Genomic DNA, 56,149 nt, shown 5'->3' on the forward strand with positions numbered 1-56,149 from the left:
AGCCGATCAGACGTTGAGCGCGGATCGTCAATATCTGCGCGCCGAGCGCATTGAGGGCGAATACGAACTACGCCATCTCGATTTTCGCTATGACGCCGATGGCGCGGCCACGGTCGAAATTCCTGGGCTGGCGATTCCGGCAGGGCAGCGCGTGGCAGTGCTGGGCGCGAATGGCTCGGGCAAGTCAACGCTACTCAAACTGCTGGCGGGGCTATATGAACCCCAAGGCGGGCGGATTTTGCTGGATGGCACCGATTTGGGGCAAATCCACCCGCGCGATCTGCGCCGCGCGGTCGGGTATCTTAGTCAGGACGTGCGGCTGTTTTCGGGCACGTTGCGCGATAATCTCAACCTTACGCAGCTTGAACGCGACGAGGGCCGTCTGTTCTCTGCGCTTGATTTTGCCGGTATGGGCCCGTTCGTGCGCAGCCATCCGCGCGGGCTTGATCTGGAAATCCGCGACGGAGGAGAAGGGCTTTCGGTCGGGCAGCGTCAGTCCATCGGCTGGGCGCGACTGTGGCTGCATGACCCCACGGTTGTCATTTTGGACGAGCCGACCGCCGCGCTTGATACGACGCTTGAAACCACGCTCGTCAGCCGTCTGGGAAACTGGCTGGACGGGCGCACCGCGATCATTGCAACCCATCGCGTTCCGATCCTGTCGCTGACCGCGCGCACGCTGATCTTGCAGAACGGCCGGCTCGCGGTCGATGGGCCGCGTGACGCGGTTCTTGCGCATCTCAGTAAATCCAAAGGCGCGCAGGGATGAGCACGATTGACCCCGCAACCCTCACCCATCGCTCGCGCCGCCTGTCGCTGACCGTCTGGCTTGTGGCGGCGGCCATCGTGATATTTATCCTCTGGGCCTCGATGGCATGGGTCGATCAGATCGTGCGCGGCCCCGGTGAAATTGTGTCCTCGTCCAAGCCACAGATCATCCAAAACCTCGAAGGCGGTATTCTGGCGGAACTCTATGTCGGCGAGGGCGATGTGGTGGAACCCGGCCAAGTGCTGGCGCGCCTTCAGGGCACGCAATACCAGACACAGGTCGATGATCTCGAAGATCAAATCGCCGCGCTGGAAATTCGCAAAGCGCGCCTTGAAGCCGAAATGGCGGGCAAATCCGAATTCACCGTCACTGCCTCCCAACGCGCGCTTGTGCCTGATATCGTGACCTCGGAAGCGGCGCTGATCAAGGCGCGGATGGCAGATGTCGCCGGGCGTGAAACCGGTGCGAAAAACGTGATGGAGCAGGCCCGCCAAGAGCTCGATTTGACGGAGGCGATGTATATAAAGGACGTCGCCCCGTTGATCGAGGTGACCCGCGCACGCCGCACTTGGTCAGATGCCCAGCGCGCCTATAAGGAAATCGCGACGAAGGCTGCATTGGACCGCGCCGCCGAGCACTCCGAGACATTGGGCAAGCTGGCAACCTTGCGCCAACAGATGAAGCTTAGCGAGGATCAGCTGGATCGCACGGTGCTAAGTTCGCCAATGCGCGGCGTGGTGAACAAGCTGTCCGTTTCAACCATTGGCGGTGTTGTGCGCCCCGGCGAAGAGATTTTACAGATTATTCCGTTAGATGAAGAGTTGTTCGTCGAGGCCCGAATTGCGCCCAAAGATATCGCCAACGTACGCCCCGGCCAAGATGCAACGATCAAGCTATCGGCTTATGACTATACGATTTACGGCAGCTTGCAGGGCAAGGTTTCGTTGGTATCTGCCGACACATTCAAGGATGAGCGCAAGCCCGATGGCGACCCCCATTATAAAGTGACGGTCACCGTCGATCTAAACCATCTGAGTGCGCGACAGCGGCACCTTGAAATACGTCCCGGGATGCAGGCGACCGTGGAATTACACACTGGCGAAAAGACCATTCTACAATATCTTCTCAAGCCGCTTTATAAATCGCGTGAGGCGTTCCGTGAACCCTAATTGCGGTAGATCTTTGCGCTATCAAAGCTAAAGAACACAGCAGAAACATCATCCTCCATCTGCCCGTCGGTGTAATTCTCTAGGTCCCAAAAGACCGCATCAAGGAAGGCACGCCCCCGCAACCGCGCGAATTTGGAAATGATCGCGCCAAGGCCTGCATGGTCAATCATTTCACCTGCGCGGTTGGTCGCCTCGGTCATACCGTCAGAAAGTAGGATCAGCCGATCGCCGGGGGCGAGAACGGCGCGAACACTTTGGTAGCACGCACCGGGGATCAACCCCACGGGCAAGCCGCCCTCACCCAAAAACTCAACCTCGCCGGATCGCCGCTGCACGACGGGATAGGGGTGGCCCGCTTGCACCAATTCGAGTTGCCCCGTCATTAGGTCAATATCGGCATATACAAGGGTAAAATAGCTTTCGGTCTGCATCTCTTCGAGAACAAGCTCATTGAGCATCGCCGCCAGTTCCGCAGGCGGTCGCCCCTCGTAAACGCCAAGCTCGGATTCGATCATCGCGATATTTTGCGTCGGCGCAGCACCTGACAGGTAGCCCGCAAGCCGCGCCATCATCACCGCCGAGGTAATACCGTGGCCCGACACATCAATACCATAAAGTCCGATACGGCGCGCGTTGATCTGAAAAAAGCCGACAAGATCACCCCCCACATGCCCCGCAGGGCGCAGCATCAACGCTACGTCGGCAGAGCCAAAACTGCGATGGCGTTCGCGGACCAAGCTTTGTTGCAGCTTTCGCGCTTCTTGCAAATCACGCTCAATCGCGTCTTGCGAAGCCCGCAGAAGGGTGTTTTTGGCGCTCAACTCTTCTTGCATGGCCAAAATACGCCGCCCAGCGACAAGCCTTGCACGCAACTCGTCGCCGTTAACCGGTTTTGACAAAAAGTCATCGGCACCGCTTTCCAGCCCGTGCGACACATCCGTTTTGTCCGTCTTCGAGGTCAGCAGGATAAAATAGCCATAGCTCGACCGGGTCATCTGCCGAAAAGCACGGCAAAAATCGGGCCCGTTCATTCCATCCATCATCCAGTCTGAAATTACGATATCTGGTTCGCATTTCGCGCAGATTGGCAACGCCTCTTCGGCGCTGGCAGCTTCAATTACCTCATACCCCGAACGCGACAATTGCGCCGACAGGATACGTCGCTGCATCCGGCTGTCGTCGACCACCAAAACACGCCGCGGCACGGTTTCGTGCAGCCGTGGATCTGCGGCAACCTGATGTTTCATCGCAAGTGACATTCACGGCATCCGATCAATGGAACCCTGCTGTTTTTTCACAAATCACCTAACAATTCATGAAGCCTTTTTCTGTGCCGATCTTAAAGGTTCAGCAAGCTTTCAAAGCTAACTTCATACGCGGCGAAGTGAACCAAGGGCACCTTGGAGGGAAAAATGATTGATTGGGAACGTGTTGCCGAGTTGCGATCTGAAATTGGGGCCGACGGGTTCGCCGAGGTCGTCGAGTTGTTTCTTGATGAGGTGGAAGCCGTTGTGATGGCACTGGGCCAAAAGCCCGGCAAGCTAGAGAACGAAATGCACTTTCTGAAGGGCTCGGCGCTTAATCTGGGGTTTCGCGACTTTGGGGCGCAGTGCCAAAAGGGTGAGAAACTGGCCGCTTCTGGGCAAGCCTCTGATGTCAACCTAGCCGAGATTCTGAACTGTTACGGCGCATCAAAAGACCGATTCATGACCCGTCTAGAGGAGTTCACTACCGCTGCGTAAGTCGTTAAATCAAGAATTCAGCCAGAGTTTCATCGTCGGTAATGTCGCGCCAAACGAAGCCTGCTGCGTCAAGCTTGGCAAGGAGCGTGATGAAATCTTGCGCTTGCTTGGTCTCGATCCCAATCAAAACCGAGCCGAAATTGCGCGCTGACTTTTTGAGATATTCGAATCGGGCGATGTCATCATCTGGCCCCAACATCCCCAGAAAATCGCGTAACGCTCCGGGGCGCTGCGGTAGACGCAGAACGAAGTATTTTTTCAACCCGGAATAGCGCTGCGCACGTTCTTTGACTTCTGGCAGCCGCTCAAAATCGAAGTTACCGCCCGAGGTAATGCAAACTACGCGCTTGCCGCGGATTTGTTCTGCCAGCTCGGGCAGCACATCAATAGACAGCGCCCCCGCCGGTTCCAGCACGATTCCTTCAACGTTGAGCATCTCAAGCATGGTGACGCAGATCCGGTCTTCGGGCGCGCGCAAGATCAGATCGGGGGTGACCCAATGCAGCTCATCAAAGGGGCGCACGCCGATTTTTGCAACAGCCGCCCCGTCAACGAAACTGTTGACATGATCAAGCGCCACCGGCGTACCTGCTGCGACAGCCGCGGTCAGACTTGCGCCGCCCAACGGCTCGACAAACCGAAATTCAGTGTGTGGCGTGGTTGCGCGCAAATATCCGGTCACACCTGCCGCCAAGCCTCCGCCACCGACCGGCAAGATCACGAGATCGGGGGGCGTCTCGCCCATCTGATCAAGGATCTCCACCCCAACTGAGGCTTGCCCCTCGATCACCGAAGGATCATCAAAGGGCGCGAGAAACTGTGCGTCCGCATCCGTGCAAAATGCCTGCGCGGCTGCGAGAGTGTCGTCGAAATAATCACCCGTCAGCACGATTTTGATCGCATCGCCGCCAAAAATCTTGGTCTTGTCGATCTTTTGCTGTGGCGTGGTCACCGGCATAAAGATCGTGCCCTTGACGCCGAAATGGCGACAGGCAAAGGCCACGCCCTGCGCATGATTGCCCGCACTTGCGCAAACGAAATGATCGGCCTGCGGGTCGGCCTCACGCCGCTTGCGCATCGCAGTAAATGCGCCGCGCAGCTTATAACTGCGCACCGGAGTCAGGTCTTCGCGCTTGAGCCAGATATCAGCGTCAAAGCGCGCCGACAGGTGGTCGTTGCGCTGCAACGGCGTGGGATCAAACAACGCGCGCAAGGCACGAGTCGCGGCAAGGGCGGACAGGGCAAATTCACTCATCTGCCAGATGTGACCCGCCCCGCCGGATTTGGCAAGCTTAGACCAGCGCGCGTTTTTCGACGTAATGGCCGTAAAGCGTGGTCAGGATCGACAACACGAGCATCATGGTGAACCAGCCAACGACAACTTCCCAGATGAATTTGAGAATGAGAAATATGCCAATTTTGGCCCCCATATACGTCAGAATCGCGCCAACGATACCCGTCAAAAGCGCAAAACCGACATAGATCAGTGTCAGCATAAGCATCGTGCCCCATGTCCCGCGTGTTTTATTCCATGCATCACCAAGACTGCTACCCCCAATCGCAGCCCCCGGCAGGGCCGCGCTGAGACGCCAAAAGATGGACATCGAAGCCACTACCGTTGCGAACATCAAAACCATGCCCACCATACGTCCAAATGATCCGGTACTCACGACAGCGCCGGACACGCCCATCGCTATCGCCATGCCGATACCGAACACGATCCCGATCAACAAACTACGCCCAAAATATTGCAAGATGCGCGCGCCATGAAAGCTGGGCCACCACGTTACCGGCTCATTCAGCAAAACATACCGGTGCCAGTTCACTGCGATCGTTATGGTAAGCGCGAGATAAAACATCAGGCCGAAAATGATGAGAAAAACGCCACCGGGCGCCATCCCGATATCAGCCCGAGCGCGGCTTAAGCCGCCAGCGGAAATCACAACCGCAAACACCACCAGAACTGCGAGGATAAACGGCACCAGCGAAACCCGCGCCGCAGAGCCCAAATTATTCGTCACCTGGCGGAAAGAGTGCCGGAAAATTAGCCAAGACTTCATTGCAATACCCTGTCTCTCTATTGATTTGCGCGCAATCAACTCGCCGTGATCACCCCTGTCAACGACCCAACCTTGCTCTTGCCGCAAATAATCGGTAATCGCGGCTTAAAATCCGCATCAGGAGTAAGCCCATGTCCGCACCCAAGAAAGTCGTCCTCGCCTATTCGGGTGGCCTTGATACCTCGATCATTCTGAAATGGTTGCAGACCGAATATGGCTGCGAGGTGATCACCTTCACCGCCGATCTTGGTCAGGGCGAAGAGCTGGACCCGGCGCGCAAGAAGGCCGAACTTCTGGGCATCAAGCCCGAAAACATCCATATCGAAGATGTGCGCGAGGAATTCGTGCGCGATTTCGTCTTCCCGATGTTTCGCGCCAACGCGGTCTATGAGGGGCTGTATCTGTTGGGCACCTCGATTGCGCGCCCGCTGATTTCCAAACGCCTTGTCGAGTTGGCGCATGAACATGGCGCAGATGCAGTTGCGCATGGCGCGACGGGAAAGGGCAACGATCAGGTGCGCTTTGAGTTGGCAGCTTACGCGCTGGACCCCGCGATCAAAGTGATCGCGCCTTGGCGGGAATGGAACCTGTCGTCGCGCACCAAGTTGCTGGAATTTGCCGAGCAGAACCAAATCCCGATTGCGAAAGACAAGCGCGGCGAGGCGCCGTTCTCGGTCGATGCGAACTTGTTGCACACTTCATCCGAGGGGAAAGTGCTGGAAGATCCCGCCGATATGGCGCCCGATTACGTCTTCCAGCGCACCGTCGATCCGGTGACCGAAGCGCCCGACGCGCCCGAATATGTCGAGATCGGTTTTGAGCGCGGCGATGCTGTGTCGATTAATGGCGAGGCGCTATCACCCGCGACGATCCTGACCCAGCTGAACGAATTGGGCCGCAAGCATGGCATCGGGCGACTGGATTTTGTCGAGAACCGCTTTGTCGGGATGAAATCGCGCGGCGTTTATGAGACCCCCGGCGGCACGATTCTGCTAGAGGCGCATCGCGGGATTGAACAAATCACACTTGATAGCGGCGCGGGGCATCTGAAAGACTCGATCATGCCGCGCTATGCCGAGCTGATCTATAACGGCTTCTGGTTCTCGCCCGAGCGCGAGGCGCTGCAGGCGTTAATCGACAAGACGCAGGAATATGTCACCGGCACCGTCAAGCTGATGCTGTTCAAAGGCGCTGCGCGCACCGTGGCGCGTTGGTCGGACTATTCGCTCTATTCCGAAGCGCATGTCACGTTTGAAGAAGACGCAGGCGCTTATGACCAGAAAGACGCGGCGGGCTTTATTCAGCTCAACGCGCTACGTCTGAAACTGATTGCGACGCGCAACGCACGGGTCAAGAAATGAGCTACGCGCAGCCCCATGCCGCCATCGTCACCGTATCCGACCGCGCCAGTCGCGGTGAATACGAGGACAAGGGCGGTCCGGGCTGCGAGGCATACTTGCGTGGCGTGGTAACGTCCGACTTAACGATCACGCGTCACATCATCCCCGATGGTCGGGAGAGCGTGGCCAACATGCTTCATGAATTGGTCGTCGCGGAGGCCGATTTGATCCTGGTGACCGGTGGCACTGGCCCGGCACCGCGCGACGAGACGCCCGAAGGCTGCTTTGACGTGATCGAAAAAGAACTGGCAGGCTTTGGCGAGGAGATGCGACGCGCAAGCCTGCTGGAAGTGCCCACAGCGATCCTGTCGCGACAATCCGCGGGCATCGCTGGCAAATCGCTGATCATTATGGTGCCGGGAAAACCGAGCGCTATCGCGACCTGTCTGAATGCTGTGTTCGCGGCTGTCCCCTATTGTCTCGATCTGATCGGCGCAGCTTATCTTGAGACCGATCCCGATCAGATAAAGGCGTTCCGCCCCAAAGCAAAGTGAGGCCGGGGCGCTGCCCCCATCTGCCGCGCAGCTTCCCTCGGAATATTTTCGTCAAGAGGAAGTGTCAGACGGAGTTTACTTCCTCTTGATCGAAATATCCCGGCGGCCGAGGCATCGCCTCGGCGGGGCAGAGCCCCTCGCGCTATCTTTTAACTGCGGCGATGGCGTAATTCACCGAGAGATCACGATCCGAGAGCGACCAGCGCCAACTGATCGGGTTGAACACCATTCCACGCCGGTCCACCGGGTCAAGCCCGGACTTACGCGCCAAGTCATACAGTTCATCAGGGGTGACGAATTTCGACCATTCATGCGTCCCCACAGGCAGCCAGCGCATAACGCGTTCGGCCCCGAAAATTGCCATCATGTAGCTTTTTGGATTTCGGTTCAGCGTCGAGCAGATCATCAGCCCGCCCGGTTTGAGCAAGCGTTCAATGGTGTTCACAAATCCTTGCGGGTCGGCGACGTGTTCGATAATTTCCATCGCCAGAACGGCATCAAATTGCGTGCCCTCGGCCGCCAGATCTTCGGCCGCGCAGTGGCGGTAGTCGATCTCTAGTCCTGATTGCAGGGCATGAAGCTGCGCCACAGGGATATTGCCGCCCGCCGCATCGGCGCCAATAACCCTTGCGCCAAGGCGCGCCATCGGCTCGGACAAAAGCCCGCCGCCGCAACCGATATCCAGCAGGGTCAGACCTTTAAACGGCTCGGGCGATGTCAGGTCACGACCGAATTGCGTGGCGATCTGTGTGGTGATGTAATCCAGCCGACAAGGGTTGAGCATGTGCAGCGGCTTGAACTTGCCATTCGGGTCCCACCACTCCGCCGCCATCGCCTCAAATTTCGCGACCTCGCCCGGATCAATGCTGTTTGCAGCCTCTGCCATCGCTACCCCATTTTCCCTGTTAAACCCCCATGGCGGGCGTCTCGTTTGACATATATAGTGTAGTGATGGACAGAAATGCAGGGCAAAAGCGCGCATCCGAAGCGCGGCTCTATGCGCCGATCGAGCCCTTCGATCAGCGCAAGATAGATGTTGGCGATGGCCATGTGCTGTATGTCGAGCAATCAGGCCATCCGCAGGGACAACCGGTTGTTGTCTGCCATGGCGGGCCGGGCGGCGGGTGCAGCCCCACGATGCGGCGGTTTTTCGACCCTGCCCATTACCGCATCATCCTGTTTGATCAGCGCGGCTGTGGCTTGTCGCGTCCGCATGCCAGTGTAGAGCACAATACCACCTGGCATCTTATCGCGGATATGGAGCTGATTCGCGAAACGCTGGGCATTGACGCTTGGATGGTTTTTGGCGGCAGTTGGGGCGCGACTTTGTCGTTACTCTATGCTCAAAGCCATCCCGAGCGCGCGCAAGCCCTGATCTTGCGGGGCGTGTTTTTGGCCACGCAGTATGAGCTGGATTGGTTTTACGGCGGCGGCGCGGGCCAGTTCTACCCCGATCTTTGGGCCCGATTCTGCAGGCTCATTCCCGAGGACGAGCAACATGATCTGATTGGCGCCTATAACAGGCGTCTATTTTCCGGCGATTATATGGAAGAAACCCGTTACGCCCGCAGTTGGGCAGTTTGGGAAAACGCGCTGGCATCGGTGGGCTTCGTCGGCCCACCCGGTGAGGCATCGCCCGAATATGCGCGTGCCTTCGCTCGGCTGGAAAACCACTATTTTCAGAATCGGGCGTTTCTAGGCGTGGACGGGCAAATCCTGCGCGACCGTCACCGAATCGAACATATTCCGACCACTATCGTGCAAGGGCGTCTGGATATGATTTGCCCGCCGATTTCCGCCTATAAACTGGCCGATGGCTGGACGCGCGCCGCTTTGCACTTGGTTCCTGCGTCGGGTCATGCGCTAAGCGAGCCGGGGATCACAAAGGGTCTTGTCCGGGCGATGGACGCGCTTAGATCGTAGAGCAGACCTTCACCGCGACACCGCTGAAAAGGGATGCCACATATGTTGACCTATTTTCTGCTTTTCCTTGCGGCCTCGGCCGCAGCGGCGGCCACCGGGATCATTTTCAAGCCGGGCGCTTGGTATGAAGGGCTGACGCGGCCCGATTTCACGCCGCCCAACTGGGCGTTTCCCGTCGCGTGGAGCTATCTTTACGTCTCGGTCGCTTACGCGGCGGCGCGGGTGGCCGGGTATGACGGCGCGCAAATGGCGCTGACGCTGTTTGCCGTGCAAATCGCGCTGAACACGCTGTGGACGCCGGTGTTCTTCGGCGCACATCGGCTGGGCTTGGGGATGCTTGTGTTGACCTGCCTTTGGGTGGCGGTGGCGGCAATGATGGTGGCGTTTTTCCGCATTGATCTGATCGCGGGATTGTTGGTTCTGCCTTATGTTGTCTGGCTCAGTCTGGCAGGCGCGCTCAACTGGCGTGTCTGGCGCGACAATCGCACGGCCTGAAGTTCTGCTTGCAGACTCGGGCGCAAAAGCCTATATCGCCTTCAACAGCGGCGCGCTGGGGTCCAAACCTAGCGCCCACCGGAAGCGTGTGACGGGCCGCGATGGCTCGTTTTTTTGTTTTAGAGGATCGGAACCGATGGCCGACCTGATCGCCAAGACTGCTATTGATCGCCGTTTGGCCGATATCGTCACCCCCGTGATCGAGGGGCTGGGCTTTGAGCTGGTGCGCCTGCGCCTGCAGGGCGGCGAGACCCCCAATCTGCAGATCATGGCGGATCGTCCCGACGGCGGGATCGTTGTGGATGACTGCGCCAAGATTTCGACCGCCGTGTCCGCTACGCTAGATGTGGAAGACCCGATTGAGGAAAATTACACGCTTGAAGTGTCATCCCCCGGCATCGACCGGCCCCTCACCCGGCTGAAAGATTTCGACAGTTTCGAAGGGCATGAGGCCAAGATCGAGACGTTTGAGCTGATCGATGGGCGCAAGCGCTTTAAGGGCGAATTGCGCGGCACCGAGGGTAGCGAAGTGCTGATCGAGATCGAGAATCAGGGCGCGCAGGTTGTGATCGGCCTGCAATTCGACTGGCTCGCCGATGCGAAACTGGTGCTCACCGATGAACTAATCACCGAGATGTTGCGGCAGAAAAAAGCCGAAGGCAGCATCAACGAAGACGAATTTGACGAAATCGAAGAATCCCCCGACGAGGAGACTTGAGTCATGGCAATCACCTCTGCCAATCAGCTGGAACTTCTGCAAACCGCCGAGGCGGTCGCGCGCGAGAAGATGATCGATCCCGAGTTGGTCATCGAAGCGATGGAGGACAGCCTCGCACGGGCTGCGAAATCGCGTTACGGCGCCGAAATGGACATCCGCGTCACCATCGACCGCAAGACGGGTCGGGCGCGGTTTGCCCGTGTGCGCACCGTGGTCGAGGATGATCTGCTGGAGAACTACCAGGCAGAGCTGACCGTCGAGCAGGCGAAGCAATATCTTGAGAACCCCAGCGTGGGCGACACCGTCGTTGACGAGGTTCCGCCCGTCGAACTGGGCCGCATCGCCGCGCAAAGCGCCAAGCAGGTGATCTTGCAGCGTGTCCGCGAGGCCGAGCGTGACCGTCAATACGAAGAATTCAAAGACCGCGCTGGCACCATCATCAACGGCGTCGTCAAGCGCGAGGAATACGGCAATATCATCGTTGATGTGGGCCGTGGCGAGGCGATCCTGCGTCGCAACGAAAAGATCGGCCGCGAAAGCTATCGCCCCAACGACCGCATCCGCGCCTATGTCAAAGACGTGCGCCGCGAGGCCCGTGGCCCGCAGATCTTCTTGTCGCGCACCGATCCGATGTTCATGGCCGAACTGTTCAAGATGGAAGTTCCCGAAATCTATGACGGCATCATCGAGATCAAGGCCGTGGCCCGTGACCCCGGTTCGCGCGCCAAGATCGGCGTGATCAGCCATGACAACTCGATTGACCCGGTCGGCGCTTGCGTCGGTATGCGCGGCTCGCGCGTGCAGGCTGTTGTCGGCGAATTGCAGGGCGAAAAAATCGACATCATCCCGTGGAACGAAGATCAGGCGACTTTCCTTGTGAACGCGTTGCAACCGGCTGAAGTGTCGAAAGTTGTGATCGACGAAGAAGCAGGCAAGATCGAAGTCGTGGTGCCCGATGAGCAGCTTTCGCTCGCCATCGGCCGTCGCGGTCAGAACGTGCGTCTGGCAAGCCAGTTGACCGGTTTGGATATCGACATTCTCACCGAGGCCGAAGAAAGCCAGCGTCGTCAGGCGGAATTCACCGAGCGCACGCAACTGTTCGTCAATTCGCTCGATCTCGACGAATTCTTCGCCCAGCTTCTGGTGGCCGAGGGCTTTACCTCGCTCGAAGAGGTCGCCTATGTCGATCTGGATGAATTGATGTCGATTGAGGGCGTGGATGGCGACACGGCCAGCGAATTGCAGGCGCGTGCCCGTGACGTGATCGAAGAACAGAATCGTAAGGCTCTGGAAGCGGCAAAAGAACTTGGCGTTGAACAATCGCTGTTCGACTTCGAGGGTCTGACCCCGCAAATGACCGAAGCGCTTGCGCAAGACGGCATCAAGACGCTTGAAGATTTTGCGACCTGCGCGGATTGGGAACTGGCTGGCGGCTGGACCACCGTGGATGGCGCGCGCGTCAAGGATGACGGCTTGCTTGAGAAGTTCGACATGAGCCTTGAAGAGGCGCAAAATCTGATCATGACCGCGCGCATCCAACTGGGTTGGGTTGATCCCTCTGAGTTGGCAGGCGAGGCCGAAGAGGAAACCGAGGAGGAGGCCGAGGCGTAAGCCAAGGCCCCCGCCTTAGACAGGAGAGCGCAGATGAGTCGCGCAGGCAAAGCCAAACACCGGGATGATCCCGAACGGCGCTGCATCGTCACTGGCGATGTTCAGCCGAAGGCTGGGCTTGTGCGTTTTGTTCTTGGCCCTGACGGGATGATCTATCCCGACATCGCCGAGAAGCTGCCCGGTCGCGGGATTTGGGTCACGGCTGATCGTGACGTGCTTGAAACCGCCATTCAGAAGGGACTTTTCGCCCGCGCCGCCAAGGCACCCGCGAAAACCCCCGAAAATATGGTGGAAATGGTGGAAAAAGCCCTTGCCAGCCGCGTTGTTGAGCTTATCTCTCTGGTGCGGAAATCCGGTCGCGCGGTGATCGGGTTCGAAAAGGTCAAGGGCTGGCTGGCTGAGGGGCGCGCGAAAGTGCTACTTCAGGCCAGCGACGGCTCGGACAGAGGAAAAGGCAAGCTGTGGACGCCCGAGGGCGGGCGCTGGTTCGGCTGTCTCACCTCACAGGAATTGGGTTTGGCATTCGGTCGCGATCGTGCGATACACGGCGCGCTTGCAGCCGGTGGCCTCACTCCTCGCGTGATTGAAGAGATATCGAGGCTTGCGGGATTGCGCAGGCAGGACGGCGGCAAGACCGCCATGAAGGATACGAAGACGGCATGAGCGATACGGACGGCAAAAAGACTCTCGGACTTGGCGCAGCGTCGCGTCCCGGACAAGTGAAGCAAAGCTTCTCGCACGGGCGCACGAAGAATGTTGTGGTCGAGACGAAGGGCAAGAAGCGTGTCTTGAACAAGCCAAGCGCGGGGACCGCTAAAGGTCCCGGCGGCGGCAAATCTGCGGGTGGCGATCCGTCGCGGCGTCCAGCTGGCATCTCTGATGCCGAGATGGACCGCCGTATGAAGGCGTTGCAAGCCGCCAAGATTCGTGAAGTCGAAGAAGCCGCAAACCGCGAAGCCGAAGAGAAGGCCCGCGAAGAAGAACGCGAGCGTCGTCACGCCGAGGCAGAGGCCAAGGAACGCGAAGATCGCGAGCGCGAAGACGCGTTGAAGGCGAAAGCCGAAGAGGATGATCGCAAAAAGCGTGAAGCTGAACTGCGCGATAAAAAGAAAGAAGAGATCCGCAAGGGCGCTCCGAAAAAGGACGACGCCGTGCAGGATCAGGCGGCTGTCGAAGCTGCGGCTTCACGCGCCGAAACCAAGGGCGTTGTTGCCTCGGGTCCGCGCAAGACCGACCGCGAGCGCACCGACCGCGACAACCGCGCGAACAAGGGCAAGACCGAGGGTGGCGGCAACAACCGTCGCACCGGCAAGCTCTCGTTGAATGATGCATTGGGTGGTGGCGAAGGGCGTCAACGCTCGATGGCCGCGATGAAGCGCAAACAAGAGCGCCAGCGCCAGAAGGCGATGGGTGGCTCTGTCCGTGCCGAAAAGCAGGTGCGCGATGTGCGCCTGCCCGAGACGATTGTCGTTTCCGAACTGGCAAACCGCATGGCGGAACGTAGTGCCGATGTTGTCAAATCGCTGATGAACATGGGCATGATGGTGACGGGCAACCAAACCATCGACGCCGACACTGCGGAACTCGTGATCGAGGAATTCGGCCACAAGGTTGTGCGCGTGTCCGATGCTGACGTGGAACAGGTAATTGCCTCGGTCGACGATAAGGCCGACGACCTGATCACGCGCCCGCCGATCATCACGATCATGGGCCACGTCGATCACGGCAAAACCTCGCTTCTTGACGCGATTCGCAAAGCCAATGTTGTGTCTGGCGAAGCTGGTGGCATCACGCAGCATATCGGTGCCTATCAGGTGACCACCGATAGCGGCGCGGTTCTGACCTTCCTCGACACCCCCGGTCACGCGGCCTTTACCTCAATGCGCGCGCGCGGTGCCAATGTCACCGATATCGTTGTGCTCGTCGTGGCTGCCGATGATTCGGTGATGCCGCAGACAATCGAGGCGATCAACCACGCCAAAGCGGCGAAGGTGCCGATGATCGTCGCGATCAACAAATGCGACAAACCCGGTGCTGAGCCGCAAAAAGTCCGCACGCAGCTCTTGCAACATGAAGTCGTCGTCGAAGCGATGTCGGGTGATGTGCAAGATGTCGAAGTGTCTGCCAAGACCGGCAAGGGCCTTGATAACCTGCTTGAAGCGATTGCGCTGCAGGCCGAACTTCTTGAACTCAAAGCCAACCCTGATCGCGCTGCCCAAGGTGCCGTGATCGAGGCCAAACTTGACGTGGGCCGTGGTCCGGTTGCAACCGTACTGATCGAGAACGGCACCCTGCATCGCGGCGACATCTTTGTCGTAGGCGAACAGTGGGGCAAGGTCCGCGCGCTGATCAACGACCAAGGTGAGCGCGTCGAAGATGCCGGCCCGTCGGTGCCTGTCGAGGTGCTGGGTCTGAACGGCACGCCCGCAGCGGGTGACGTGCTCAACGTCGTCGAGACCGAGGCGCAAGCCCGCGAGATCGCCGACTACCGTGAGCAAGCCGCGAAAGACAAACGTGCTGCTGCCGGGGCGGCGACGACGCTGGAACAGCTGATGGCCAAGGCCAAGGCGGATGAAAGCGTGACGGAGCTTCCGGTGTTGGTGAAGGCCGACGTGCAGGGCTCTGTCGAGGCGATCGTTCAAGCGCTTGAGAAGGTCGGCAACGACGAGGTGCGCGTGCGCATCCTGCATTCGGGCGTCGGCGCGATCACCGAATCTGATATCGGCCTAGCCGAAGCATCGGGCGCGCCGGTTATCGGTTTCAACGTGCGTGCCAATGCTCCGGCCCGCACATCCGCCAACCAAAAAGGTGTCGAGATCCGCTACTACTCGATCATCTATGATCTTGTGGACGATATCAAAGCCGCCGCCTCTGGCCTGCTATCGGCTGAGATCCGCGAACATTTCATCGGCTATGCGTCGATCAAGGAAGTGTTCAAGGTGACCGGCGTGGGCAAGGTTGCGGGCTGTCTCGTGACCGAAGGCGTTGCACGCCGCTCGGCCGGTGTGCGCCTGCTGCGCGACGACGTGGTAATCCACGAAGGCACGCTCAAGACGCTCAAGCGGTTCAAGGACGAGGTCAAAGAAGTGCCCTCAGGTCAGGAATGCGGTATGGCGTTTGAAAACTATGACGATATTCGCGCAGGCGATGTCATCGAGATCTTTGAGCGCGAGGAGATCGAGCGCACGCTCTGATCCAATTAAAGCAATGAAAATAGAAAACGGGGGCTCTGACGGGCCCCCGTTTTTCGTATTGTATGGCGAGCCGCCAAGGCGCACCGCTCGTGTGGATCAGCCGCAGACGGGCCGACCCGCGAACAGGCTATCGCCCACGCGCACCAAAATGCGTCCGCAGTCTAGATTGCGTTCAAACACACCCTGAATCGAGACGGTGCTACCAATCAAAATTGTTCTGAGCATGTTGAGGTCTCCTTCTCCCTAGAAACATCTAGGGAAGAATCTTATCAAAATGCAAATGTAATCCGCATGATTGTTAACAATTTGGACGTTTTTATGGCGATTTTGGAAAACTACCTACCAAAATAGCCTATAGCCAGTCGCGCAGGATCGGGATCAGCGGCTCATCTGCGGGGGGCATCGGGTAATCGCGCAGGTCTTTCGCGCGCGCCCAAGCCAGTTTCTGCCCCTCTTGTGGGGCGACAATGCCTTGCCATTTTCGACAGGCGAAAAGCGGCATAAGCAGATGAAAATCTTCGTAATCATGGCTCGCAAAGGTCAGCGGCGCGAGACAGCTTTGTTCTGTCTCAATGCCTAGTTCTTCGCGCAGCTCGCGGATCAGGCAAGCTTCGGGGGTTTCGCCCGACTCGACCTTGCCGCCGGGAAACTCCCACAAACCCGCCAGCGATTTGCCCTCGGGGCGTTGCGCCAGCAAAATTCGTCCCTCGGTGTCGATCAGAGCCACAGCAGAGACCAGCAGCAGCTTCACGAACGGTAATCTGCGTTGATGTCGATGTAGCGATGCGTCAAATCGCAGGTCCAGACCGATTTGTTCGCCCGCCCAAGCCCGAGATCGACCCCGATAACCAGCTCGTCGCCCTTCATATAAGCGCTAGCATCGGCCTCGGAATAGCTTGGCGCACGCCAGCCCTTTTCGGCCAGAACCATATCGCCAAACGAGATTGTCAGCTTGTCGCGATCAGCCTTGGCGCCGGATTTGCCAACCGCAGCCACGACGCGGCCCCAGTTCGCGTCCTCACCCGCAATCGCGGTTTTAACCAGCGGCGAATTAGCGACGGCCATCGCGACTTTATGGGCGTCCTGCGCACTCGCAGCACGGGTCACGCGCACTTCGACGAATTTCGTTGCCCCCTCGCCATCGCGCACCACTTGATGGGCAAGATCCATCATCACGGCGCGCAACCCCGCCTCGAAATCTTTCGCAACCTGAGTGCGCAGATCACGGATTTCTGCGGCAGACGACTGGCCGGTTGCCGCCACGATCAGCGCATCCGAGGTCGAGGTATCACTATCGACAGTGATCGCGTTGAACGTGTCATCCACCTGACGCGACAGCATTTTTTGTAGCCGATCGGGCGTGATTCTTGCATCAGTAAAAATATAGGCCAGCATCGTCGCCATATTGGGCGCGATCATTCCCGAGCCTTTGGCGATCCCAGCGATGGTGATCGTCCCGCCTTCGCCTTCGATCACGGCACTGGCGCCTTTGGGATAGGTGTCGGTCGTCATGATAGCGCGCGCCGCATCCTTGATCCCGGCTCCCGACAGGCGTTGAGCAAGGCTGTCGACTGCCAAAACGATACGCTCAACCGGCAGCGGCTCTCCGATGACGCCGGTTGACGAGGAAAACACCCGGCTGATCGGCAGATCAAGCGCCTTGGAGACAGCGCCAGTGACCAGATCAACCGCGTTTTGCCCCTGTTTACCCGTAAAAGCGTTAGCGTTGCCAGAGTTGACGATAATCGCCGCGCCCGCATCTTGGGGCACGCGCATCGCCAATTTCGACTGACAATCCAGAACACAGGCTGCGCGAGTCGAAGATGTGGTGAACACACCGGCAATCGACGCCCCCGGCGCGATGCGCGCGAGCATTACATCAGTACGCCCGGCATATTTCACCCCCGCCGCAGCGGAGGCGAATTCGACACCCGCAATCGCGGGCAAGTCGGGGAAATGAGCGGGCGCAAGGGGCGAAACGCTGACCGGCTTGGCCTTGACTTTGGCGGGCGCGGCGGCGGAAAGATCTGACTTCAGCGCCTTGATCTTGGCGCGCAGCTTCTTGACCTTGGCCTTCAGCTTAACGACCTTATCGCCCTTTTTCTTCTTTTTCGCCATCATGCCCGCCGTTCAGATCAGTTGCCTAAAATAGACTGATCCTTCAGCACCGACGGATCAATCCCTTGTGTCATCTTGTCGATTTTCGCGGCTTTCACAACATCCGTCACACGCTTTTCGACAGCTTGCTGGCGAATATCGCCTTCCAGGTCTTTGCGAACATCTGCCAGTTTCGGAGCATCGACCAATTTGGTGCCGATCAGTTCGACAACATGCCAGCCATATTGCGTCTGAATTGGGCCTACGACCTCGCCATCCTTCATGCCCACCAGTGCATCGCCAAACGGCTTGACCATGTCAGACAGCTTGAACCAGCCCAGATCGCCGCCATTGGCCGCCGATCCGTCGGTCGAGTATTTTTTCGCCTCATCGGCAAACTTCGCGCCACCGCCGATCTCTTTCTTGATCTTCTGGGCCTCTTCCTTGGTTTTCACGATGATATGGGCCGCGTGATATTCCTTGGTCGGCTCTGCCTTGGCATATTTCGTGTCATAGGCTTTTTGCACAGCCTCGTCCGTCACCGCCTTGTCAGCGGTGTAGTTGAGCAGCGAACCCGAAAGGTAGGCGCGCTTTTGCACCTCAAGCGCGATTTCGTCGCGATGGGTCATACGCTTTTCACCGATTTCGGCCAAAGCGGTCTGCTGAATCAACTGTTGCAGCACGCCTTCAAACAGCTTGTCATCGGGCAGCGACTGATATTGTGCAGGCAGGCCGTCGCGCACGGTGATCATCTGGCCAAGCGTGACGTCTTGCCCGTTCACGGTTGCAACCACGGTGTCAGCGGTCAGATCGGTGCGCGGCTTGGCCGGGGTGGTGGCCTTGGCGGCATCACCGGCGGGGGCCGGGGTTTTGGCATCTTGCGCCATCGCGCCGCCGCCGATCAGCGCCAATACTGCGACACTTGCGAGAAATCTTGTCATTTTGGGCATCCATGCCACTCCCTCTAGGCCGCGTCCTTGGGCGGCGTTGACACTGTGACGGTCGCCGCTTACATCGCCTAAGGTCTGTAAGAGACGCGCCGCCCTTGTTTCGCTCGCTGTTCTAACAGGCCAGCCCGGCGCGACAAGGCGCTCGGTTACACGAAATGGTCAGCTACCCCCGGAGAATACATGCTTGGCATCGGAACAGTCGCAAAGAAGGTCTTCGGAAGCTCGAACGATCGCAAAGTGAAGTCGGTGCGCCCGTTGGTGGCCCAAATTAACGCACTTGAACCCGAATTCGCGGCGCTCACCGATGAAGGCATCATCGAAAAGACGCATGAATTTCAGCGCCGGGTGCAGGAAGACGGCGAAAGCCTTGATAAAATTCTACCCGAAGCCTTCGCCAATTGCCGCGAAGCCGCGCGTCGTGCGCTGGGTCTGCGCGCCTTTGATATGCAGCTTGTCGGCGGGATTTTCCTACATCAGGGCAATATCGCCGAGATGAAGACCGGTGAGGGTAAAACTCTTGTTGCGACTTTCCCGGCTTATCTTAATGCGCTCGCGGGCAAGGGCGTTCATATCGTGACCGTCAATGATTATCTGGCACGGCGCGACTCGGACTGGATGGGCAAGGTCTATAACGCTTTGGGCATGACCTGCGGTGTCGTGGTGCCATTCCAAGCCGATGCGGAAAAACGCGCCGCCTATGCCGCCGATGTCACCTATTCAACGAATAACGAATTGGGCTTTGACTACCTGCGCGACAACATGCGCACCTCGGTCGCGGATATGGCGCAACGCGGCCATTTTTACGCAATCATCGATGAGGTCGACTCGATCCTGATCGACGAGGCGCGCACGCCATTGATTATTTCGGGCCCGTCTGATGATCGCTCGGAGTTGTATATCACGCTCAACGAATTCATCCCGAAGCTCTCCGAAGAGCACTACGAGGTGAACGAAAAAGAGCGCAACGCGACGTTGACCGAAGAAGGCAACGAGTATCTTGAGAAGGTGCTGCACGAAGGCGGCGTTCTGCCCGAGGGGCAATCGCTTTACGACCCAGAAAGCACCACGATTGTGCACCACGCCAGCCAAGCGCTGCGCGCCCACAAGCTGTTCTTCAAAGACCAAAACTACGTCGTCGCCGATGATGAAATCGTTTTGGTCGATGAATTTACGGGTCGGATGATGAAGGGGCGCCGTTTGTCGGATGGCCTGCATCAGGCGATTGAGGCTAAAGAAGGCGTCACAATCCAGCCCGAAAACGTGACCCTCGCCTCGGTCACGTTCCAGAACTACTTCCGCCTTTATGGCAAGCTTGGCGGCATGACCGGCACCGCCGCGACGGAGGCCGACGAGTTTGCGGAAATCTATTCGCTTGGCGTTGTCGAAATTCCGACCAACCGCCCGATTGCCCGCAAAGACGAACACGACCGCGTCTATCGTACCGCGCGTGAGAAATATGAAGCGGTGATCAAATCCATCGAGATCGCCCATAAAAAGGGCCAGCCGATGCTTGTCGGCACGACCTCGATCGAAAAATCCGAGATGCTCTCCGAAATGCTTACCAAAGCCGGGATCGCTCATAACGTGCTCAACGCTCGCCAACACGAGCAAGAAGCCAAGATCGTTTCGGATGCGGGCCGTTTCGGGGCAGTGACCATCGCCACCAATATGGCCGGGCGCGGCACCGATATTCAGCTTGGCGGCAACGTCGATATGAAAGTGCTTGAAGAGCTGGACGCCAATCCCGACGCCGATCCCGATGAGGTTCGCGCCCGAATTACGGCCGAACATGCCGAAGAAAAAGCCAAGGTGCTGGAGGCAGGCGGCCTATTTGTTCTGGCAACCGAGCGCCACGAAAGCCGGCGCATCGACAACCAGCTGCGCGGTCGTTCGGGCCGTCAGGGGGATCCGGGTCGCTCGCTGTTCTTCCTGTCGCTCGAAGATGACCTGATGCGAATTTTCGGCTCGGATAAGCTGGATGCCGTTCTGTCCAAGCTGGGAATGAAAGAGGGTGAAGCCATCATCCACCCTTGGGTAAACAAATCGCTTGAGCGTGCGCAGGCGAAGGTTGAGGGTCGCAACTTCGACACCCGCAAACAGTTGCTGAAGTTCGACGACGTAATGAATGATCAGCGTAAAGCGATCTTCTCGCAGCGCCGCGAAATTATGGAAAGCAACGAGGTCGATGAAATCGCGCGCGACATGCGGGTTCAGGTAATCGAGGATCTCGTGGACACCTACATGCCGCCGAAATCCTATGCAGATCAGTGGGATGTGGCAGGCATGCATGCGGCCCTGATCGAACAGCTTTCGATTGATCTTCCGATTGCGGCTTGGGCCGAAGAAGAAGGAGTCGATCAAGATGTCATTGCCGAACGCATCGAGGCCGCAACCGACGCCGAGATCGCACAAAAGACCGAGGCGTTCAGCCCCGAGTCGATGCGCATGATCGAAAAGCAGGTCCTGTTGCAAACGATTGACGGAAAATGGCGCGAGCATCTCGTGACACTTGAACACCTGCGCTCGACGATCGGCTTTCGCGGCTATGCGCAGCGTGATCCGCTGTCAGAGTTCAAAACCGAAAGCTTCCAGCTGTTTGAAATCATGCTCGATGGGTTGCGTGCGGATGTCTCACAACAGCTTTCGCGCGTGCGCCCTCTGACCGAGGAAGAGCAAGCGCAAATGCTTCAGGCTCAGATGCCCCAAGACAACGCGCCCGCGCCCGAAATCCTTGAACAGTCCGCGCCAACTGGCACCCGTCTGCCCGGTTTCGATGAGAGCGATCCCACGACTTGGGGTAATCCGGGGCGCAACGACCCCTGCCCCTGTGGCTCGGGCAAGAAATTTAAACATTGCCACGGTCAGTTGGTCTGACAGTGGCGCAATGAGGCGGCTCACGGGCCGCCTCTTCTACACTCCGGCGCTCAATCAGGTTTCGCAACTAAGGTCGCCTGGCTTCTATTTGGCAAGATTTGGGCAGCTATGCGGCAGGATGAACCCGCTTTTCTTCATGCGGTGTTTGGTAAACAAAAACCTACCACGGATTGTGCCGCTTTGTGTTCCCGATAAGGAAACATTACCCCATTCCCGCCCAAGCTTCGCCGCGATCAACGGATAGTTTCAACTCCAAGCAAGAATGCTGGAGAGAGACTCATGCGGAAACTCCGAAAGGTGACGATGGTCGCCGGAACCTTCCTTTTGGCGGCAGCCACCGGCCATGTCATGCAAAGCGTGAACCCGGAGTCGTCGGTGGTGAAGCCACGCATTTTCGCGGGCAATACGTTGCCGACAATCGCCGCGCGCCCCGATGAAACGCCGCGCGTTCAGCTTTCAAATATGACCGTTTTACATAACCCGCCACCGCAACGCATCGCGCAGGACACCGGGGTGGGCGCGATCCCGCAAATGCCAGCTAATGGGAATGGTGGGTTTGCGCAAAATAGAACGAGCTCGTGCAAGGATGCCTCGCTTGACCTTAGCCTTGTGCCACCTGGCGCGGTCTCGGTCGCGCTGAGTGCTGATTGCGCGCGCAATTCGGCTTTGGACATTGAGGATGGCAGCCTGAAAATCGCGGCTCGTTCCGATTCCGAGGGCAACTGGCAGGGGCTGCTACCCGCCATGCAGGTTGAAAACAAGATCTCGGTGAATGCCAAAGGCGCGCCGATTGCGACTGCGCATCTCTCCACCCCCGAGGTAAGTAAACTGGATCGCGTAATTTTTTCGGCTCGGCGCGGGTCCGAGATGCATCTCAACATCTATGAAAAAGGAGCCGGATTTGACGGCTCCGGCCATATCAGTGTCGCTACGCCCCGCACGCCTGACACGCCCTTGGGCGGCTACATGATGCGCTATAACGGCCCAAATGACACGCAGATTGAGGTCTATACTGCGCCAATCACCCTTAGCCCTGTGCGCATGCAAATCGAGGCCGAGGTGACCCTCGCCAATTGCGGAAAAACCGTCACCGGCTCGGTTCGGCGCGTGATGGCGGGCGAGGATCAACCGGTCAACCCGATTGAAATCGACATGCCAAGCTGTGAAGCACTAGGTCAATTCATTGTTTTTCCGCTATCCGATCTACAAGATGCGCGCAGTCAAGAGATGGCTCAAAAATAGCCCGCAGAGCGCAGGCTAATTTCGGTGCTTTTTCCGATGATCAAATGGTCATGCACGACGATCCCGAATACCGTGGCGGCCTGTTCGATCTGACGGGTCATAGCGATATCCGCCTCTGACGGGGTCGGGTCGCCCGACGGATGATTATGCACCAAAATGAGCGCCGAGGCATTGAGTTCTAGCGCACGTTTCACAACCTCACGCGGATAGACCGGCACGTGGTCGATGGTGCCTTGCGCCTGTTCCTGATCCGCAATCAGCACGTTCTTCCGGTCGAGATAAAGCGTGCGAAATTGTTCTGTCTCGCGATGCGCCATTGCCGTGTGGCAATAGTCCAGCAGCGCCTGCCACGAACTGAGAACGGGGCGGTTGATCACACGAGACCGCGCCAGACGCTGCGCCGAGGCCTCGACAATTTTGAGTTCCTGAATGACCGCCTCCCCCACGCCTTTCACCTCGCGCAAGCGGGCGGGCGAGGCAGACACGACACGCCCGAAATCGCCAAAGATTTGCAGCAAGCGATGGGCGAGCGGTTTGACATCTTGGCGCGGGATCGCGCGAAACAGAACGAGTTCTAGCAGTTCATAATCGGGCAAGGGCTGCGCGCCGCCTTGCATGAACCGCGTGCGCAGACGTTCACGATGGTCGCGTAGATAGGAGGGTTGGCGCCCAACTGCCCCAGCCAACGCCCGTGCGTCATCATAATCCGCAAAAAGCGGCAAGGCAGATTCGTTGAAAGAGGAAGGATGCTGGTTCATGCCGTGAGATTGGCCGACTCAGCGTGAACAAACGGTTAACTTGAGAACAAAACATGATTCAATAGGTCGTGAAAAAGGCGCCCGCAGGCGCCTTGATCAATGTGTCATACCTTCCCAGAAACTCTTAACTTTCTTAAAGAAACTCGCGCCTTCCGGGTTGTTCTCGACTTCGATTTCCTGAAATTCGCGCAGGATTTCTTTTTGCCGAGAGGTCAGGTTCACCGGGGTTTCCACCGCCAATTCGATGAACATATCTCCCACGCCACCACCGCGCAGCGCCGGCATACCTTTGCCGCGCAGGCGCATCTGACGGCCCGACTGGCTACCTGTCGGGATTTTCACCCGGCTACGGCCACCGTCGATCGTGGGCACCTCTACCTCGCCGCCCAAGGCCGCCGTCACCATCGAGACGGGCACGCGGCAATGCAGATCGGTGTTGTCGCGTTCAAACAACGCATGCGGCGAGACCTCGATGAAGATATAGAGATCGCCCGAAGGACCACCGCGCAGCCCCGCCTCACCCTCGCCAGCATGGCGAATACGAGTGCCGGTTTCAACGCCCGGCGGGATGTTAACCTGCAACTGACGCTCGACCTCGACGCGGCCCGCACCGTGGCACTTACGGCAGGGGTTTTTGACAACCTGACCTTGCCCACCACAGGTCGGACAAGTGCGTTCGACCGTGAAAAAGCCGTTCTGCGCGCGCACCTTGCCCAGACCGGAACAGGTCGGACAGGTTTGCGGCTCTGCTCCGCCCTCGGCCCCTGTGCCGTTGCACGAGGTACATGCGGCAGAACTGGGCACGGTGATTGTCTTTTGCGTGCCTGCGAACGCCTCTTCCAAGGAAACCCGCAGATTATAGCGCAGATCCGAGCCGCGTTGCGCGCGTGACCGCCCGCCACCGCCGCCCGGACGACCGCCCATGAAATCGCCAAACAGGTCTTCGAACACATCCGAGAAGGCAGAGGCGAAATCGCCTTGCCCCGGTCCGCCACCATAACCGGGACGACCTCCGCCCATGCCACCGTCAAAGGCAGCATGACCAAAGCGGTCATATGCAGCTTTCTTTTCAGGGTCTTTCAGAACGTCGTAAGCTTCGTTTGCTTCTTTGAATTGGGCCTCGGATTCGGGATTATCTTTGTTGCGATCGGGGTGAAGCTCTTTGGCCTTGCCCCGATAGGCTTTCTTGATTTCCTCGGCCGAGGCGCCCTTGGCAATGCCAAGAACCTCATAAAAATCGCGTTTTGCCATCGGCTACCCCTTTTGGGAGAAAATGGAAACGGGCCCGCCTTGTTTTCGGCAGGCCCGACCCATCATTCATCCGCGCTTACTTGCGCTTGTCGTCGCCCATATCTTCGAAATCGGCATCGACAATATCGTCATCGACATCGCGCGGCTCGTCTTCGGGCGACGCATTGGCCTGACCGGATTTCTCTTGCTCGGCCTTGTAGATGGCCTCGCCAAGTTTCATCGCAGCCTCGGTGAGGTTTTGCACCGCACCTTTGATTTTGCCGGCTTCGTCCGTCTTGAGCGCCTCTTCCAAAGCGTTGGCAGCCAGTTCGATCACTTCGACCGTCGAGGCATCAACCTTATCGCCATGCTCTTCAAGCGACTTGCGCGTCGAATGCAGCAGCGATTCGCCTTGGTTACGGGTCTCGACAAGCTCTTTGCGGGTCTTGTCGGCGTCGGCGTTTGCCTCGGCGTCCTTGACCATTTTGTCGATCTCATCATCAGACAGACCGCCCGAGGCTTGGATCGTGATTTTCTGCTCTTTGCCAGTGCCTTTGTCCTTGGCCGACACGCTAACGATACCATCGGCGTTGATGTCAAAGGTCACTTCGATCTGAGGCATACCGCGCGGAGCCGGAGGGATGTTTTCAAGATTGAACATGCCCAACAGCTTGTTGTCGGCCGCCATCTCACGCTCGCCCTGGAAGACCCGGATCGTCACCGCGTTCTGGTTGTCTTCGGCGGTCGAGAAGATCTGGCTTTTCTTGGTCGGGATCGTCGTGTTGCGGTCGATCAGACGGGTGAACACGCCACCCAGCGTTTCGATACCCAACGACAGCGGGGTCACGTCCAGCAGCACCACGTCTTTGACGTCGCCTTGCAGCACGCCAGCCTGAATGGCCGCACCCATCGCCACGACCTCATCGGGGTTCACGCCTTTATTGGGCTCTTTCCCAAAGAAGTTGGTGACCTCTTCCACGACTTTCGGCATCCGGGTCATACCACCGACCAGAACGATCTCGTCGATTTCGTCCTTGCTGACACCGGCGTCTTTCAACGCAGCGGCACAGGGCTTCATCGAGGCTTTGATCAGATCGCCAACAAGGCTTTCCAGCTTGGCGCGGGTCAGCTTCATAACCATGTGAAGCGGCGTACCGTCCTTGCCCATCGAGATGAAGGGCTGGTTGATCTCGGTTTGACTGGAAGAAGACAGCTCGATCTTGGCTTTCTCAGCGGCTTCTTTCAGGCGCTGAAGCGCCATCTTGTCTTTGGTCAGATCGACGCCGTGCTCTTTTTTGAACTCGTCGGCGAGGTAGTTGACGATCCGCATGTCGAAATCTTCACCGCCAAGGAACGTGTCGCCATTGGTCGATTTCACTTCGAACAGGCCATCGTCGATTTCAAGAATCGTGATGTCGAACGTCCCGCCACCAAGGTCATAAACGGCGATCGTTTTGGTTTCTTTCTTGTCCAGACCATAGGCCAGCGCAGCCGCGGTCGGCTCGTTGATGATGCGCAGCACTTCGAGGCCAGCGATCTTGCCCGCGTCTTTGGTCGCCTGACGCTGAGCGTCGTTGAAATAGGCGGGAACGGTGATGACGGCTTGCGTCACTTCCTCGCCAAGATAGCTTTCGGCGGTTTCTTTCATCTTCTGCAAGATCACAGCGGAAACCTGCGCGGGGGAGTATTTCTCACCCTTCACTTCGACCCATGCGTCGCCATTGCCGCCATCGACAATGTCATAAGGCACGAGTTTCTTATCCTTCTCGACCTCAGCATCCGTCGTGCGACGCCCGATCAGGCGCTTAACGGCAAAGACGGTGTTGGACGGGTTGGTAACAGCCTGGCGTTTTGCCGGTTGGCCGACCAGACGTTCGTCGTCGGTATAGGCGACGATCGAGGGCGTCGTGCGCGCCCCTTCGGAGTTTTCGATCACACGGGGTTGCGCGCCGTCCATGATAGCCACGCAGCTATTGGTGGTCCCGAGGTCGATGCCGATTACTTTGGCCATGATATTCCCTCTCTTGGCGATATGGTGGGAACGGGTCCTGTAAGGCACCCGGCCCCTATCCCTTGGGTTTAGGTTTAAACTTTCTGCCCAGACACGATAGTGGTCCGCGTCCGGCTTCGTTGCGTATATAAGGAGGCCGATTTCTGGCTGCAAGAACCGTCCCCCCATGAAGTCTGCGGGAAATTCACGAAAATGACGATGAATTGCGAAAATCGACCCGCCGCGCAGTCAATTCGCGGCTTCCTGCATTATCCGGGCTGGCTAAGCGCGGCTGAACAAACCGCGTTGCGCGATGATTTGCGCGACGTGGTCGCCGCCGCGCCGCTGTTTTCGCCAATGACCCCGTATGGCAAGGCGATGTCGGTGCGCATGACATCGGCGGGGCGGTTCGGCTGGATCTCGGACCGACGCGGTTACCGCTATAGCGAGACCCACCCCAACGGCACCCCTTGGCCAAACATCCCGCCCGCGATTCTGGCGATTTGGCGGTCGGTTTCGGGCAGTGCGCGCGATCCCGAATGTTGCTTGATCAATTTTTATTCCGAGGGCGCTAAAATGGGTCTGCACCAAGATTGCGACGAATCCGATTTCAATCATCCCGTGGTTTCGATCAGCCTTGGCGATGACGGGCTGTTCCGGATCGGCAATGAAACGCGCGGCGGCAAGACCGAGAGCCTCTGGTTGCACTCTGGCGATGTGATGGTGATGGGAGGCGACGCGCGGTTGCTCTATCACGGGATTGACCGGATCGCGCCGGACACCTCGACCTTGCTGCCCAAAGGCGGGCGCATCAATATCACGCTGCGCGTGGTGACCTGACCGCCTCGCTGCGCTAGGCGACCAGCGCCTCGGCCTTTTTCAGGTCGACCGAAACAAGCTGGCTGACGCCTTGTTCCTGCATCGTCACGCCAAACAGGCGATCCATTCGCGCCATCGTCACCGCATGGTGGGTGATGATCAGGAACCGCGTATCGGTGCGCCGCGTCATTTCATCCAGCAGATCGCAGAACCGGGTAACGTTAGCATCATCCAGCGGCGCATCGACCTCGTCGAGCACGCAGATCGGCGCGGGATTGGCTAGGAATACCGCAAAAATCAGCGCCATCGCCGTCAGGGTCTGCTCGCCGCCCGACAACAGGCTCAGCGTGCTCAGCTTCTTGCCCGGCGGTTGGCACATGATCTCAAGCCCGGCCTCCAGCGGATCATCGCTTTCCACCAGTTCCAGTTTCGCCGTGCCACCGCCGAAAAGGTGGGTGAACAGCGTGGTAAAGCTTTCGTTAACCTGCTCGAACGCGGTCAAAAGCCGCTCGCGCCCCTCGCGGTTCAGACCCGAAATCCCCGCGCGTAGCTTGCGGATCGCCTCTTCCAGATCGGACTTCTCTTTGACCAGCGCGTCATGTTCGGTCTCGACTTCGCGCGCATCTTCTTCGGCGCGCAGGTTCACCGCCCCCAATGCCTCGCGCTGCCGTTTGAGACTGTTGACCTGCGTCTCCAGCGCCTCGACGTCGGGCATCTTATCGGGATCGCCCTCAATCGTTTCCAGCAACTGCTGCGGCGTGCACTCAGTCTCTTCGCTGATGCGTTCGGCTGCATGGTTTACCGTTTCGCGCGCCGCATCCACACGCGCCTCTGCGCGCGCACGGCCCTCGCGCGCCTCGCCTGCCAACCGCTCGGCCTCGCGCGCGCCAAATTGCGCCTCGCGCAGCGCGGTTTCCGCCGCTGACAGCTTGTCGGTTGCCTCCGCTTGGCGCGCCTCGGCCTTGGTGATTGCCTCGGACAACTCGGCCCGTTTCTCGGCCAAAATCTCGGGGATCGCGCCCGCCTCGTCCAACTCATCTTCGGTCTCAAGCTTGCGCGCGGCCAGTTCGGTCGAGCGTTTCTCTGCCGTCTCAAGGCGGTGCCGCCACCCCGAGATTTCCTTGGTGATTTCCTGACGCCGCTTCAGCCGCGCCTCGCCTTCACGACGAATTTCGTCATGGCCAGAGCGCTTGGTCATCATCGTCATGCGCGCGGCTTCCACCGTCATCTTGATCGCATCAACTTCGGATCGCGCGGCAGCCAGATCGGGCAAACCGTTCAGCGTGTTTTCCGCCTCGCGCAGCGCCATGCGCCCGCCGCTGGCCTCTTCTTCGTGGCGCGCCACGGCCAGCTTGGCGCTTTCCAGCTTGGACCCAGCAATCGCGCGATCGCTTTCGGCCCGTGACAAGGCACGCCCGGCTTCGGCCAGCTTGCGATCGGCCTCACGACGGGCATCGCGCGCGGCGGCATCGGCGCGCGAGGCTTCGGCCAGATGCTCTGTCAGCATCTCGTGGGCCTGACGCGCGCCCTCGGCCCGCGCCGAGATTTCCTCAAGATCGCGTTTCAGTTCCACCAGCCGATTAAGCTGTTGCAAACGCAAAGCCGCCGCCGTGGGCGCATCTTCAGCCCCGGCGCGAAAACCGTCCCAACGCCATAGATCACCATCAGGCGACACCAAACGCTGACCGGGGCGCAACTGTTCTTGCAGCCGCGCGCCCTCATCCCAATCCGCAACCAAGCCGATTTGCGAGATCCGGCGCGCCAGCACGTCTGGCACCTGCACATGATCGGCTAGCGGTTCGATACCAACGGGCAGCGCCTGCGTGTCGTCATAGCCCGCCAATACCTGCCAGCCCGTTGCCTCATCGCCCGATACTTCCGGAGCGCGCAGATCATCGGCCAGTGCCGCGCCCAGCGCCGCCTCATAGCCCTTGTCGACGCGCACACGGTCCAGCAATTGCGTACCGCCCGCGCTTTCGCGTTCGACAAGGCGCGCCAAAGCCCCAACCTCGGCGCGCAAGGCGCCCGCCTCGCCCTCGGCCTCGGATCGGGCCGCGCGGGCTGTGCTTTCGCGCGCCTGAATATCGCCGCGTGCCTCATCGGCGGCAGCCAGTGCCTCTTCGGCGGCCTCGGCAGCGGCTTGTGCCTCGGCTTGCGCGGTTTCAAACGCGGTAAATTCATCGGCGGAGGTCGTCAGCGCCGCCTGTGCCGCCTGCGCAGCCTGCTTGGCCTGTTCCGCAGCGGCCTCAGATTTCTCAGCCGTCGCGCGGTTATCCGTGACCAACCGCTGCGCCGATTGGTGGCGCGCGGCCAGACGGGCAACGTCCTCGGTCAGCTCCGACAGCCGCGCCTCACGGTCTTGCAAAATCGTGGCCGCCTCATGCGCGTCATCGGTCGCGCGCGCCAGCTTGTCCTCGTGCCCTTCCGAGGCTTTGGCGATCTGCCCCTGCTCCCATTCCAGCCGCTCGATCGTCTCGCCCGCATCGCGGTTCAGCCCCGCCTCGCGGTCCATATCGCGCATCAACTGCTCGATTCGGCCTTGCAAAGTGGCGATCCGGGCGCGCGCCTGATCTTCCTGATCTGACAGCGCGTCGCGCTCTACCACCAAGCGCTGCAAGATCGCAGCCGCGACGGTCTGCTCTTCGCGCAAGGGTGGCAATGCCTCGTCTCGTGCCGCGCGTGCGGACTCGGCCTCGCGCGCGGTACGTTCGGCTTGCGCGGCGTTGGTCACCTGCTCGCGCAAAGCCGATTGCGCGGCCTCACGGGCGAGATCGGCCTCACGCCAGCGGCGATAGAGTAGCATCCCCTCGGCGCGGCGCAGATCGTCGCCAATCGTGCGATAGCGCGCGGCTTGGCGGGCCTGACGGGCAAGCTGTGCCAATTGCGCGGCCAGTTGTTCGATCACATCATCGACGCGGATGAGGTTCTGTTCGGCCCCGTTCAGTTTCAACTCGGCCTCGTGGCGGCGTTGATACAGGCCGGAAATCCCCGCAGCCTCTTCCAGAATACGCCGACGTGCCTTTGGTTTAGCGTTGATCAGCTCAGAAATCTGGCCCTGCCGCACCAGCGCCGGGCTATGCGCACCCGTCGAGGCATCGGCGAACAGCATTTGCACGTCGCGCGCGCGCACATCCTTGGAGTTCACCTTATAGGCCGAGCCCGCATCGCGCGTGATCCGCCGGACAATTTCAAGCCCGTCGCTATCGTTGAACCCTGACGGTGCAAGCCGTTCGGTATTGTCGATTTGCAGCGACACTTCGGCAAAGTTGCGCGCCCCACGCGAGGACGCGCCCGCGAAGATCACATCCTCCATCCCGCCGCCACGCATCGCCGAGGCCCGGTGTTCGCCCATCACCCAGCGCAGCGCCTCAAGCAGGTTGGATTTGCCGCAGCCATTGGGCCCGACAACTCCGGTCAGACCATCGTGAATCACCAGATCGGTGGGGTCCACGAAACTTTTGAAACCGTTGAGACGTAGCCGAGAGAAGCGCAAATGCCTGCCTTTCCGAATCTATGATGCGTTGGGAAGTGTCCGCAGACAGCGCGCGCGAGTCAACTCAAACGCCCCTCATATCGCGGCTCAGTCTCGCTTATCCACAAGATATTGGCATATTCCTGCGCAAACTTGCCCCGAATTGGCAGTCGGTCACGGCTGCACGATATTTCGCGCGTGCTCACACCGCGACGCCCTGCCGCATAGAAATATTACGAGAGCGTGACAATCATATTCACTAAGATGAATTTATCGGAGCCCCTCCATGACCCAATTTGCACGCCCCGCCGATCGCTATTCGCCGCTCTATTTCCTTGCCTCTCTCGGGGCCGGGGGTATCGCGGTGACATTTTTCCTGTGGCTCTATTTCTGGGTCGCGCATCCCAACCAAACCGTGCCGGTCTTTGAGGATATCTCGGCAGCGCTTGCCTCGGGTCCAGTGCTGCAAAAGGCGATGATCGTGGCGGCGATGGCGGGCATCTTGTTCTTTGCCTATCTCAATATCCGCCTGCTGATCTGGAACCTGCGTCAGCTTTCGGGGTTCAAGAAAACCGAGGCCTATAACGCCTTGCGCGCATCGAATGCGCAAACACAACTGACAGCGATGCCGCTTGCGATTGCGATGACGATCAATGTGGGTTTCATCCTTGGCATGGTGTTCGTACCCGGCCTGTGGTCGGTCGTCGAATATCTGTTCCCGCTAGCCATTATCGCCTTTACGGCGACCGGAATTCTGGCGCTGGCGCAGGTGGGAAATTTCCTTGGACGGGTCAAAACCGAAGGTGGCTTTGACTGGAGCGCGAACGGATCTTTCGCGCAGATGCTGCCCGCCTTTGCGCTGTCGATGGTTGGCGTTGGATTGGCCGCACCGGGGGCGTTGTCACATGTCACGCTGACCTCAGGAATCGCGATCATGCTGGCGACGTTCTTTATGATGGCAGCCCTGATCATCGGCATCGTAGCGCTGATCTTGGGGATTCACTCGATGCTTAGCCACGGCACCGCCCCCGAGGCCGCGCCTACGATCATGGTCGTAATTCCGATCCTGACGGTGCTCGGCATTCTGGGGATGCGGGTCAATCACGGGCTGCATGTCAATTTCGAGGATCATTCGACTGCCGCGCAGGTCCTGATGTTTCTCACCAAGACCTATTCCGTGCAGATCCTGTTTGCGCTGATCGGGATCGAGATGCTGCGCCGCGTCGGTTATGCCAAGCGCTTTTTGTTCGGGGCTGAAAATTCAGTCGGGGCCTATGCGCTTGTCTGCCCGGCGGTGGCGTTCGGTGTGATGACGCAGTTCTGGATCAATGCCGGGTTGGTGCAATCGGGCCTGATCAGCAAGTTCTCGGTCGCCTTCTGGGTGTTGTCGCTAATCGCGTTTGCGGCGCAGGGGCTGGCCGTGTGGTTGGTGTTGCATCTCAACCGTCGCCACTTCGGGCGCGTCGCTGCGCGCCCGGTGCCTGCCGAGTAAACCAAGGCCGAGCCATGCAGAAAGGGCCGTGCGGGCATGTCCCGCGCGGCCCTTTTTCTTTGCAGCCCCGTGCCCTAGCATCAAGCAGTTCACCAAGGAGCCCCCGATGATCCCCGCTTTATCCCTGATCTTGTTGTTCCAACTCATCGGCGAGATCCTCTCGCGCGCACTGATGCTGCCGCTGCCCGGCCCGGTGCTGGGAATGATCTTTCTGCTGATCGCTCTCAGCACCTCAACGCGCATTCAGCAAATCGTTCGCCCCGTCGCGCAGTTCATTCTCGCGCATCTTTCGCTGCTCTTCGTACCTGCGGGCGTCGGGATTATCGCGCATCTGGATCAGTTGCGTGCTCATGGTCTGGGTCTGGCCGTGGCGCTGGTGGTCTCGACGATGCTGGCGATTGTCGCGGGGGCGGCGGCCTTCGCATTCGTGGCCAAACTGATCGGGAGCGCGTCTGATGACTGATCCGTTCAAGCTTTGGTCTTACCTGTCGTCCGAGCCGCTGCTGTGGCTTTGGGCCACGTTGGTCGCCTATTGGATCGGGGATTTCCTGTTTCGCGCGGCCCGGCGCAGCCCGTTTGCCAATCCGGTGATGATCGCCGTGGTGATCCTTGGCACGGTCCTGGTGGCGACCCACACGCCTTACGAGCGCTATTTCGAAGGCGCGCAGTTCGTTCATTTCATGCTGGGGCCGGCGACGGTCTGCCTTGCGGTGCCGCTGCATGCCAACCTGCCCAAGGTCAAACGTGCGCTCTTGCCGATTGCGGCCGGGTTGGTTGTTGGGTCCACCACTGCGATTGTCAGCGTGCTGGCGATTGCCAAAGCGATGGGCGCGGGGCCCGTGCTGATGGCCTCGCTTGCGCCAAAATCGGTGACAGCGCCTGTGGCCATCGGGATTTCGCAGCAACTGGGCGGAGAGCCGTCTTTGACCGCCGCGTTGGTGATCATCACGGGCATGCTTGGTGCCATCGTGGTGACGCCGATGCTTGATGCGCTGGGGTTTCGCGACTGGCGGGCGCGTGGTTTGGCGGTGGGGGTAGCTGCCCATGGCATCGGCACCGCGCGCGCCTTTCAGGTGCATGAAACGGCGGGGGCATTTGCCTCAATCGGGATGGGGATGAATGCGGTGCTGACGGCGTTTCTTGCGCCCGTAATCCTCAGCCTGTTCTAGAAATTGCGGGGCGGGCGTGGTTTGTAAACCGGCAAGCTCCAGCCAAAACGCAGCGAGCCTGCACGCAGGATCAACGTCACTGCGGCGCAAATCAGCAGGGCCGTGAAGCGATCCAACCCAACGGCCGAGGCAATCAGCGCACCTGCCGCCCCCGCAAAGGCGCAGCTAAGGTAAAGTTCGCCCTGCTTGAGCATCAAGGGCACTTCGTTGCACACCACATCGCGCATCAGCCCACCAAATGATCCGGTCACCACACCCATGATCAGCACGATTACTGGGCCGTGGCCTAGTTTCATCGTGATCGCAACACCCGCAGGCACCGCCACGGCCAACGCGCAGGCATCAAGCCAGAGCAGCGCGCGATAGCGGCTTTCCAGCAGATGCGCAGTGAAAAACACCACAATGGCGGCCAATGCCGCGATGATGACATAGGTCGGATCTGCGACCCAAAACACTTGATCGCGCCCCAGCAAAAGGTCGCGCAGAGTGCCGCCCCCCACCGCCGTCAGCGCCGAAATAAAGATGAACCCCACCAGATCAAGCTGCTGACGTGAGGCCACGAGCGCGCCCGTCAGCGCGAAAACCAGAACCGAGGCGTAATCCAGCCCCGCCCCGATGGGCAATTCGTTCAGCCAAACCGGTATGTCACTCATCAAGCTTTGCCCGGTTTGAACGGTGCCATGCCTTCGCGGGCCAGTTCATCGGCCTGCTCATTCTCGGCATGGCCTGCATGGCCTTTGATCCATTTCCAGGTCACCCGATGGCGCGCTTGCGCGGCGTCCAGTCGCTGCCACAAATCGACATTCTTCACCGGCTTTTTATTCGCGGTTTTCCAGCCGTTACGTTTCCAGCTGTGAATCCAGCCCGTCACACCGTTTTTCACATAGGCCGAGTCAGTGGTGATGGTAATTTCGGACTCCCGCGTAAGCGCCTCAAGCGCGTTGATTGCGGCCAGCAGTTCCATCCGGTTGTTGGTCGTGTCGGCCTCGCCGCCCTTAAGCGTGCGTTCCTTGATGATCCGCGCGCCATCCATCGCGCGCATCACGACGCCCCAGCCGCCGGGGCCGGGATTGCCACTGCATGCGCCATCCGTCCATGCGTGAATTTCAGCCATTAAGCCCCACATATCCTTCAAGTGCTACGATTCGATCCAGCCAAGCGCCGAGCGCCGGGAACTGCGACAGATCAAACCCACCGTGGCTTTCGGCGGTATGCGTGTAGGCGTAAAGGCAAATATCGGCGAGGCTGATCGCATCGCCCACCAGCCAGTTTTGCCCCTTGAGGCGATCTTCCATCACCCGCAACAGCGCGGTGCCGCGCTCCAGAAGCTCTGCCAAGCGCTGCGGGGTCGCCAAGTGTTTGCGGATTTCATAGGTTAACAGGGCGGCGCGCACTGCGATCACGCCCTCATGCTGGTTCTGCTCCCAGAACATCCACGACAGCATCTGCGCGCGCTGGAAAGGGTCTTGAGGCACGAAATCCGTCCCCTCACCCAGCCAGCACAGGATCGCATTCGATTCCGCCAGCACCCGACGATCATCCAGATGGAGCGCAGGCGCCTTGCCAAAGGGCAACGCCCCGCTGGCATGGGCCTGATCAAGCGCTTCAGTCTCATATTCGACATCGACGCGCTCATAATCACGCCCGAGCAGCGCCAGAAGGAGGCGCACCTTGTAGCTATTGCCCGATGAGGGCATCGAATAGAGTTTCATGATCGCTTCCTTATGCCCGCTCGAACGCCAAACGCAGCCCCAGCGCCGCGAAGGATAGCGCAAAGGCGCGCCGCAGCCAGCCCATTACGCGCGGCGAGGATAAGACCCGCGCGCGTCCCATCACCGCCAGCGCGCCATAACCCAGAAACACCGCAAATGTCATCGCGGCAAAGGCTGCGCCCAGCGCGACCATCGCGCCCGCCCCGTCCGTGGGGGCCATGAATTGCGGCAGGAAGGCAATGAAAAACATCGGCAGTTTCGGGTTCAGCAGGTTCAGCAAAATGCCCCGGCGCACCAGCCGCGCGGGTGGCGCGGGGTCGGCAGCCGCGATATCCAACCCGCCCGTCCCTTTCAGCGCGCCCCAAGCCATCCAAAGCAGATAGGCGACGCCCGCAAATTTGATGCTTTGAAATAAGATCGCCGAGGCATGCAGCACCGCCGCCAGCCCCGCCACCGCGACGCCCAGATGCACCAGCGTCGCAATCGTGCAACCTAGCGCCGCCCAAATCGCGGCGCGAAAGCCCTGACCAAGTGCTGTGGACAGCGTATAAACAACGCCAATTCCCGGCGCTACGCAGACGATAAACGCCGTGATCAGGAACTCGATGCTCATATGCCCGTCCTTACCAAAGCAACCAAGCTGGCGATCACTACGATGCTCAGCCCAAGGCGCAGCTTTAGCCACCAACCCGGTGCCAACCCCCGCCGCGCAAAGATCCAATCAAGCGGCAACAACAGGACAAACCCGATCAGCAGCACGAAATTCACCGGCATACCAAACACAGCGAAGACGATAAAAAACAGGATCGGCGCAATTGATAGCGCATAGCCCGCAGACCACTCGCCTTTGGCCGCGAACCCCCAAAGGCATCCTGCCATAAAGCAATAGATCATCAACCCGTAAGCCAGCACCGCAACGCGCGGATCGGCCATGCCGGGCGGCAGCAGCGCCCCGGTTTGCACCACCAGAACACCCCAGACAAACGGGATCAGTCCGGCGACGCCCAGCACCAGCGCCAGCCCCGGAATGCGCGGCCCGATCGCGCGCATCAAGCGGTCTCGCGCAACACGCGCGGCACTTTGAATTCGATATCCTCGCGCGCAGTCTCGATCTGATCGACGGTCAGATCATAGCGGTCGCGAAAGGCCACGATGACCTCGTCGATTAACACTTCGGGCGCGCTGGCCCCGGCGGTCACACCCACCGCTTTCGCGCCCTCGATTGCGCGCCAGTCGATATCATCGGCGCGTTGCACCAGTTGCGCATAGCCGCAGCCCGCAGCGCGCCCGACCTCGACCAAGCGGCGCGAATTGGACGAGTTGGGAGCACCGATCACTAGCAGCGCATCAATCTGCCCCGCCATCGCCTTGACCGAGGCCTGACGGTTCGTCGTCGCGTAGCAAATATCTTCCTTGGCAGGCCCGACAATCGCAGGAAATCGGTCTTGTAGAGCCGCCACGATTGCCGCCGTATCATCGACTGACAAGGTGGTTTGCGTGATGAAGGCCAGCTGTTCGGGATCGCGCGGCGTGATCGTGGCCACATCCCCGACGGTTTCGACCAGCAGCACCTCGCCCTCGGGAAGCTGGCCCATCGTGCCCAGCACTTCGGGGTGGCCGGCATGGCCGATCATCACCATCTGATGGCCATTATCCGAGTGCCGCTCTGCCTCTTTATGAACCTTGCTCACCAGCGGGCAGGTCGCATCGACATAGATCATCTCGCGCCGCTCGGCCTCGGCGGGCACCGATTTGGGCACGCCATGGGCGGAAAAGATCACCGGCCTGTCAGTCGGGCATTCGTCCAGCTCTTCGACAAAGACCGCGCCCTTGTCGCGCAACGTATCGACGACGTATTTGTTATGCACGATCTCGTGGCGCACATAGACCGGCGCACCCCATTTCTCGAGCGCCATCTCGACAATCTTGATCGCGCGATCCACGCCGGCGCAGAACCCACGCGGGGCCGCCAAGTAGAGGGTGAGGGAAGGTTTCATCGCGCTCTCCTTCGGTCTGGTTGCTGACCTAATGTGGGTATCGGCGCAGGTCCAGTGACGCATGGCTTAGCGCCAGGTCGGATGGAACCTGCCCGCGGGCGAAAGCGTGAAGATATCCACCCCATCCGCTGTCACGCCAACCGAATGCTCGAATTGCGCGCTTAGCGATTTATCCCGCGTCACCGCCGTCCAGTCGTCGGCAAGAACCTTGGTTTCAGGGCGGCCAAGATTGACCATCGGTTCAATCGTGAAGATCATACCCTCTTCTAACATCGGCCCAGATCCTGCGCGCCCATAATGCAGCACGTTTGGCGGCGCGTGGAACACCTCGCCTACGCCATGACCGCAAAAATCGCGCACAACCGACATCCGGTGACCTTCGACGAATTTCTGGATCGCGTGACCGATATCGCCAAAGGTGTTGCCAGGTTTGACTTGCTCGATCCCGATCATCAGCGCGTCATACGTAACTTGGATCAGACGTTCGGCCTTGCGTGACAGCGTACCCGCAACATACATCCGCGAACTGTCCCCAAACCAGCCATTCAGGATCACCGTGATGTCGATATTCACGATATCGCCATCCTTGAGCCGCTTGTCGCCGGGAATGCCGTGGCACACGACATGATTGATCGAAATGCAGCTGGCATGACGGTAGCCGCGATAGCCGATCGTGGCCGAGGTCGCTCCCATCTCGTTGACGCGCTTTTCGATGAACGCGTCAAGTTCTGCTGTCGAAACACCGGGTTTGACCAAGTCGGCGACTTCGTCGAGGATCTGCGCGGTAACCTGACTGGATGCCCGCATCCCTTCGAAGTCGCTTTGCTCGTAAATGCGGATGCCGTCTTTGGTCACACGGCCGTGGCTATTGTCCAAGGCTCTACTCCTAACGCTTTTGCGCTTTAGATAGTCACAATTACGTCGCTTGGCCAGTGCCCGGCCTTTCCCAGATGCCAACCCCGCCCTATACCAAGACAAAAGGAGGCCAAGTCATGCCCAATCCAACCGCTGTAATCCTGATTATTGGTGATGAAATTCTGTCCGGGCGCACCCGCGAAGGCAATGCCCATTTTCTTACGGGCAAGCTGGTGGAACATGGTATTGATTGCCGCGAGATCCGGGTCATTCCCGATGATCATGCCGTGATCGTCGATGCCGTGCGCAAATTGTCGCAGCGTTTCGATCACGTTTTCACTAGCGGCGGCATCGGCCCGACCCATGACGACATCACCGCCGATGCAGTGGCCGAGGCGATGGGCGTTGGCATTGACGTGCGCGAGGATGCCCACGCGATTCTAGCCGCACATTACGCCGCGCGCGACACCGAGTTCACCGCCGCGCGCCTGCGCATGGCGCGCATTCCCGATGGCGCGACGCTGATCGACAACCCGGTCTCGACCGCACCGGGGTTTTCCTGTGGAAATGTCCATGTGATGGCCGGTGTGCCCAATATCTTTCAGGCGATGGTATCGGGGCTGCTGCCGAGTTTGACCGGCGGAGCTCCGGTGATTTCGCGCAACTGGCAGGTGATGGCGGCGGAATCCTCGGTGGCCGATGACCTGCGCGCAATCTCGGAACAGTTCGGCGATCTCTCCTTCGGCTCTTATCCCTTTGTTCAGGAAGGGCGCTATGGCACGAACCTTGTGGTGCGCGGCCAAGATCCGGCGAAGGTCGAGGCGGGTCTTGCCGCATTGCAGACCGCGTTCCCGGAGGGAAAATGAGTCTCGACCCCACCGCCCTGATCGACGCCACCTGGCCCGCCGCTGCGACGCAGATTGCGGGTGGTTTTCTGGTTCGCGAGGGGCGCGGCGGTGGCTCACGGGTGAGTTGCGCCACGCTTATCGCGCCGTTCGGTGACGCTGATATAACCGCCGCCGAGGCTGCGCATCGCGCCCTGGGCCAGACTCCACGCTTCATGATCCGCCCCGAGGATAGCGCGCTGGATGCCGCACTAGAGGCGCGGGGCTACGTCGCCTATGACCCGGTCTTCCTATGGACCGCTCCGATCGCGCAGATGCAGGGAGAGGTACCCCCTGTCACAGCGTTTGCCCACTGGCCCCCGCTGCAAATCGCGCGCGATCTCTGGAGTGAACTGGAGGTCGGCCCCGCCCGCCAAGCGATCATGGACCGGGTAACAGGGCCGAAGGTCTGCATTTTGGGGCGCAAACAGGATCGCGCTGCCGGGGTCGCATTCGTCGCAATGCACGAAGGCACCGCGATGCTGCACGCGCTTGCTGTTGCGCCCGCGTTCCGACGCAGCGGTCTGGCGCGCGCCATGGTCCACGAGGGCGCGCGCTGGGCGCTGGCGCACGGCGCAACCCGGTTTGAAATGCTTGTCACCCATGCCAATGATGCCTCAAACACGCTGGCGCAGAGCCTTGGGATGACGCAACGTGCAGGCTATCACTATCGCCGGGAGGGCGAAAAATGAGAGGCGCGGCTTTCGTCTTGATGTTGGCCCTAAGCGGCGTGCCTGCGCTGGCCGAGCCGCTTAACCTGACCTTGCCCGCAGGCGCCATTCAAGCCGCGCAAACCTCTAGCCCGGCGGCAAGCTATGCCCTTGCCGTGGGGCCGTGGAAGGGCGATGCGGTGGATACCATTGGTCTGGAAGGGGCGCGCAGCGACACGGCGTGGCGGTTGCGCGCGAACCAGAATACCACGCTGCAATTGCTGGCCGCTCTGCGCGAACAGCTTGTCGATGCGGGTTACACGTTACTTTATGAATGTGACACCGATGCCTGCGGCGGATTTGATTTCCGCTATGCGCTTGATCTTTTGCCCGAGCCCGCAATGCATGTCGATTTGGGCGATTTTCGTTATCTCGCGGCGCGCAAGGGCGATGAATATGTCGCAATTACCGTCTCGCGCAGCTCGGAATCAGGGTTCGTCGAGATCACCAATCTGAGCGTACAAGATGTTACGCCCCTGCTTTCTGACAATCCGCTTGCGATCCCGCAACAATCTGCGCCGCTGCCGGGCAGTGCTGCCGCCCCCTCCGCAAGCGCTTTTGCCGCGCAGATGGAATCGCAAGGCTCGGTCGCGCTGGATGATCTGGATTTCGCAAGCGGTGAGGTAACGCTGGGTACTCAAGAGGTCGCCTCGCTCAAGGCGCTGGCCGAGTATCTGGCCGCACATCCCGATGCGCGCGTGGTGTTGGTTGGCCATACCGATGCGGTGGGGTCATTATCGGCCAATATCGCGCTGTCAAAACGCCGCGCCGAAGCCGCGCGTGCGAAGATTATAACAGATTTTGGCACAAATCCGGCTCAAATTACCGCCGAAGGGGCAGGCTATCTCGCCCCGCGTGCCAGCAATCTGACGAAAGCGGGACGTGAGAAAAACAGACGGGTCGAAGCGGTTCTCACTTCGACCCAAAGTTGACGGCGCCCGACGGATGGAAGGCGCTGTAGAAGGAAAACCTTACCAATTGTCGGGGCCACGTTTTTCGAAGGTCGTGGCAAGAAAATCAATGAACGCGCGCACTTTGGGCTGGGTAAAGCGGCCCGGCGGATAGACCGCGTAAATGCCCAGCGTTTCCATCGGCAATTCGGGCATAGCCTCTTCGACGAGGCCGTCTTTAAGCGCGTCAGCATACAGGAAAGACGGCAGGTAGGCGATGCCAAGCCCCGCAATTGCGGCATGCAGCAGCGACTGCCCGTCATTAACCGTAAGCCAGCCGTTTGAGCGCACCTGACGCCGCTCGCCCGAGGGCGCGGTCAGCTTCCAGACATTGCCAGCCGATTGGTTGGAATAGTGCAACAGCTTGTGTTCGTTGAGATCGTCGATCTTTTCCGGGCGGCCGTAGCGCTCAAAATAGCCCGGCGAGGCGATCATCCGGCGCGATGTCTCGGTCAATTTGCGTGCGCGCAGGCTGCTATCTTCAAGCTCTCCCACCCGGATCGCCATGTCGAACCCTTCCGAGATCAGTTCAACAAAGCGGTTATTGAGTACCATATTCACGGTAATATCAGGAAATTCCTGCAAGAAATCTCCTAAAACCGGAGAAAGCAGATTGACCCCGAAATCGGTCGCAACCGAAATGCGCAACACCCCCGAAGGTGCCAGTTGCATCGAGGTGACCAGCGCATCCGCCTCACCTGCATCATTCAGGACGCGCCGTGCCCGATCGTAATAGGCCAGCCCAATTTCGGTCGGGCTGACGCGGCGCGTCGTGCGGTTGAGAAGTCGCGCCCCAAGCCGTGCCTCTAGCGCCGAAACATGCTTCGACACAGCGGATTTAGAGATGCCCAGCTTCTTTGCTGCATCCGTGAAACCGCCTTGGTCCACGACCATCGCGAAGGCTTCCATTTCAGTCAGGCGATCCATATGCGCACCTTTTCGGTCTCGGTTTATTGCTTGTTCGGGAACAGTTTTGGTCGCCAATTCGGGCGCAAATGGGGCCAAGGGGGGACAATACCGCGGTATTCTCACACGTTGGTTACTGTTGCGAAACGATGAGCCGCCCCGAAACGAAACAGCACCTAAGGGAAGTGCGGCTTCGTTTATCCGGTTCCCGCTTGGCACGCGTGATCGCGCAGTTCTAATAGCGTGACGCCGCGTTTGGCGTGACAAGGGCGCGGCGCGCTTTCACACTACGCGCGAGTTTAGGGAGAACGTCATGAGCCAGTTTCCGCATCTTTTCGCACCGCTTGATCTGGGGCATGTGACCTTGCCCAACCGGGTTCTTATGGGCTCGATGCATACCAATCTTGAAGAGCGCGGCGACTGGAATGCGGTGGCCGAATTCTATGCCGAGCGCGCGCGCGGCGGCGTTGCCCTGATGGTGACAGGCGGCATGGCCCCCAATAGTGAGGGCGGCGTGTTTCCCGGCGCGGCGGGTCTGTTCACCCCCGAAGACATCGCGCATCACAAGATCATCACCGAGCGTGTGCACGCGGCAGGCGGGCGCATCGCGATGCAGATCCTGCATGCTGGGCGCTATGCTTATGGCCCCAACTGCGTGGCACCTTCGGCGATCAAATCGCCGATATCGCCCTTCCCGCCCACCGAACTGGACGAGGCCGGCATCGAAAAGCAGATCTCGGATATCGCCACAGCCGCTGCGCGCGCCCGTGAGGCGGGCTATGACGGGGTCGAGGTGATGGGGTCTGAGGGCTATTTCCTCAACCAGTTCCTCGTGCGTCACACCAACAAGCGCGACGATGCTTGGGGTGGCAGCTATGAGAACCGGATGCGCCTACCCGTCGAGGTGATGAAACGCGTGCGCGCCGCCGTGGGTGACGATTTCATCGTTATTTTTCGGATTTCGCTGATTGATCTGGTCCCCGATGGCTCCACTTGGGATGAGGTCGTGACTTTGGCCAAGGCGATTGAGGCGGCGGGTGCCAGCATCCTGAACACCGGAATCGGCTGGCATGAGGCGCGCGTGCCCACAATCGCGACCTCCGTGCCACGCGCGGCATTTACTTGGCTGACAGGTCGCTTGCGCCCCGAGGTTTCGATCCCCGTTATTACCTCCAACCGGATCAACACGCCCGGCGTCGCGGAAGAGGTGTTGGCCAGCGGCAGCGCTGACATGATCTCGATGGCGCGCCCGTTCCTTGCGGATCCCGATTTCGTCAATAAGGCCGAGAGTGGTCGCGCCGCCGAAATCGCGCCCTGTATCGCCTGCAATCAGGCCTGTCTGGATCATACTTTTCAAGGCAAGGTGTCGTCCTGTCTGGTGAACCCGCGCGCGGGCCATGAAACCGAGATCGTGATCACCCCCACCGCCAATCCCAAGGCGATTGCAGTGGTTGGCGCGGGGCCTGCGGGCCTGTCCGCTGCAATCACGGCGGCGCAGCGCGGGCACAAGGTCACACTGTTTGATCGCGCCGATCAAGTCGGTGGGCAATTGACGATGGCGCGCGTCGTGCCGGGCAAAGAGGAATTTCACGGACTGACCGACTGGTTTGCCACGATGGTGGACAAGACTGGCGTGACGCTGCGGCTCAACACCGAGGCGAGTGTTGAGGCACTGGCCGATTTCGACGAGGTGATCATCGCAACCGGCGTGCGCCCGCGTGACCCCGAAATCCCGGTCGAGGGCGGGCAGGTCGCGTCCTATATCGATATCCTGAAAGGCCGCGTGACAGCGGGGCCGCGCGTGGCCATCATCGGCGCGGGCGGGATCGGCTTTGACGTGGCCGAGTTCCTGACGGTCGATGACAGCCCAACGCTGGATCTTGAAGAGTGGAAGCGCGAATGGGGCGTGGGTGATCCGGCACAGACACCGGGCGGTCTAGCAGATCCCGATCCCGAGCCGCCCACACGCGCCGTCACCCTGTTGCAGCGCAAGCGCGAGAAACTAGGGCGTCGGCTGGGTAAAACCACCGGCTGGATCCATCGCGCCGCGCTTCAGATGAAGAATGTGCAGATGATCGGCGGGGTGAATTACGAGCGTATCACAGCCGAAGGGCTGCATGTTAGCTACGGCGAAGCGCGCGAAAACCCCAGCGTAATTGCCGCCGATACGGTGGTGCTATGTGCGGGGCAATTGCCCGAGCGCAGACTAGCGGATGCGTTAATTGCAGCGGGGCGGTCCCCGCATATCATCGGCGGCGCAGATGTCGCCGCCGAGTTGGACGCTAAACGCGCGATTGACCAAGGCACGCGGCTGGCCGCTGCGATCTGAGGCATGAAATAAGGGGGCGCGTTGGGAAACCTTCGCGCCCTTATTCCTCCTGCGCCCAATCGGCGGCTTGCATTTCGCGCAGACGGCTGGCGGTGCGTTCAAATTCAAACGTGCCTTCGCCCTCGACATAAAGGCGCTCGGGCGCATCCGCTGCCGAGCAGATCAGCCGCACCTTGGCCTCGTATAAGGCGTCGATAAGGGTCACAAACCGCTTCGCCTCGTTGAAATTCGAGGCCGAGAGCAGCGGGATATCATCGAGCATCAGCACCCGAACGGCCTCGGCAATCGCGAGATAATCAGCTGGACCCAACGGCACCGCGCAGAGATCCCAAAACGATGCGCGGCCTACACCTGCGTGGAAATGGGGCAACTCTACCACGCGCCCCTTGACCGTCAGCTTCAGCGTGTGGGTAAGATCCTGCCCCGAAAGTTCGCCCCAAAGCACATCCATCTTGGCGCGCGACTCGCGTCCAATGGGATAAAAATAGACCTCTTCGCCGGAAAGGCGGTGCTGGCGGTAGTCGGTTTCCGATACCAGCTCATAGACTTGCAGTTTTTCGCGGATCAAGGCGATGAACGGTAGGAAAAGCTGGCGGTTCAGCCCGTTCTTATACAGATCTTCGGGCACCCGGTTAGAGGTGGTCACGATAGTTACGCCGCGCTCAAACAGCGCCTCGAAAAAGCGCCCCACAATCATCGCATCGGCGATATCGGTGATCTGCATCTCGTCGAAACACAGCAGGCGCAGCGATCCGGCCACCTCTTCGGCGACAGGGCGCATCGCATCGACGGTGTTGGCGCGGCGGGCCTCGTCCAGCTTGCCCTGAATTTCCTGCATGAAAGCGTGGAAATGCACCCGGCGCTTGGGCACATCGGTCGCGCCATAAAACAAATCCATCAGCATCGACTTGCCACGCCCGACGCCACCCCAAAAATACAGCCCCCGCACGCCCTCGATCGGCGCTGGCTTGCGCGAAAACAGCCCGCGTTTGCGTGGCTCTGGGGCCGTTTCCAGCTGGGTGCGGATCTCTTCAAGAACGGGCAGAACGGCGCGTTGGGCGGCGTCGGGATGCAGCGTTCCCTCCGCGAGCTTTGCATCATAGATCTGGGTCAGTGTCTGTCTCATATGCGTGCGATATAGCGCGTTTGCGGGATTGAAAAGCCCCCACGCTTGCGTAAGCATCACGCGCAAGAGGAGAACACCATGACAAAAGACCTGCCATTGCTAGGCGCGGCGCTTAGCCTTGATATGCTGGCCCATCATCAAGACTGGATTTTGGCCGATCAGCGCGATCTGGAATTGCAAAGCTTTTGCTGGCCCAACACGCCCGAGGCGGACCTGGTCAAAATGACAGCGCGCGCGAAGGGTCTGCTGGATGGCTATACCGGGCGGCTGGGGCTGCACGGGCCATTCACCGGCTTCAACATTGATTGCGCCGATCCCGCGATTGTCGAGGTGATCCGCACGCGGATGCTGCGCACGCTTGATATTTGCGCCGATCTTGAGGCCGATCAAATGGTGATCCACTCGCCATATACGATGTGGAAGGAAAGCGATCTGGATGCGCATCCGACCAAAGGGGTCATGCAAATCGAGCGCGTACGATATATCCTGACGCCCGTAATCGCACGCGCGCAAGAGCTTGGCGTTACCTTGGTGATTGAGAATGTCGAGGATTTGGCGCCGCGATTGCGGGTTGATCTTGCAGCGGCGCTGAATACCAAAACGGTCAAGGTCTCGCTGGATACTGGACATGCGCAATTCATGCACCGGCGCATGGGCGCGCCGCCGGTTGATGCGTTTGTGAATGCGGCCGGGGCTGCGTTGCAGCATGTGCATTTACAGGATGTGGATGGATACGGCGACCGGCACTGGCATCCGGGCGAAGGCACGATTGCGTGGCATTCGGTGTTTGCAGCACTCGGGCACTTGCCGAAAATGCCACGGCTGATTTTGGAAGTGAACGACGAGGCAGGCCTGCATAAAGGCGTTCAATATCTGGCCGATCAAGGACTCGCGCGGTAACGGCTTCGTGCGAAGCGGGGCGCCGCCTTGTGAACCGGGATGGCAGGGCGTAATCTCTGCGCTGCAGCAAAAGTCGACAGGAGCTAGCATGTCCAAACCCAATCCGCAGCGTCTTCACCTTGTGTTCGGTGGCGAGCTGGTGAACCCGAGTGTCACCGAATTTTCCGATGTCTCCAAAATCGACATCGTGGGGATCTACCCCAACTATGCCACCGCGTATGCCGCTTGGAAGGGCGCATCGCATCGCACTGTTGATGACGCTCATACCCGATATTTCATTGCGCATTTGCACCGTCTGCGCGACGAAGAGATCGAGGTCTCTCCGACCGAAGAACTCGGCAGCTAAGTCAATCAGGACCCGCAAAGAGATGCGCTATACCCTTTCCTCATGGATCAAGCGCCCTCTCTCTGCGATGCGCCCTACCGGGCCGCGCGCGCGTGACGCCGCGGCCCGCGAGCCCCCTGATGGGCCGCTTTTGTGGATATGGGATAGCACCGGCGCGAAATCTGGTGCAGCACTGGTTGCGCGTCGCATCACCGCCCGGCTCCCCAATCTGCAAATTGCGCTCACCACGACGGGCGATCCACCGGATGATTTGGTGCTGCCGCCAGACTCGCTTTGCCTGCCGTCGCCCGAGGACCGCCCCGCGTCCATCAAATTGGTGCTGAATGCATGGCGTCCCGAGATGATCTTGATTTTGGGCAATATCCTGCCCGCAGCCTTGATCACCGAAGCCGCCCGGCGGGACATCCCCATCGCGCTTGCGGATGCACAGTTTGGCACCGGCGTTGGCGCACTGTCCGGTGATCGCATGGCGGGATTACTGGGGCGTTTGACACGAATTTATCTGCGCGATGGGGACAGTCGCCGCGCGCTGGAACGGCGCCTGCCCGCCGAACGGATCGAAGTCAGTGAAGGCGCTTTGGTGGAACCTGCCGAGCCGCTCACCTGCTCTGAGGTCGAGCGCGCCTCCATGGCCGATGCTATCGGTGCCCGCCCGGTCTGGCTAGCCACCAGCGTCCCGCACGAGGAACTGGCCGTCGTTTTGAACGCGCATACCTACGCCATGCGGCACGCGCATCGCCTGCTGCTGTTGCTTGCCCCAGATCACGACGCAGATGGCGCATCTTTGGCGCAAGAGCTGAGCGATCAGGGCTGGTCGGTCACGCGCCGCTCGCTTGAGGGCGAACCGCAAGCGACGACCGAGATTTTCATCGCCGATGACGCGCAGGAATACGGGCTTTGGTATCGCCTTGCGCCGCTGTCTTATATGGGCGGCACGCTTAGCGGCATGGCGCAGTCCCCGCGCGCGCCTTTGGAAGCAGCAGCTTTGGGATCAGCGGTGCTGCACGGGCCGCATCTGGGGCGCGAACGTGCGCAATACCTGCGGCTTGAAACGGCGCATGCCTGTCGCGGCATTCGCGCTGAAGACGATTTTCCCGATGCGCTGGCCGATCTGATCGCCCCCGACCGTGCGGCGCATCTGGCGCATAACGCATGGTTGGTGTCATCGGGCGGTGCAGGTGCGGTTGAGACCGTGGCGGGCGGAATCGCGGCCCTGCTGGAAGAGCGTCTGACGAAAGGCGGCGCGTGATGGGCGCGCCACTGTTCTGGTTCAATCCACCGATGCAACCCGGCCTTGCCGCCCGCCTGCTGTCACCACTCGGCGCGCTCTATAGCCAAGCAACAGCGCGGCGGGTGCGTCAGCCGGGGTTGGCGCTAGATGTGCCCGTGATCTCGGTCGGCAACATCAACGCAGGCGGCACCGGAAAAACCCCCACGGTGATTTGGCTGGTGCAACGTCTCGCGGCGCGCGGGGTAACAGCGCATGTCGTCACGCGCGGCTATGGCGGCACATTGCAAGGCCCGCTGCGCGTTGACGAGCGCATCCATCGCGCCGATCAAACCGGGGACGAGCCATTGCTGCTATCGGCCTTTGCGCCCACTTGGGTTGCTAAGGAACGCGCGGCGGGCGCACGCGCTGCGGTGGCGGCAGGCGCGCAGGTCATTGTGCTAGATGACGCGCATCAAAACCCGGCGCTGCGCAAGGATCTGTCGATCGTCGTGGTCGATGCGAAAAAAGGGTTTGGCAATGGCCGCTGCCTACCTGCCGGGCCTTTGCGAGAGCCGATAGATGCCGGATTGGCGCGCGCCGATCTGTTGATCTCTATCGGGTCGAATGCTGCGCAGCATGAATTCTCCGCCGCGTGGCAATCGCACATAAAAATCCCGCATCTGACAGGGGCGTTGATACCACTACAAACGGGGATGGATTGGCAGGATTTGCCCGTGCTCGCCTTTGCAGGCATAGGTCATCCCGAGAAATTCTTTGCCACGCTGCAATCGCTGGGCGCGAATATGCTGCGCAGCGAGGCGCTGGAGGATCACCAGCCGTTCACCCCCCGTCTGCTGACCCGGATTGAGACCGAGGCCAAGCTGCTGGGCGCCCAATTGGTGACCACCGAAAAAGACGCAGTGCGCCTGCCCGCAGAGTTTCGCCCCAAGGTTCTGGCGCTTCCTGTGCGGTTGGAAATTGAGTCAGCCGATGCGCTTGATGCAGCGCTTAGCAAGCTCGGGCTGTAAAACGCAAAAGGCCGACCCAATCGGGCCGGCCTCTCGGTCATTCTCAGCGCGGCTTACTGCGCCGCTTTTTGCAAATCATCGTCGAGAATTTTCTTCATATCCGGCCACGCCATGTTGGAATATTTCGTGCCGTTGATGATGAAGGTCGGCGTTGCGTCAATCTTGTCGTCGCCCGCGTTTTTCTGGAAGGTCGCGACAAGTTCCTCGGCGCGCTTTTCATCGTTCATACAGTTGGTGACCTGCTCGTTGCTGAGCCCGGCTTGCAGCCCGATCTTGTGTAGATTGTCCGAGATCGTCTGCTGTTTGCCATCACCGATCCAGTCGCGCTGTTTGTTAAACAGCATATCCGAGATCGCGTAATATTTCGGATCACCGCCACATTGCGCGATCAACCCGGCCCAGATGCCGAACTTATCGAAATACACCTCGCGCTGAATGAACTTCACCTTGCCGGTGTCGATATAGTCCTTCTTCAGCGTCGGGAATTCCTCGGTATGCCAATCTGCGCAGTGCGGGCAGGTGAACGAGCTGTATTCGATGACCGTGACCGGCGCATCTTCCTGACCGAGGATCACATCGGGCAAAGTCTGCACCGATTTATCGGCGCTTGCCTCTTGCGCCTGCGCGGCGGTGATCAGGCTCGCTTCGCTGTGCTGGGAGGCAAACCAGCCACCCGCCGCAAGGACACCTGCAACGGCGACGCCGCCTAGGATCGTAAGAGATTTGCTCATGTATCAGCCTTTCTTCTGCGCGGCCCGTTCCGCGGACCTCGTTAGAACGTTTTGTGCCAGAGTTTCCAGCGCCGATTTGAGGCCTGCGTCCTTGCAGCCCTCCGCCGTGCGCGCCGCCGCCTCAATCACTTGCGGATCGGGTGCCTTGGGCGCGGCTTTCGGAGCCGGGGTGAATTGCGCCTGTCCCTCGGCAAAACCGATGGGGGCGGTCTGTGTCAGCGAAATGCGCGAAATCGCATTATAGCCGTAGCACGCGTTTACCTTTTCGCGGATCTGTGGCAGTTGCATCTGCATCATCGGCGCAGCGGCCCCCGTCGTCAGCAGTGTCAAAGTCGCGCCGAATCCGCCCTTGGAATAGCCGATCTTCACCGGGCGAGTCTGGGCTGCGATGTCTTCGCCAACCACTTCGGACCAATGGGTGAGCAGCCGCGACACCGCGAATCCGCGCGACTCACCTGCGGCGCGCACGCGCTGACGCAGCAGCTTGCCTGCGGGCTCAAAGCCGCGCATGCGCCGGTCTGACTTGGATTTCGGGTCTTTCGCACTCATTACCGACAGGTTCCTCTTGATCGGCCCTAGTGTAAGCCGCACATCGTGTGAGGCCAACCGATGGGCAAGAGGGGAACATAAACATTGCGTGACGGTAAAGGGGCAATCGGCGAAAGCCTGCTGAAATGGTATGATGCCAATGCCCGTGTGATGCCATGGCGTGTCTCGCCGCACGATCGCGCAAGCGGCGTGCGCCCCGATCCCTATCGCATCTGGCTATCTGAGGTGATGCTGCAGCAAACCACCGTCGCCGCCGTGCGCGATTATTTCCGCCGCTTCACCGCACGCTGGTCTGATGTGGATGCGCTTGCGCGTGCCGAGGATGGCGCGGTGATGGCCGAATGGGCCGGGCTTGGCTATTACGCCCGCGCGCGCAACCTGCTGAAATGCGCGCGTGTGGTGGCGTATGAGATGGGCGGGCAATTCCCGCAAACAGCGACCGATTTGCAAAAACTTCCCGGCATTGGCCCTTATACCGCAGCCGCAATCGCGGCGATTGCCTATGATGAGCCGGTCGCGGTGGTCGATGGCAATGTTGAGCGCGTCGTGTCGCGCCTGTTCGCCGTTCAGACACCCCTGCCCGCGGCTAAGCCAGAGCTGACCGATCTGACCGCGCAGATCACGCCAACCGCGCGTCCTGGCGATTTCGCCCAAGCGATGATGGATCTAGGTGCCACGATCTGCACACCGCGCAGACCGGCCTGTGCGATCTGCCCGCTGATGGGGCAATGTGAAGCTCAGACGCAGGAGATTGCCGCCGATCTGCCGCGCAAGCTGGCGAAGAAACCGAAACCAATGCGGCTTGGCTTTGCCTATGTCGCGATGAATGCGGCAGGCGATGTGTTGTTGGAGCGCCGTCCAGACAAGGGTTTGCTGGGCGGCACGCTGGGCTTTCCCGGCTCGGAGTGGTCAGAGGCCCCCGCACCCACTCCGCCAATGCGAGCCGATTGGCGTGAAGCCGAGGCCGAGGTGCGCCACACCTTCACCCATTTTCATCTGACCCTACGCGTCTTCGTGACCCGCGCAGAGGGCGCACATTTTACCCCTCGCGGCGATTTTGCGACCGGTGATCTGCCCACTCTGATGCGCAAGGTCTGGGACGCGGCGCAAAGCGCTGATTGGCCGCAACCTGAGTGATTGTATCAGGAAATTCCCGCGCTATCATGGCCGCGCTTGAAAACCGAGGCCCCCATGTCTAGCCGCGATGAAATCCGCAGCCCATCTCACGCTTTGCCGTTCTGGCTGTCGCTTGGCACCGTGCCACTGGCGGTGATTGAAGCGCGCTACGGTGGTTGGACGCTGATCCTGCTGCCGACCTATGCGTGGTGGCTGGTGACCTTTCTCGACCAGATTCTGGGGCGCAACGCGGATCAACCCGACGTCGAGACGCCCGAAAGCGAGCTGACATGGTATCGCGCCATCACGATGATCTGGTTCCCGATCCAGGCGGCGGTGATTTACGGCACGATCTGGTATGTGACCCGCAGCACACATCTGAACGGCTTTGAAATCGTGGCGCTGATGTTTGGCGTGGGCGTGATTTCTGGCACTATCGGGATCGTCTATGCGCATGAATTGCTGCATCAGAAAAACAAGTTAGAGCGATGGCTGGGTGATCTTCTGCTCGCAACGGTTCTCTATTCGCATTTTCGCACTGAGCATCTGCTGGTGCATCATCTTTGGGTTGGTACGCCGCGCGATGCGGTGAGCGCGCGCTACAACGAGGGGTTTCACCGCTTTTTCTGGCGGGTGCTGTTTGAATGCCCCGGCTCTGCGTGGAAGGCCGAATCACTGATGCTGCGCCGCGCGGGGCGGTCGGTTTGGCATCGCTCCAATCCGTTCTGGCGCTATGGCGCGTTGCAGGCGCTTGCGTTGATTGCGGCCTTTGCGGTGGGCGGCTGGATGGGGTTGGGTCTGTTTGCCTTGCAGGCGTTTTTCGCGATCTGGCAGTTGGAACTGACGAATTACGTCGAGCATTACGGGCTGACGCGCGAATATCGTGGTGAGGGGCGTTATGAACATGTACTGCCGCGCCATTCCTGGAATGCCGATCACACCGCGTCGAACTGGCTGCTGATCAATCTACAGCGCCATTCGGATCACCATTACAAACCCGACCGCCGCTTTCCACTGCTGCAAACCTATGATTCCGAAGAGGCGCCGCAACTGCCCTTCGGCTACCCGGGCATGACGGCGCTTGCGATGGTTCCCCCACTGTGGCGGCGACGGATGAACCCGCGTGTGCGGGCATGGCGGCGCAAATATTATCCCGACATCAGCGATTGGGCCGACTATAATCGCGGCGCAACGCCATTACCGCGCGGATCTTATTAGCGGCCCTAGCCGTTTTCGCGCAACACCTGTCCGGCCAAGTAAAGCGAGCCGCAGATTAGCACGCGCGCGTTTGCGTCTTGCGCGGTGATTGCGTCTAACGCGGCCCCAACGCTGGGCGCGGCGCGGGTCGAAATGCCGACTTTGCTTGCGGCGGCGGCGGTTTCCTCGGCGCTTAACGTGTTCGCCTCACCGGGGATCGACACAGCGATTAGCTGCGTAGCATGCGGGGCAAGCGGGCGCAGATAGCCCGTCACGTCCTTGGTGTTGAGCATACCGCAAATCAGATGGGTAGGTCGGCGCGGCAAACTCGCCAGCGTCGCGGCGATCATCTCACCGGCCGCTGGGTTGTGCCCGCCATCGAGCCATAGCTCAGCCTCGGGCGCGGCATCGATAAGCGGGCCTTGACGCAGGCGCTGCATCCGGGCGGGCCATTGCGCGCGCGTGACAGCTGCCTCGCATGCCGCCTCGTCCACACCGAGATGACGCAGCGCGGCCAATGCGGCCCCGGCATTCTGGATCTGATGCGGCCCCGGTAGGTTGGGCAAGGGCAGGTCGAGCAAACCGCTCTCATCCTGAAAAACCAGCCGCCCGCGTTCCTCCCAAACCTGCCAATGCTGACCATAGGCCAGAACAGACGCGCCCAGCCGCGCTGCGCGTGCCTCGATCACATCAAGCGCGGCGTCTTGCTGGGGACCAATGACGAGCTGCACGGCGCGCTTAATAATCCCGGCTTTCTCGCCTGCGATTTCGGGCAAGGTCTCACCCAGAAATTGCTGATGGTCGATAGAAACAGGGGTGATGATGGTCAGCATGGGCTGGTCGATCACGTTGGTCGCATCAAGCCGCCCGCCAAGCCCGACCTCGAGCAAGGTGAAATCGGCCGGGCTGCGCGCGAAGGCCAGAAAGGCGGCGGCAGTCGTAACCTCAAAAAAGGTGATCGGCGCGCCGTCATTTGCGGCCTCGACCTCATCGAGAAGCTTGGCCAAGTCAGGTTCGGAAATCAGCGTGCCCGCCAGCCGGATGCGTTCGTGAAATCGTGCCAGATGGGGCGAGGTATAGGCATGCACACGTTTGCCCGCAGCCTCAAGCCCCGCGCGAATCATCGCCTGCGTCGAGCCTTTGCCGTTGGTGCCCGCGATATGGATCACCGGCGGGATCTGGCGTTCGGGATGATCGAGCGCGGCCAGCAATCGCTCCATCCGGTCCAGCGAGAGGTCGATCACCTTGAGATGCAGGCCCATCAGCCGCGCGAGGATCGTATCGGAAGCGTCGGTCATGGCCGGGCCTGTCATGTTCGTGGATCATGCTGGATGGGGGCGCTGCCCCCGTCGCGCCTTGCGCGACTCCCCCGGGATATTTCGATCAAGAGGAAGGGGTTAGGCGGATTTATCAGCCGCTTCGGCGGGCTCGTCCTCGGTTACGGCAGTCTCGGCGGATGCCGCTTCTGCAGTTGCCTCGGGCGCGGGCAAATCGCCGGCAACAGCGGGGGGCATCCCCATGAGCATACGCAGGATCGTGATCAACTCGTCGCGCATTTTCATGCGATGCGTCACGCGGTCCAGCATACCGTGATCAAGCAGGTATTCCGCGCGCTGGAACCCCTCGGGTAGCTTTTCGCGGATCGTCTGTTCGATCACGCGCGGCCCGGCAAAGCAGATCAGAGCGTTGGGCTCGGCGATATGCACATCGCCCAGCATCGCATAAGAGGCCGTAACACCGCCGGTCGTCGGATGGGTGAGCACCACGATATAAGGCAGTCCCGCCTCTTTGAGCATCTGCACCGCAACCGTCGTGCGCGGCATCTGCATCAGCGAGAGAATCCCCTCTTGCATCCGCGCGCCGCCCGCCGCCGAGAACAACACCAACGGACGCTTGAGCAGCACCGCACGTTCGGCGGCCGCGACAATCGCGTTACCGACATACATGCCCATTGAGCCGCCCATAAAGGTGAAATCTTGCGCAGCCGCGACGATGGGCGTGCGCCCGATTTCGCCCTCGACCACCAGCATCGCCTCTTTTTCGCCGGTCGCTTTCTGCGCCGCCTTCATCCGGTCGGGATATTTCTTTTGATCCCTGAAGTGCAGCGGATCGTGGATCGGCTCGGGGACTTTTACCTCGGCAAAGACGCCGCCATCGAACAATGCTTTGAAGCGGACACGCGGCGTGATCGCAAGGTGATGGTCGCAATTGGTGCAGACATTCAGATTATCCGCCAGTTCCCGGTGAAACAGCATCGTTCCGCATTCGGGGCATTTCGTCCACAGGTTCTCGGGCGTATCGCGGCGCGAGAACAGTGAGTCGATCCGCGGGCGGACATAATTGGTGATCCAGTTCATCGGCAGGCCCCTGAGCTATGCTGATTTCGCATTGGCCTCAAATAAGCCCAGCGTGCGGGAATTGCAATCAGACCCGCAATATCAGGCGGATCATCAGCCAGCCGATAAAGATAGTCAGCGCGTCAATCGCCAGCCAAGGCGCAAGCGTTGCAAAGTCGCGCGCGTTGATCACAATCGTATACAGCGCCAGCCCGTCAAGATCGCCGTAAAAGCCGACAACGAACATGCTGGTAAAATTATTCACCAGATGCAGTGCCATTGCCGCCCCGATATTGCCGGTGCGTGCGGTCAGATCGGCGGCAAAGCAGCCAAAAGCAAAGGCCCAAATCGCCAGCCAGATCGCGTTGGGCCCGAAGCTGCTCGGATCGTAATGCAGCACACCGAACAGCGCCGAGGGCACCACCATCCACACCCAAGGAGAGCGCCAGCGCGCGCCCAGTTGTTGCAGCAGATAGCCGCGAAACAGCACCTCTTCGGCAGCGATCTGCACCGCCAGAAACGGCGCGGCCAAACCCATCCAAGCAAGCGATGTGCCCAGACGGGTGGAGCGCCCAACGTCGTCATCAATCAAGGCCAAGGACGCACACAGCAGCGATATAACCAAGACCCAAGGCAGCACCGCGCGGAAATCGCGCAGCGCTTGGGGGCCAAACAGCGCCGCCGCAGCACGCCCGTGCAACCAGCGCGTCACGAAGATCACGCCAAGCAGAAGCGGTGCGAAGCTTGCGAGCAAAATCACTAAGCCGCGCGGGGTCGAACCTGATGCAATCTCGTTGAGAAGCCCCACAAGACGCAGCGGCGGCACCGATTGCGTCAGCACGGTGAGCAGCAGCCAGCCCGCGCCAATATAGATCGCGATGATCATGCCCACGCCCAGCACCGTGCGCCATAGCTCGGATGTGGGACGTGCGGGCGCGGTCATAAGCGCCAGCGCACGATACCCCGTTGCTGCACTCATCGCGCAAACATCCCACGGTGAGACGTGACAATCCGCATGAAGCTGAGGTTTGCCATGAGTATCCCTAGGTTTGGCCCTGCTGCCCCCAGATAGCGCCAGCCCGCCCCGCCGCGCAACCGTGCAGACTTTACATTCACGCGGGCGCGGCGGAAGAAGACGCTGAATTGGCCAAGGAATGCGCGATGTTCGACCTCTCCTACGAATTGGTTGCGATGCTGATCGGGGCAGCCTTTGTCGCAGGGTTTGTTGATTCGATTGCTGGGGGTGGCGGGCTGATCACGGTGCCTGCGCTGTTGCTGGCAGGGATTTCGCCGTTGCAGGCTTTGTCGACCAACAAGATTCAAGGCACGTTCGGCGCGGCCACGGCGGCGCTGTCATATGCCGCCTCGGGGCGTGTCGATCTGAAACGCCAGCTTCCCGCAGCCGCATTGGCCTCTGTGGCGGGGCTGTGTGGCGCGCTGCTTGTGTCGGTGATCCCGACCGATCACTTGCAAACCGCGCTGCCCTTTGTGCTGATCGCGATTGCGGTGTTTTTTGCGCTGCGCCCTGGGCTTGATGATACGGACAAGGTTGAACGCATCCCGCCCGCCGCTTTCACCGCGTTTTTCGTGCCGGTCATC

54 protein-coding genes (2 of these 54 running past the window's edge) are annotated in these 56,149 nt (G+C 59.9%); 28 read left to right on the forward strand and 26 right to left on the reverse strand.

The genetic code is table 11. From position 1 onward, the window contains the following. A protein-coding gene (locus tag ACN0SD_RS00275) for an ATP-binding cassette domain-containing protein (protein ID WP_417806217.1) crosses the window boundary here: on the forward strand, positions 1 to 769 show its 3' end. 1,484 nt of this gene lie to the left of the window's left edge; the window shows 769 of its 2,253 coding nt (coding positions 1,485–2,253); its start codon lies off the left edge, out of view; the stop codon is at positions 767 to 769. Next, positions 766 to 1,938: an HlyD family type I secretion periplasmic adaptor subunit gene (locus ACN0SD_RS00280; RefSeq protein ID WP_417806218.1), complete on the forward strand. Its 1,173-nt coding sequence runs from the start codon at positions 766 to 768 to the stop codon at positions 1,936 to 1,938. The genes ACN0SD_RS00275 and ACN0SD_RS00280 overlap by 4 nt, the downstream gene beginning before the upstream one ends. Here ACN0SD_RS00280 and ACN0SD_RS00285 read toward each other — a convergent pair. After that, positions 1,935 to 3,197: a PP2C family protein-serine/threonine phosphatase gene (locus tag ACN0SD_RS00285; protein WP_417806219.1), complete on the reverse strand. Its 1,263-nt coding sequence runs from the start codon at positions 3,195 to 3,197 to the stop codon at positions 1,935 to 1,937. The genes ACN0SD_RS00280 and ACN0SD_RS00285 overlap by 4 nt on opposite strands. Positions 3,198 to 3,350: 153 nt before the next feature. Between ACN0SD_RS00285 and ACN0SD_RS00290 the strand changes: the two genes are divergently transcribed. Beyond that, complete coding sequence (locus ACN0SD_RS00290) at positions 3,351 to 3,680, forward strand: Hpt domain-containing protein (RefSeq protein WP_417806220.1); 330 nt, start codon at positions 3,351 to 3,353, stop codon at positions 3,678 to 3,680. 4 nt (positions 3,681 to 3,684) lie between these two features. Here the strand turns inward: ACN0SD_RS00290 and ilvA are convergent, their stop codons facing one another. Both ilvA and ACN0SD_RS00300 read right to left on the reverse strand, forming a co-directional pair. Next, entirely contained in the window at positions 3,685 to 4,935 is a 1,251-nt protein-coding gene (gene ilvA, locus ACN0SD_RS00295) for a threonine ammonia-lyase IlvA (protein WP_417806221.1), read from the reverse strand. Between the two features lie 37 nt (positions 4,936 to 4,972). Beyond that, positions 4,973 to 5,740 carry a hypothetical protein gene (locus ACN0SD_RS00300; RefSeq protein ID WP_417806222.1) on the reverse strand — a complete coding sequence of 256 codons (768 nt, stop codon included), beginning with the start codon at positions 5,738 to 5,740 and terminating at the stop codon, positions 4,973 to 4,975. A gap of 131 nt (positions 5,741 to 5,871) precedes the next feature. On the opposite strand from ACN0SD_RS00300, the gene ACN0SD_RS00305 reads away from it, so the two are divergent. Together ACN0SD_RS00305 and mog are read left to right on the forward strand one after the other, a co-directional pair. Next, on the forward strand, positions 5,872 to 7,101 hold the full coding sequence (locus ACN0SD_RS00305) for an argininosuccinate synthase (protein ID WP_038133303.1): 1,230 nt from the start codon (positions 5,872 to 5,874) through the stop codon (positions 7,099 to 7,101). Continuing rightward, a complete protein-coding gene (gene mog, locus ACN0SD_RS00310; protein WP_417806223.1) occupies positions 7,098 to 7,634 on the forward strand; it encodes a molybdopterin adenylyltransferase in 537 nt (178 codons plus the stop codon). The genes ACN0SD_RS00305 and mog overlap by 4 nt, the downstream gene beginning before the upstream one ends. 142 nt (positions 7,635 to 7,776) lie before the next feature. Here mog and ubiG read toward each other — a convergent pair whose 3' ends face one another. After that, positions 7,777 to 8,520 carry a bifunctional 2-polyprenyl-6-hydroxyphenol methylase/3-demethylubiquinol 3-O-methyltransferase UbiG gene (gene ubiG / locus ACN0SD_RS00315; RefSeq protein WP_417806224.1) on the reverse strand — a complete coding sequence of 248 codons (744 nt, stop codon included), beginning with the start codon at positions 8,518 to 8,520 and terminating at the stop codon, positions 7,777 to 7,779. A gap of 65 nt (positions 8,521 to 8,585) precedes the next feature. Here ubiG and pip point away from each other — a divergent pair, with 65 nt between their 5' ends. From pip to infB, 6 genes are all read left to right on the forward strand, one after another. Further along, positions 8,586 to 9,557, forward strand: coding sequence for a prolyl aminopeptidase (gene pip, locus ACN0SD_RS00320; RefSeq protein ID WP_417806225.1), 972 nt, complete (start codon positions 8,586 to 8,588; stop codon positions 9,555 to 9,557). Positions 9,558 to 9,599: 42 nt separating this feature from the next. Then, complete coding sequence (gene tspO / locus ACN0SD_RS00325) at positions 9,600 to 10,052, forward strand: tryptophan-rich sensory protein TspO (RefSeq protein ID WP_417806226.1); 453 nt, start codon at positions 9,600 to 9,602, stop codon at positions 10,050 to 10,052. 136 nt (positions 10,053 to 10,188) lie between these two features. Then, on the forward strand, positions 10,189 to 10,770 hold the full coding sequence (gene rimP / locus ACN0SD_RS00330) for a ribosome maturation factor RimP (protein ID WP_417806227.1): 582 nt from the start codon (positions 10,189 to 10,191) through the stop codon (positions 10,768 to 10,770). Positions 10,771 to 10,773: 3 nt separating this feature from the next. Next, a complete protein-coding gene (gene nusA, locus ACN0SD_RS00335; protein WP_417806228.1) occupies positions 10,774 to 12,381 on the forward strand; it encodes a transcription termination factor NusA in 1,608 nt (535 codons plus the stop codon). Between the two features lie 33 nt (positions 12,382 to 12,414). Beyond that, positions 12,415 to 13,044 (forward strand): RNA-binding protein, encoded by a 630-nt coding sequence (locus tag ACN0SD_RS00340; RefSeq protein WP_417806229.1) that lies wholly within the window; start codon positions 12,415 to 12,417, stop codon positions 13,042 to 13,044. Next, entirely contained in the window at positions 13,041 to 15,575 is a 2,535-nt protein-coding gene (infB, locus tag ACN0SD_RS00345; RefSeq protein ID WP_417806230.1) for a translation initiation factor IF-2, read from the forward strand. The genes ACN0SD_RS00340 and infB overlap by 4 nt, the downstream gene beginning before the upstream one ends. Positions 15,576 to 15,671: 96 nt before the next feature. On the opposite strand, the gene ACN0SD_RS00350 is transcribed toward infB, so the two are convergent. From ACN0SD_RS00350 to ACN0SD_RS00365, 4 genes are all read right to left on the reverse strand, one after another. Next, positions 15,672 to 15,800, reverse strand: a complete 129-nt coding sequence (locus tag ACN0SD_RS00350) for a hypothetical protein (RefSeq protein WP_417806231.1) — start codon at positions 15,798 to 15,800, stop codon at positions 15,672 to 15,674. 127 nt (positions 15,801 to 15,927) lie between these two features. Further along, positions 15,928 to 16,326, reverse strand: coding sequence for an 8-oxo-dGTP diphosphatase MutT (gene mutT / locus ACN0SD_RS00355; protein WP_417806232.1), 399 nt, complete (start codon positions 16,324 to 16,326; stop codon positions 15,928 to 15,930). Further along, positions 16,323 to 17,693 (reverse strand): bifunctional glutamate N-acetyltransferase/amino-acid acetyltransferase ArgJ, encoded by a 1,371-nt coding sequence (gene argJ / locus ACN0SD_RS00360; RefSeq protein WP_417806233.1) that lies wholly within the window; start codon positions 17,691 to 17,693, stop codon positions 16,323 to 16,325. Before argJ ends, mutT begins: the two co-directional genes overlap by 4 nt. Positions 17,694 to 17,710: 17 nt before the next feature. Next, the gene (locus ACN0SD_RS00365) at positions 17,711 to 18,613 is read right to left on the reverse strand and encodes a peptidylprolyl isomerase (RefSeq protein ID WP_417806234.1); all 903 of its coding nucleotides are present in this window, start codon (positions 18,611 to 18,613) and stop codon (positions 17,711 to 17,713) included. Between the two features lie 189 nt (positions 18,614 to 18,802). Here ACN0SD_RS00365 and secA point away from each other — a divergent pair, with 189 nt between their 5' ends. Together secA and ACN0SD_RS00375 are read left to right on the forward strand one after the other, a co-directional pair. Next, positions 18,803 to 21,496 carry a preprotein translocase subunit SecA gene (secA, locus tag ACN0SD_RS00370; RefSeq protein ID WP_417806235.1) on the forward strand — a complete coding sequence of 898 codons (2,694 nt, stop codon included), beginning with the start codon at positions 18,803 to 18,805 and terminating at the stop codon, positions 21,494 to 21,496. 279 nt (positions 21,497 to 21,775) lie between these two features. Then, positions 21,776 to 22,738, forward strand: a complete 963-nt coding sequence (locus ACN0SD_RS00375) for a hypothetical protein (protein ID WP_417806236.1) — start codon at positions 21,776 to 21,778, stop codon at positions 22,736 to 22,738. Here ACN0SD_RS00375 and radC read toward each other — a convergent pair. From radC to dnaK, 3 genes are all read right to left on the reverse strand, one after another. Continuing rightward, positions 22,729 to 23,496 carry a RadC family protein gene (gene radC / locus ACN0SD_RS00380; RefSeq protein WP_417806237.1) on the reverse strand — a complete coding sequence of 256 codons (768 nt, stop codon included), beginning with the start codon at positions 23,494 to 23,496 and terminating at the stop codon, positions 22,729 to 22,731. The two genes, ACN0SD_RS00375 and radC, sit on opposite strands and share 10 nt — an antisense overlap. Positions 23,497 to 23,592: 96 nt before the next feature. Further along, positions 23,593 to 24,747, reverse strand: a complete 1,155-nt coding sequence (gene dnaJ / locus ACN0SD_RS00385) for a molecular chaperone DnaJ (protein WP_038133339.1) — start codon at positions 24,745 to 24,747, stop codon at positions 23,593 to 23,595. 76 nt (positions 24,748 to 24,823) lie between these two features. Next, entirely contained in the window at positions 24,824 to 26,737 is a 1,914-nt protein-coding gene (gene dnaK, locus ACN0SD_RS00390) for a molecular chaperone DnaK (RefSeq protein WP_417806238.1), read from the reverse strand. 192 nt (positions 26,738 to 26,929) lie between these two features. On the opposite strand from dnaK, the gene ACN0SD_RS00395 reads away from it, so the two are divergent. Beyond that, positions 26,930 to 27,556 (forward strand): alpha-ketoglutarate-dependent dioxygenase AlkB family protein, encoded by a 627-nt coding sequence (locus ACN0SD_RS00395; protein ID WP_417806239.1) that lies wholly within the window; start codon positions 26,930 to 26,932, stop codon positions 27,554 to 27,556. Positions 27,557 to 27,569: 13 nt separating this feature from the next. Here the strand turns inward: ACN0SD_RS00395 and smc are convergent, their stop codons facing one another. Then, complete coding sequence (smc, locus tag ACN0SD_RS00400) at positions 27,570 to 31,028, reverse strand: chromosome segregation protein SMC (RefSeq protein WP_417806240.1); 3,459 nt, start codon at positions 31,026 to 31,028, stop codon at positions 27,570 to 27,572. A gap of 265 nt (positions 31,029 to 31,293) precedes the next feature. On the opposite strand from smc, the gene ACN0SD_RS00405 reads away from it, so the two are divergent. From ACN0SD_RS00405 to ACN0SD_RS00415, 3 genes are all read left to right on the forward strand, one after another. Then, entirely contained in the window at positions 31,294 to 32,499 is a 1,206-nt protein-coding gene (locus ACN0SD_RS00405; protein WP_417806241.1) for a TsoY family (seleno)protein, read from the forward strand. Between the two features lie 106 nt (positions 32,500 to 32,605). Then, positions 32,606 to 32,962: a CidA/LrgA family protein gene (locus ACN0SD_RS00410; RefSeq protein WP_417806242.1), complete on the forward strand. Its 357-nt coding sequence runs from the start codon at positions 32,606 to 32,608 to the stop codon at positions 32,960 to 32,962. Beyond that, positions 32,955 to 33,668, forward strand: coding sequence for an LrgB family protein (locus ACN0SD_RS00415; protein ID WP_417806243.1), 714 nt, complete (start codon positions 32,955 to 32,957; stop codon positions 33,666 to 33,668). The genes ACN0SD_RS00410 and ACN0SD_RS00415 overlap by 8 nt, the downstream gene beginning before the upstream one ends. On the opposite strand, the gene ACN0SD_RS00420 is transcribed toward ACN0SD_RS00415, so the two are convergent. The 7 genes from ACN0SD_RS00420 to map form a co-directional block, all read right to left on the reverse strand. Continuing rightward, complete coding sequence (locus tag ACN0SD_RS00420) at positions 33,665 to 34,321, reverse strand: trimeric intracellular cation channel family protein (protein ID WP_417806244.1); 657 nt, start codon at positions 34,319 to 34,321, stop codon at positions 33,665 to 33,667. The genes ACN0SD_RS00415 and ACN0SD_RS00420 overlap by 4 nt on opposite strands. Continuing rightward, positions 34,321 to 34,782, reverse strand: a complete 462-nt coding sequence (rnhA, locus tag ACN0SD_RS00425) for a ribonuclease HI (RefSeq protein WP_417806245.1) — start codon at positions 34,780 to 34,782, stop codon at positions 34,321 to 34,323. Before rnhA ends, ACN0SD_RS00420 begins: the two co-directional genes overlap by 1 nt. Then, positions 34,775 to 35,380: a glutathione S-transferase family protein gene (locus ACN0SD_RS00430; RefSeq protein ID WP_417806246.1), complete on the reverse strand. Its 606-nt coding sequence runs from the start codon at positions 35,378 to 35,380 to the stop codon at positions 34,775 to 34,777. Before ACN0SD_RS00430 ends, rnhA begins: the two co-directional genes overlap by 8 nt. A gap of 10 nt (positions 35,381 to 35,390) precedes the next feature. Beyond that, positions 35,391 to 35,993, reverse strand: a complete 603-nt coding sequence (locus ACN0SD_RS00435) for a LysE family translocator (RefSeq protein WP_417806247.1) — start codon at positions 35,991 to 35,993, stop codon at positions 35,391 to 35,393. Continuing rightward, positions 35,990 to 36,430 carry a DUF3429 domain-containing protein gene (locus tag ACN0SD_RS00440; RefSeq protein ID WP_417806248.1) on the reverse strand — a complete coding sequence of 147 codons (441 nt, stop codon included), beginning with the start codon at positions 36,428 to 36,430 and terminating at the stop codon, positions 35,990 to 35,992. The genes ACN0SD_RS00435 and ACN0SD_RS00440 overlap by 4 nt, the downstream gene beginning before the upstream one ends. Beyond that, positions 36,430 to 37,377, reverse strand: a complete 948-nt coding sequence (ispH, locus tag ACN0SD_RS00445) for a 4-hydroxy-3-methylbut-2-enyl diphosphate reductase (protein ID WP_417806249.1) — start codon at positions 37,375 to 37,377, stop codon at positions 36,430 to 36,432. Before ispH ends, ACN0SD_RS00440 begins: the two co-directional genes overlap by 1 nt. A 66-nt stretch (positions 37,378 to 37,443) precedes the next feature. Continuing rightward, the gene (gene map / locus ACN0SD_RS00450) at positions 37,444 to 38,253 is read right to left on the reverse strand and encodes a type I methionyl aminopeptidase (RefSeq protein ID WP_417806250.1); all 810 of its coding nucleotides are present in this window, start codon (positions 38,251 to 38,253) and stop codon (positions 37,444 to 37,446) included. A gap of 116 nt (positions 38,254 to 38,369) precedes the next feature. On the opposite strand from map, the gene ACN0SD_RS00455 reads away from it, so the two are divergent. Genes ACN0SD_RS00455 through ACN0SD_RS00465 form a run of 3 tightly spaced genes read left to right on the forward strand, consistent with a single transcriptional unit; the run spans position 38,370 to position 40,758 of the window. After that, the gene (locus tag ACN0SD_RS00455; RefSeq protein ID WP_417806251.1) at positions 38,370 to 39,098 is read left to right on the forward strand and encodes a competence/damage-inducible protein A; all 729 of its coding nucleotides are present in this window, start codon (positions 38,370 to 38,372) and stop codon (positions 39,096 to 39,098) included. After that, complete coding sequence (locus tag ACN0SD_RS00460; protein ID WP_417806252.1) at positions 39,095 to 39,808, forward strand: GNAT family N-acetyltransferase; 714 nt, start codon at positions 39,095 to 39,097, stop codon at positions 39,806 to 39,808. Before ACN0SD_RS00455 ends, ACN0SD_RS00460 begins: the two co-directional genes overlap by 4 nt. Continuing rightward, positions 39,805 to 40,758 (forward strand): OmpA family protein, encoded by a 954-nt coding sequence (locus ACN0SD_RS00465; RefSeq protein ID WP_417806253.1) that lies wholly within the window; start codon positions 39,805 to 39,807, stop codon positions 40,756 to 40,758. The genes ACN0SD_RS00460 and ACN0SD_RS00465 overlap by 4 nt, the downstream gene beginning before the upstream one ends. Before the next feature lie 39 nt (positions 40,759 to 40,797). Here the strand turns inward: ACN0SD_RS00465 and ACN0SD_RS00470 are convergent, their stop codons facing one another. After that, positions 40,798 to 41,703, reverse strand: coding sequence for a LysR family transcriptional regulator (locus ACN0SD_RS00470; protein ID WP_417806254.1), 906 nt, complete (start codon positions 41,701 to 41,703; stop codon positions 40,798 to 40,800). 292 nt (positions 41,704 to 41,995) lie between these two features. Here ACN0SD_RS00470 and ACN0SD_RS00475 point away from each other — a divergent pair, with 292 nt between their 5' ends. After that, on the forward strand, positions 41,996 to 44,011 hold the full coding sequence (locus tag ACN0SD_RS00475) for an FAD-dependent oxidoreductase (protein WP_417806255.1): 2,016 nt from the start codon (positions 41,996 to 41,998) through the stop codon (positions 44,009 to 44,011). 40 nt (positions 44,012 to 44,051) lie between these two features. On the opposite strand, the gene zapE is transcribed toward ACN0SD_RS00475, so the two are convergent. Next, positions 44,052 to 45,137: a cell division protein ZapE gene (zapE, locus tag ACN0SD_RS00480; RefSeq protein WP_417806256.1), complete on the reverse strand. Its 1,086-nt coding sequence runs from the start codon at positions 45,135 to 45,137 to the stop codon at positions 44,052 to 44,054. A 78-nt stretch (positions 45,138 to 45,215) separates the two neighbouring features. Between zapE and ACN0SD_RS00485 the strand changes: the two genes are divergently transcribed. From ACN0SD_RS00485 to lpxK, 4 genes are all read left to right on the forward strand, one after another. Further along, positions 45,216 to 46,037 (forward strand): sugar phosphate isomerase/epimerase family protein, encoded by an 822-nt coding sequence (locus tag ACN0SD_RS00485; RefSeq protein WP_417806257.1) that lies wholly within the window; start codon positions 45,216 to 45,218, stop codon positions 46,035 to 46,037. 88 nt (positions 46,038 to 46,125) lie between these two features. Then, on the forward strand, positions 46,126 to 46,383 hold the full coding sequence (locus tag ACN0SD_RS00490) for a DUF4170 domain-containing protein (RefSeq protein WP_417806258.1): 258 nt from the start codon (positions 46,126 to 46,128) through the stop codon (positions 46,381 to 46,383). A 22-nt stretch (positions 46,384 to 46,405) separates the two neighbouring features. Continuing rightward, on the forward strand, positions 46,406 to 47,632 hold the full coding sequence (locus ACN0SD_RS00495; protein WP_417806259.1) for a 3-deoxy-D-manno-octulosonic acid transferase: 1,227 nt from the start codon (positions 46,406 to 46,408) through the stop codon (positions 47,630 to 47,632). Next, positions 47,632 to 48,621: a tetraacyldisaccharide 4'-kinase gene (lpxK, locus tag ACN0SD_RS00500; protein ID WP_417806260.1), complete on the forward strand. Its 990-nt coding sequence runs from the start codon at positions 47,632 to 47,634 to the stop codon at positions 48,619 to 48,621. The genes ACN0SD_RS00495 and lpxK overlap by 1 nt, the downstream gene beginning before the upstream one ends. 53 nt (positions 48,622 to 48,674) lie before the next feature. On the opposite strand, the gene ACN0SD_RS00505 is transcribed toward lpxK, so the two are convergent. Together ACN0SD_RS00505 and ACN0SD_RS00510 are read right to left on the reverse strand one after the other, a co-directional pair. After that, on the reverse strand, positions 48,675 to 49,352 hold the full coding sequence (locus ACN0SD_RS00505) for a DsbA family protein (protein ID WP_417806261.1): 678 nt from the start codon (positions 49,350 to 49,352) through the stop codon (positions 48,675 to 48,677). Between the two features lie 3 nt (positions 49,353 to 49,355). Further along, complete coding sequence (locus ACN0SD_RS00510; RefSeq protein WP_417806262.1) at positions 49,356 to 49,901, reverse strand: DUF721 domain-containing protein; 546 nt, start codon at positions 49,899 to 49,901, stop codon at positions 49,356 to 49,358. An 84-nt stretch (positions 49,902 to 49,985) separates the two neighbouring features. Between ACN0SD_RS00510 and mutY the strand changes: the two genes are divergently transcribed. Continuing rightward, positions 49,986 to 51,038, forward strand: coding sequence for an A/G-specific adenine glycosylase (mutY, locus tag ACN0SD_RS00515; protein WP_417806263.1), 1,053 nt, complete (start codon positions 49,986 to 49,988; stop codon positions 51,036 to 51,038). Between the two features lie 54 nt (positions 51,039 to 51,092). Then, positions 51,093 to 52,235, forward strand: a complete 1,143-nt coding sequence (locus tag ACN0SD_RS00520) for an alkane 1-monooxygenase (RefSeq protein ID WP_417806264.1) — start codon at positions 51,093 to 51,095, stop codon at positions 52,233 to 52,235. A gap of 5 nt (positions 52,236 to 52,240) precedes the next feature. Here ACN0SD_RS00520 and ACN0SD_RS00525 read toward each other — a convergent pair whose 3' ends face one another. From ACN0SD_RS00525 to ACN0SD_RS00535, 3 genes are all read right to left on the reverse strand, one after another. Continuing rightward, positions 52,241 to 53,512: a bifunctional folylpolyglutamate synthase/dihydrofolate synthase gene (locus ACN0SD_RS00525; protein WP_417806265.1), complete on the reverse strand. Its 1,272-nt coding sequence runs from the start codon at positions 53,510 to 53,512 to the stop codon at positions 52,241 to 52,243. A 99-nt stretch (positions 53,513 to 53,611) separates the two neighbouring features. After that, entirely contained in the window at positions 53,612 to 54,571 is a 960-nt protein-coding gene (gene accD / locus ACN0SD_RS00530; RefSeq protein ID WP_417806266.1) for an acetyl-CoA carboxylase, carboxyltransferase subunit beta, read from the reverse strand. A gap of 67 nt (positions 54,572 to 54,638) precedes the next feature. Then, positions 54,639 to 55,529, reverse strand: a complete 891-nt coding sequence (locus tag ACN0SD_RS00535; protein ID WP_417806267.1) for a CPBP family intramembrane glutamic endopeptidase — start codon at positions 55,527 to 55,529, stop codon at positions 54,639 to 54,641. Positions 55,530 to 55,711: 182 nt separating this feature from the next. Here ACN0SD_RS00535 and ACN0SD_RS00540 point away from each other — a divergent pair, with 182 nt between their 5' ends. Continuing rightward, on the forward strand, positions 55,712 to 56,149 hold the 5' portion of the coding sequence (locus ACN0SD_RS00540) for a TSUP family transporter (protein ID WP_417806268.1). 324 nt of this gene lie beyond the right edge of the window; the window shows 438 of its 762 coding nt (coding positions 1–438); its start codon is at positions 55,712 to 55,714; the stop codon falls past the right edge of the window.

The sequence above is a fragment of the Thioclava sp. genome, from assembly GCF_048263065.1.
Taxonomy (GTDB): domain Bacteria; phylum Pseudomonadota; class Alphaproteobacteria; order Rhodobacterales; family Rhodobacteraceae; genus Thioclava.

Bases quoted from the DNA above. Each gene is read 5' to 3' on its own strand.
- ACN0SD_RS00285 (WP_417806219.1), bottom strand. From the start codon at position 3,197: ATGTCACTTGCGATGAAACATCAGGTTGCCGCAGATCCACGGCTGCAC.
- ACN0SD_RS00415 (WP_417806243.1), top strand. From the start codon at position 32,955: ATGACTGATCCGTTCAAGCTTTGGTCTTACCTGTCGTCCGAGCCGCTG.
- ACN0SD_RS00520 (WP_417806264.1), top strand. From the start codon at position 51,093: ATGTCTAGCCGCGATGAAATCCGCAGCCCATCTCACGCTTTGCCGTTC.
- ACN0SD_RS00440 (WP_417806248.1), bottom strand. From the start codon at position 36,430: ATGCGCGCGATCGGGCCGCGCATTCCGGGGCTGGCGCTGGTGCTGGGC.
- ACN0SD_RS00485 (WP_417806257.1), top strand. From the start codon at position 45,216: ATGACAAAAGACCTGCCATTGCTAGGCGCGGCGCTTAGCCTTGATATG.
- accD (WP_417806266.1), bottom strand. From the start codon at position 54,571: ATGAACTGGATCACCAATTATGTCCGCCCGCGGATCGACTCACTGTTC.
- ACN0SD_RS00475 (WP_417806255.1), top strand. From the start codon at position 41,996: ATGAGCCAGTTTCCGCATCTTTTCGCACCGCTTGATCTGGGGCATGTG.
- secA (WP_417806235.1), top strand. From the start codon at position 18,803: ATGCTTGGCATCGGAACAGTCGCAAAGAAGGTCTTCGGAAGCTCGAAC.
- argJ (WP_417806233.1), bottom strand. From the start codon at position 17,693: ATGGCGAAAAAGAAGAAAAAGGGCGATAAGGTCGTTAAGCTGAAGGCC.
- ispH (WP_417806249.1), bottom strand. From the start codon at position 37,377: ATGAAACCTTCCCTCACCCTCTACTTGGCGGCCCCGCGTGGGTTCTGC.
- mog (WP_417806223.1), top strand. From the start codon at position 7,098: ATGAGCTACGCGCAGCCCCATGCCGCCATCGTCACCGTATCCGACCGC.
- ACN0SD_RS00460 (WP_417806252.1), top strand. From the start codon at position 39,095: ATGAGTCTCGACCCCACCGCCCTGATCGACGCCACCTGGCCCGCCGCT.
- ACN0SD_RS00350 (WP_417806231.1), bottom strand. From the start codon at position 15,800: ATGCTCAGAACAATTTTGATTGGTAGCACCGTCTCGATTCAGGGTGTG.
- ACN0SD_RS00280 (WP_417806218.1), top strand. From the start codon at position 766: ATGAGCACGATTGACCCCGCAACCCTCACCCATCGCTCGCGCCGCCTG.
- pip (WP_417806225.1), top strand. From the start codon at position 8,586: ATGGACAGAAATGCAGGGCAAAAGCGCGCATCCGAAGCGCGGCTCTAT.
- ACN0SD_RS00305 (WP_038133303.1), top strand. From the start codon at position 5,872: ATGTCCGCACCCAAGAAAGTCGTCCTCGCCTATTCGGGTGGCCTTGAT.
- ACN0SD_RS00525 (WP_417806265.1), bottom strand. From the start codon at position 53,512: ATGACCGACGCTTCCGATACGATCCTCGCGCGGCTGATGGGCCTGCAT.
- ACN0SD_RS00465 (WP_417806253.1), top strand. From the start codon at position 39,805: ATGAGAGGCGCGGCTTTCGTCTTGATGTTGGCCCTAAGCGGCGTGCCT.
- lpxK (WP_417806260.1), top strand. From the start codon at position 47,632: ATGGGCGCGCCACTGTTCTGGTTCAATCCACCGATGCAACCCGGCCTT.
- tspO (WP_417806226.1), top strand. From the start codon at position 9,600: ATGTTGACCTATTTTCTGCTTTTCCTTGCGGCCTCGGCCGCAGCGGCG.
- ACN0SD_RS00510 (WP_417806262.1), bottom strand. From the start codon at position 49,901: ATGAGTGCGAAAGACCCGAAATCCAAGTCAGACCGGCGCATGCGCGGC.
- ACN0SD_RS00290 (WP_417806220.1), top strand. From the start codon at position 3,351: ATGATTGATTGGGAACGTGTTGCCGAGTTGCGATCTGAAATTGGGGCC.
- ACN0SD_RS00340 (WP_417806229.1), top strand. From the start codon at position 12,415: ATGAGTCGCGCAGGCAAAGCCAAACACCGGGATGATCCCGAACGGCGC.
- ACN0SD_RS00455 (WP_417806251.1), top strand. From the start codon at position 38,370: ATGCCCAATCCAACCGCTGTAATCCTGATTATTGGTGATGAAATTCTG.
- ACN0SD_RS00505 (WP_417806261.1), bottom strand. From the start codon at position 49,352: ATGAGCAAATCTCTTACGATCCTAGGCGGCGTCGCCGTTGCAGGTGTC.
- ACN0SD_RS00410 (WP_417806242.1), top strand. From the start codon at position 32,606: ATGATCCCCGCTTTATCCCTGATCTTGTTGTTCCAACTCATCGGCGAG.
- ACN0SD_RS00490 (WP_417806258.1), top strand. From the start codon at position 46,126: ATGTCCAAACCCAATCCGCAGCGTCTTCACCTTGTGTTCGGTGGCGAG.
- ACN0SD_RS00405 (WP_417806241.1), top strand. From the start codon at position 31,294: ATGACCCAATTTGCACGCCCCGCCGATCGCTATTCGCCGCTCTATTTC.
- zapE (WP_417806256.1), bottom strand. From the start codon at position 45,137: ATGAGACAGACACTGACCCAGATCTATGATGCAAAGCTCGCGGAGGGA.
- ACN0SD_RS00300 (WP_417806222.1), bottom strand. From the start codon at position 5,740: ATGAAGTCTTGGCTAATTTTCCGGCACTCTTTCCGCCAGGTGACGAAT.
- ACN0SD_RS00470 (WP_417806254.1), bottom strand. From the start codon at position 41,703: ATGGATCGCCTGACTGAAATGGAAGCCTTCGCGATGGTCGTGGACCAA.
- rnhA (WP_417806245.1), bottom strand. From the start codon at position 34,782: ATGGCTGAAATTCACGCATGGACGGATGGCGCATGCAGTGGCAATCCC.
- ubiG (WP_417806224.1), bottom strand. From the start codon at position 8,520: ATGGCAGAGGCTGCAAACAGCATTGATCCGGGCGAGGTCGCGAAATTT.
- ACN0SD_RS00365 (WP_417806234.1), bottom strand. From the start codon at position 18,613: ATGACAAGATTTCTCGCAAGTGTCGCAGTATTGGCGCTGATCGGCGGC.
- ACN0SD_RS00375 (WP_417806236.1), top strand. From the start codon at position 21,776: ATGCGGAAACTCCGAAAGGTGACGATGGTCGCCGGAACCTTCCTTTTG.
- rimP (WP_417806227.1), top strand. From the start codon at position 10,189: ATGGCCGACCTGATCGCCAAGACTGCTATTGATCGCCGTTTGGCCGAT.
- ACN0SD_RS00435 (WP_417806247.1), bottom strand. From the start codon at position 35,993: ATGAGCATCGAGTTCCTGATCACGGCGTTTATCGTCTGCGTAGCGCCG.
- dnaJ (WP_038133339.1), bottom strand. From the start codon at position 24,747: ATGGCAAAACGCGATTTTTATGAGGTTCTTGGCATTGCCAAGGGCGCC.
- radC (WP_417806237.1), bottom strand. From the start codon at position 23,496: ATGAACCAGCATCCTTCCTCTTTCAACGAATCTGCCTTGCCGCTTTTT.
- nusA (WP_417806228.1), top strand. From the start codon at position 10,774: ATGGCAATCACCTCTGCCAATCAGCTGGAACTTCTGCAAACCGCCGAG.
- infB (WP_417806230.1), top strand. From the start codon at position 13,041: ATGAGCGATACGGACGGCAAAAAGACTCTCGGACTTGGCGCAGCGTCG.
- ilvA (WP_417806221.1), bottom strand. From the start codon at position 4,935: ATGAGTGAATTTGCCCTGTCCGCCCTTGCCGCGACTCGTGCCTTGCGC.
- ACN0SD_RS00430 (WP_417806246.1), bottom strand. From the start codon at position 35,380: ATGAAACTCTATTCGATGCCCTCATCGGGCAATAGCTACAAGGTGCGC.
- ACN0SD_RS00535 (WP_417806267.1), bottom strand. From the start codon at position 55,529: ATGAGTGCAGCAACGGGGTATCGTGCGCTGGCGCTTATGACCGCGCCC.
- dnaK (WP_417806238.1), bottom strand. From the start codon at position 26,737: ATGGCCAAAGTAATCGGCATCGACCTCGGGACCACCAATAGCTGCGTG.
- ACN0SD_RS00395 (WP_417806239.1), top strand. From the start codon at position 26,930: ATGACGATGAATTGCGAAAATCGACCCGCCGCGCAGTCAATTCGCGGC.
- ACN0SD_RS00420 (WP_417806244.1), bottom strand. From the start codon at position 34,321: ATGAGTGACATACCGGTTTGGCTGAACGAATTGCCCATCGGGGCGGGG.
- ACN0SD_RS00495 (WP_417806259.1), top strand. From the start codon at position 46,406: ATGCGCTATACCCTTTCCTCATGGATCAAGCGCCCTCTCTCTGCGATG.